This window comes from Citrobacter sp. S39 (genome assembly GCF_009495675.1).
Classification (GTDB): domain Bacteria; phylum Pseudomonadota; class Gammaproteobacteria; order Enterobacterales; family Enterobacteriaceae; genus Citrobacter; species Citrobacter freundii.
This window is the reverse complement of sequence record NZ_CP045555.1, coordinates 3,212,959-3,270,071: the sequence shown is the minus strand read 5'-3', so window position 1 is coordinate 3,270,071 and position 57,113 is coordinate 3,212,959. Positions and strand designations below refer to the sequence as shown.

The following is a 57,113-nucleotide window of genomic DNA, read 5'->3' as shown; positions in this document are numbered from 1 at the left end:
GACTCCGTACGGCGACAGCGGCGTGGCGAACAAAACTCAGAACTTCGAAGTCACTGCACAGTACCAGTTCGACTTCGGTCTGCGTCCGGCTGTGTCTTTCCTGATGTCTAAAGGTAAAGACCTGAACGCTACCGACGGTGACAAAGACCTGGTTAAATATGCTGATATCGGCGCTACCTACTACTTCAACAAAAACATGTCCACCTATGTTGATTACAAAATCAACCTGCTGGACGAAGACGACAGCTTCTACACTCGTAACAACATCTCTACTGATGACGTAGTTGCATTAGGTCTGGTTTACCAGTTCTAATCCGTCAGCCCGCTGGCAACAGCGGGCTATCCTTTCTTTGATAACCAATCTGTTTTATCCAGATCGAAATATTATATCTATTGTATTAAAACACGCCTTTGATAGATGATATCTTGCATTAAGACCTGTAGTAGAGGATACCTGCAATGAATCATCATCCTGTAAAATCATCCCGTATTGCATCCGTCGGCTATGACGAATCCTCTCACACGCTGGAAATTCGCTTTCACCAATTGGCTACCCTGCAATATCAGCCTGTCCCTGCCCGTATTTTTCGTGATTTCCTGAGCGTGGTCTCGAAAGGTCGATTTTACGACGGCGTAATAAAAGGCAAGTTTCCTGAAATCAAAATAAAGTGATGCCAAAATGTGATCTTTGTCATTGTACATAAAGTGCCATTACGCGGTAAGCTTTAGGTGGATACTTAAACAGGAGGTTTTATGAACAGAACGATTCTTGTACCCATCGATATTTCAGACTCAGAATTAACTCAACGCGTTATTGCCCATGTTGAAGCAGAGGCCAAAATTGACGATGCGCAGGTCCATTTTCTGACCGTAATTCCGTCACTGCCCTATTACGCTTCTCTGGGACTGGCCTACTCGGCAGAGTTACCGGCCATGGACGATCTGAAAGCCGAAGCAAAATCTCAACTGGAAGAGATTATCAAGAAGTTCAATATCCCAACGGACAGAGTGCACATTCATGTCGCAGAAGGTGCGCCGAAAGATAAGATTCTGGAGATCGCCAAAAAATTACCGGCTGATATGGTCATTATTGCCTCACACCGACCTGACATCACCACCTACCTGCTGGGCTCTAACGCCGCAGCAGTAGTGCGTCATGCGGAGTGTTCGGTACTGGTAGTCCGCTAAGCTTTCAGGCCCGCACATCGCTGCGGGCTTTTTGTTTCTACCACTTATACCCCACGATTCCTGTCCTAAATGTGCTGACATTTTTCCCGCTTATCCGTACCATACACGCCACAGTTTTTATATCAGACTTCTTTTGCCGGACTATCCGGCGTGATGCATACTCTTCTGATGCCACACTATGAATTGAGCCTCTATTAAATGTCGCAAAATCAAGATATTAGCAAGAAAGAACAATACAACCTGAACAAATTGCAAAAACGTCTGCGTCGTAACGTGGGCGAAGCCATTGCCGACTTCAATATGATCGAAGACGGCGATCGCATTATGGTGTGTCTTTCCGGCGGGAAAGACAGCTATACCATGCTGGAGATCCTGCGTAATTTGCAGCAAAGCGCCCCGATCAGTTTTTCCTTGGTTGCGGTTAACCTCGATCAAAAACAACCCGGCTTCCCAGAACACATTCTGCCGGAGTATCTGGAACAGCTGGGCGTTGAGTACAAGATTGTCGAAGAAAACACTTACGGGATCGTCAAAGACAAAATCCCTGAAGGCAAAACGACCTGCTCGCTCTGCTCTCGCCTGCGTCGCGGCATTCTGTACCGTACGGCAACCGAGTTAGGTGCCACCAAGATTGCACTCGGCCACCATCGCGACGACATCCTGCAAACGCTGTTTTTAAACATGTTCTACGGCGGAAAAATGAAAGGTATGCCGCCGAAGCTGATGAGTGATGACGGTAAGCACATCGTGATCCGCCCGCTGGCTTACTGCCGTGAGAAAGATATCGAGCGCTTCTCCGAAGCGAAAGGTTTCCCGATTATTCCGTGCAATCTGTGTGGCTCACAGCCTAACCTGCAGCGTCAGGTCATTGCTGACATGCTGCGTGACTGGGACAAACGCTATCCAGGTCGGATTGAAACCATGTTCAGTGCGATGCAGAACGTTGTGCCTTCACATCTGAGCGATATCAATCTGTTCGATTTTAAAGGCATTAAGCACGGTTCAGAGGTTGTGGACGGCGGTGATTTAGCGTTCGATCGTGAAGAGATCCCGCTGCAGCCTGCGGGTTGGCAGCCAGAAGAAGATGATGCTCAACTGGAGGAGTTACGCCTGAACGTGGTGGAAGTGAAGTAAGTCGATTATGTAAACGCCCTATCAGGCCTACAACGAGCATATACCCGTTGTAGGCCTGATAAGCGGAGCGCCATCAGGCACTCCAATGGGTATTTATTTCAATAAACGAACTCGGCAAGTCTTGCCTTTAATCTTACCGTTTTGCAATTGTTTCCACGCCTTGTGCGCTATGTTCTGGCGAACGGCGACATAGACGTGTGCCGGATGAACGGCAATTTTGCCGATATCGGCGCTATCCAGGCCAATATCACCGGTCAGAGCCCCCAGAACATCACCAGGACGCATTTTAGCCTTTTTGCCACCATCAATGCATAACGTCGCCATCTCTGCTTCCAGCGGCAGGATTGACACGTTAGCTGGCGCTGGCAGCCAGTTCAGCTTCAATTGCAGCATTTCAGAAAGAATATTGGCACGCTGTGCTTCTTCCGGCGCACAGAAACTAATCGCCAGACCGCTGTTACCGGCTCGCGCGGTACGTCCGATACGATGGACATGAACCTCCGGATCCCACGCCAGTTCAAAGTTAACCACCAATTCGAGTGATTTAATATCCAGGCCACGCGCAGCGACATCGGTGGCAACCAGAACGCGTGCGCTGCCGTTGGCAAAACGCACCAGCGTCTGGTCGCGATCGCGCTGTTCAAGATCGCCATGCAGTGAAAGTGCGCTTTGTCCCGCCGCATTCAATGCGTCACACACGGCCTGACAGTCTTTTTTGGTGTTGCAAAAAACGACGCATGAAGCAGGCTGATGCTGGCTGAGCAATTTTTGCAGCAGCGCAATTTTTCCGTGGCTGGAGGTTTCGAAAAACTGCTGTTCAATCGCCGGTAACGCATCGACCGTATCAATTTCAATGGTTAATGGATTTTGTTGCACCCGGCAACTGATGGCGGCAATGGCTTCCGGCCAGGTCGCAGAAAACAGCAAGGTCTGGCGAGAAGCTGGTGCAAAGCGAATGACATCATCAATTGCATCGCTAAAGCCCATATCCAGCATGCGGTCGGCTTCATCCATAACCAGCGTATTCAGGGCTTCCAGAGAAACGGTGCCTTTTTGCAGGTGGTCGAGTAAACGCCCCGGCGTGGCGACAATAATATGAGGTGCATGCTGCAGAGAGTCACGCTGTGCACCAAAAGGCTGCCCACCGCACAGCGTTAAGATCTTGGTGTTTGGCAGAAAGCGCGCTAAACGACGCAGTTCACCCGCCACCTGGTCGGCAAGCTCTCGGGTTGGGCACAGCACCAGAGACTGCGTCTGAAACAGCGCGGCATCAATATGCTGTAATAGCCCAAGACCAAAAGCAGCCGTTTTGCCACTGCCGGTTTTAGCCTGCACGCGAACATCTTTCCCCGCCAGGATTGCCGGTAATGCAGCAACCTGAACAGGCGTCATTTCAAGATAACCCAGCTCGTTAAGGTTCTCGAGTTGAGCAGCAGGTAAAACATTCAGGGTTGAAAAAGCGGTCACAATTTAATCTCGCGGTAAAAACTCACATTCAGCAGGCGCGTATCCTCGCAGATCTACGCCTACGATGCGACAATTTAATAGGTTCTTCATCCGGCGGCGGATCCGGCATTGGCTGCGGACGAGGAATGGGATCGGGAATGGGAACCGGGTCAGTCGGGAGCGAATCCGTGTGCGCAGTTGCAATCAGACAGGTCATATACTCCTCCAGTCATTCAGGTTGACTCTTTTAGGGTAGACGCTGATTTCCTGCAGGCAAAAAAAAGCCGACTAATCTAAGTCGGCGTCGTACGAATCAATTGTGCTATGCAGTAATTCAAAAAAGGAAGTAAGACAATATGGAGCGCAACGCCCATCGCTTGACGTTGCATTCACCTGCGAGAGAGATATTGCCCCGAATAGGTAGATGGTTTATTGACCTCGCTCAAAATTCAGGACGTTTTCATGCGCAAAAGTCACTAAAAAACGTTGTTGTTACAACCATTTACTACGATGCAACCATAAAGTAACACCACCAATCAGGACCACTAACAGAATACAAAAAAGTGAGAAACCGAACTGCCAACCACCGCCAGGGATACCGCCGAGGTTAACGCCGAAAAGCCCGGTTAAGAATGTGCTGGGAAGAAAAACCATTGCCATCAATGACATTGTATACGTTCGGCGAGCCAGAGACTCCTGCATCACCTGCGCAATTTCATCCGCCATGATACCGGTCCTGGCAATACAGGCATCGATTTCATCCAGTCCTCTCCCCAACCTGTCAGCGATATCCTGCATCCGTCGCCGATGGTCGTCAGTCATCCAGGACAACCGTTCGCTCGCCAGGCGGGCATAGACATCACGCTGTGGCGCCATATAACGGCGCATCACAATTAACTGCTTACGCAGTAATGCCAGGAAGCCACGCGGCGGGATCTGCTGATCGAGCAGGTTATCTTCCAGATCGATAATTTTGTCGTGCAACTGTTCGATAAATTCGCTGGCATGATCGGTCAGCGCATCACAAACATCCACCAGCCAACCGCCACAATCAGCTGGCCCTGTACCTTCCTGGAGGTCGCTGACCACGTCATCCAGTGCCAGCACTTTGCGCTGACGCGTTGAGACAATCAGACGCTCATCCATATATAAACGCATCGCTACCAGTTGGTCAGGCCGCTCGTCGGTGCTGCCGTTGATACAGCGCAGCGTAATTAACGTACCTTCTCCTACCCTGCTGACACGCGGGCGCGTGCTTTCACCCGCCAGCGCATCACGCACGTTATTGGGGAGTAAGGGCGTTGTCGCCAGCCATTGCGCACTTTCAGGATGAGTATAATTAAGATGCAGCCAGCAGGGATGCTGAGTGTCGATAACATCGTTATCTTCCAGTGGTTTCACCCCACCACGCCCATCCAACAGCCAGGCAAACACGGCATCCGGCACATTAACATCCGTTCCCTTAATGGCTTCCACAGCGCCTCCACAAACATTCAGCTTTTTTCGTTAGTCTAGCCGTCAGAATATGTTAAGCAATATCTCATTGTCCCATTGTGCTGAAATGACTCATAAAAGTATCTGATAACAAAAAAAGCGCCGACAAATGTGGCGCTTGTTGCGAGGCCCCCTGTTAAGCCCGCTGGCGTCTCTCAGATTCAAAAGCGTGACTTAAACGAAACTTGTGCGTTCGCGACTGGAGGTCAGTCACTTGATTTTTCAGAATATCCGAAGAGTCAGACAGTTCATCCACCATAATGGCGTTACTCTGGGTAACGTTTTCCAGTTCCGCGAGCGCATGAGTAATACTGATGATCCCTTTCTCCTGCTCCTGCGTAGTGGTTAATATCTCGCCCATCAGTTGGTTTAATTGCCCGGCGCCACCAACAATATCCTGCATATTTTTTTCAGCTTCACGCACAATAGCCGCGCCTTGCTGAACGTTTTCATGAGTTTGGGCAATCAGATGTTTAATATTCTTAGCGGCATCTGCGCTACGGTGCGCGAGCATTCGTACCTCTCCGGCCACCACGGAAAAACCTTTGCCATGTTCTCCCGCTCTCGCCGCTTCTACGGCGGCATTCAATGCCAGAATATTTGTCTGGAATGCTATACCATCTATCAGGGTAATAATTTCTGTCATCTGCTGGGCGCACTCGGTGATCGACTGCATATTGGTTGCGACCTGCACCATTAAATCACCGCCCTGCCGGGCAGATAGTGTTGCAATATTGGCCTTAGCACTCGCCATTTGCGTATTCTCTGCATTGTTACGCGTGCTGACCGCTATTTCATCCATGTTGGCAGCCGTTTGCATTAATGCTCCGGATTGCTGCTCTGTTTTTACTGATAACTCAGCGCTGCGTTCCGCGAGCTGCTCAGAGAGCGCCATCGCCGTTTGCGAAGATGTTCTGATCTCATTAACGAGTGTTGAAATATTACTTGATAAACTATTAATGCCCGGTATTAATCTCCCCGCACAGTTATTACCAAACTCTGGAATACTAATCGCCAGTTTCCCGGAGGTTACCTCCTCAATGCTTCTTTTAACCGTATTAATTGGCACAACCAAATATTTCGTCATGTACCACCACAAACATAATATAGAAGTAAAACTGACCAAATTAGTTCCAATGATAATTACCGGGGGAGCAGAAAATATCATTTCAAAAACATTCAGAGCGACCGCCGTAATGAGCAGAAATAAAATAATAAAGGTTCTGACGCTAATATTATTTAACATTTTAGTCCTGTGCGCTAAGAAATAACGTGGATATTATTTTTTATAGCATCTGCAATGCAGATTTCCATAACGCGGAGACGAAAGACGAACTTTCAATGAGAGTCTGCAATCCTTTCACTTAAGACAGGCAATCACACTATTAATTTACATTAACCGGGTACTTTATCCTGCAAAGGATGATGCTGGCGCTTGTCGTTAGATTATTGTGATGGCAAGCACGTCGTGTACATAAAATGCACAGAATTATAAATCTGATGAATATTTGTATAAGTAAAGGTCTATCATTTTCGATGTTTGTCCCTTCCCTCTAATAGTCATTGTAAAAACACAAGAACATCCCAGGTTTTATCAGGTTAACTGGACAAAACCTGCTAAATTTATCATCACGTCTTTTTTTTGATAGGTAGTAAGATGTTGCACGTGTCGTGGGACCCTGTATTGATTGGGATTTCCTTTATTGTCGCGTTTATTGCCTCCTTTATTGCTCTCGACAGCGCGGGCAAAGTGGCAATTTCCAGCAGACGTGAATCTACCTTCTGGCGACTCTCTGGCGGCGCTACGCTGGGTATGGGGATCTGGTCGATGCATTTTATCGGTATGCTGGCCATGAAAATGAGTATGCCAATAAATTACCATTTATCCCTCACCGCGTTTTCGTTCTTTATTGCGCTCATTTCTGCGACAGTCGCCATCAATATCGCCATTTCTGGTAATACGCTATCAACAAAACGCCTGCTCATTGCTACCAGCATATTAAGTGCCGGTGTTGTTACAATGCACTACGTTGGTATGTATGCCGTTATCGAACATGTGGCTATAACCTGGGATCGCTCGCTGATCCTGCTCTCCGTGATTATTGCCGTCGCTGCGTCTGGCGTGGGTTTGTGGCTGGCCTTTCACTTACGCCAAAATAGCCGTCGAGCGCTAATAAATCGGCTTATTGCTGCCTTTATTATGGCGCTGGCAATAGCCTCTATGCATTACACCGGTATGGGAGCAGCTACGTTCACCCATTTTGGACACACTGCGCACGATGGTCTCAGCACGCTGGAACTTTCTATCTGGGTCTGCGCCGTCACGCTTGTTATTTTGGGGATCATGCTGGTGGTTTCGATGGTGGATTCGCAACTCCGTACCTCCCGACTGGCTGACAATCTGCATCAGTTGAACTGCCAGCTTGAGCATCAGGTTCACTTCGACGCGCTGACCGGTCTCGCTAATCGTACACAAATAGACACCTGCTTACTGGCCTGCCTGCGGCATTCTAAACTGCATCAGCAGCATTTCGCGTTGGTATTTATCGACCTCGATCGTTTTAAAGTCGTTAACGATACCTGGGGACATCACATTGGCGATCAGCTACTGATAGCCAGTACACAGCGAATCTTCACTTGCCTTGATGACTCAATGACGCTGGCAAGACTGGGGGGCGATGAATTTATCCTGCTGGTTCCAGACTGCAACCAGCAGGATATCTCCGCCCTGCTGACGCGGATTGCCGATGTGATCGGTGAACCCTTTACCTTGTTCGAACATACCATTCGGGTTTCGTTAAGTGCGGGGAGCAGTATTTACCCTGAGCATGGCTCAACGCTGCATGAGCTAAAAGTGAAGGCCGATATGGCGATGTATCATGTCAAACAGGCGGGCAGAAACGGCTGGGCTATTTATCATCCGGAAATGGAAGCTATCGCGGATACACCGCCGACATTTTTACAAGAATTGTCGCAAGCGCTTGAACGCAACCAGTTTGAGCTATGGTATCAGCCTAAATATACCGCTGGAGATCATTCCCTGACCGGTTTTGAAGCATTATTACGCTGGCATCATCCGGAACGCGGCATGCTGCTGCCAGCCGAATTTCTTTCTGCGTTGGAAGATACGGGCCTGATTATTCCCGTTGGGAAATGGGTTATCCAGCAGGCATGCCTGCAGTTGCATCAATGGAAATTACAGGGAAATACAGAATGGACGCTCGCCGTTAACCTCTCACCCGCCCAGTTTGAACAGCATGATATTATTGATGTTGTTTGTAATGCCCTGGCGCAGTATCAACTGTCACCTGCCTGCCTCACGCTGGAACTCACTGAAAGCACCGCCCTTAAAAATTTGAAACGCAGTGTGGAAGTCCTGAATGCTTTTTCTGCTTTGGGGATCACCGTATCTATTGATGATTTCGGTACAGGTTATTCAAATATATTGATGCTGAAGTCTCTTCCGGCGCGCGAATTAAAAATTGACAGGATATTTGTCAAAGATATCAGCGAGAACAGCAAAAACACAAAAATTGTGTCTACCATTATTGACATAGCTCACTCCATGAATATGCGTGTGGTGGCAGAAGGAATAGAAACCCAGGAACAGGAAATACTCCTTACTCAGATGGGGTGTAGCATGCTGCAAGGTTTCTTGTTTGCAAAACCGCTGCCAGCACATAAGATTCATGAATTGATACAACAAGAAAACAGCATCAAGCAAAAGCCAGTTGTACCCCCCTTGTCTCACCGACAATCAATAACATTGTGAGACGTAATATCTAAAAATATTCGCCATTTAACAGGCAACACAGCAGATAAAAATAACGGGATTATCGATGAGCACAACCGAGCTGCATTCACTGGATTTATTAACCATTCCGGTGTGGATTGTTTTGCCACATACCGAAGAGCTGGTGTTCGCTAATAACGTTGCACGGGAGCTAATGCAGGGTCTCTGTTTTTCCCCGCTCCGCAAGGGAACATTTTCAACGCATGCTCAAAATGATTTAACTATGTATCTCAGCGACTTGAGAAATCATCACCATGTAGTGGAAATTCTCACGGTTTACCGCGACGGTGAAGAGATTGCGATGGCAAGTCGCCTTTCCATTAAACCCCTACCAGGCATGGGTGAAGTCATCCTTTTCGAAGGCATTGAGACGCCTACTGCACAGGGTCTGAAAGCGAGCCGTTCAGCAACCTATCAGCGGAAAAAGCAGGGATTTTATGCACGCTTCTTCCAGACTAATTCCGCGCCAATGTTACTTATTGATCCGTCACGCGATGGGTTGATCGTGGATGCAAACCTCAGTGCGCTCAATTTTTATGGATACACTCATGATGTGATGTGTCAGAAACATACATGGGAAATCAATATGCTGGGCCGCCATATACTTCCGGTGATGCATGAAATCGCCCATCTGCCCGGCGGCCATAAACCTTTGCATTTTGTCCATAAACTGGCTGATGGGACTTCCCGTCATGTGCAAACCTACGCCGGACCGATCGAAATTTACGGTAATAAACTGATGTTGTGCATTATTCATGACATTACCGAACAAAAACGGCTGGAACAGGAGCTGGAGCGTGCGGCCCTGCGAGATGTTTTAACGGGATTACTTAACCGCCGACATTTTTATCAGGTAACCGAACCGGAACAGACGCATGCGATATCATTGACGCAGGACTACAGCCTGTTGTTGATCGATACGGATCGCTTTAAAAGCATTAACGATCTGTTTGGCCATTTAAAAGGCGACGAAGTGCTTTGTGCTCTGGCACGCACCCTGGAATCCTGTGCGCGAAAAGACGATCTTATTTTTCGCTGGGGTGGTGAAGAATTTGTGCTGCTCCTGCCGCGAACGTCGCTGGATGTCGCTCTCAACCTCGCAGAAGTGATCCGTGCGACGGTGGCAAAGGTGACTCTCCCTGGCCTTCCCCGCTTTACCGTCAGCATTGGTGTAGCACGGCACGAAACAAATGAAAGTATCGATGAGTTATTCAAACGTGTTGACGACGCGTTGTACAAAGCCAAGAACGAAGGCAGGAACAGAGTGCTGGCCGCCTGATGTTTACGTCGTTCAGCGACTACGTTTAGCGTGACGCTCCCAGTTATCCTGTTTTGCCTGCGCGGTTTTACGCAATGCCACATAGCATGCCCCGCTGCCGCCGTGATGCGGCAGTGCGGCGCAGTATGCTTGCACGTCGTCAAATTCCGTCAACCAGCGCGCTACGTAGCTGCGAATAATATTGGCATGAGAATTATCGTCACGTCCCTTGCCGTGTATCACCAGCACGTTACGCAACCCTTCTTGCTGCGCCTGCATAATAAAGCTAAAGAGCATCTGACGACATGTTTCAACAGGTTGGCGAATAAGATTAAGACTCGCCTGCTGCGGGTATTTTCCGTTTCGCAGTTTGTCAGTCACACCGTTCTGTAAACCTTCGCGACGAAACTCGAGCGGCACACTTAACGGGACAATATCGAGAAATCCTGTCGAGAGAAAATTATCCAGTTGAAGCGTATCGATACGCGCCGGAGTGCGAAGATTGCGCATGGGCTGCCAGTGTACATCGGTATGGCTTTTCAGCGGTTGAACATCCCCCATAGCGTCAAGAAACAACGATGCATCATCAAGGTTCATGTTTCATCCTCCAGCGTATTGCGACGGGCATTATCATAACCGCGCACTATTATACCGACAACTATACCGGTAACGGTTTACGGTTATTTCCAATAATTAACCGGATCCGTCGCGCTGAACCGATCTACTCACGACAAGTTGATATCCATTTTTAGAGGTATAGCTGCGACGGTCACTGGCGTGATAATGTGTAGCCTCGCCTGAATGCTGTAATGAGAGAAACGGATGCTTAACTTACTGGAAGACACCATCGACACGCCGCTGGGCCCGCTGTGGGTTATTTGTGATGAGCAATTTCGCCTGCGCGCAGTGGAATGGGATCAGCACAGCGATCGCATGGAACAATTGCTGGATATTCATTACCGCACAGAAGGTTATCAGCGCATTACCGCCAAAAACCCAGGTGGATTAAGCGACAAACTCGCTGAGTATTTTGCCGGAAACCTCAGCATCATTGACACGCTGGAAACAGCAACCGCTGGGACGCCTTTCCAGCGTGAAGTCTGGCAAGCGTTACGCACTATCCCCTGCGGGCAGGTCATGCATTATGGTCAACTGGCCGAACAGTTGGGACGCCCCGGTGCTGCAAGAGCCGTCGGCGCAGCTAATGGCTCCAATCCAGTAAGCATTGTGGTCCCCTGCCATCGCGTCATTGGACGTAACGGCACCATGACCGGATATGCCGGTGGCGTACAACGAAAAGAGTGGTTATTGCGTCACGAAGGTTATTTGCTACTCTAGATTCCAGGCAATTAATGCCTTATCCATCACACTTCCGCATAATGTGACCACAAATTAATTGTGGTTAATCAAGCAGATACAAACATTCACTCCAGTTATGCCTGAATTATTCTCTATTGGGAGTAGCTCAGGCTTACGTGCTCACCAAAAAGATGTTAAAATTGACAAATATCAATTACGGCTTGAGCAGACCTATGATCCCGGAAAAGCGAATTATACGGCGCATTCAGTCTGGCGGTTGTGCTATCCATTGCCAGGATTGCAGCATCAGCCAGCTTTGCATCCCGTTCACACTTAACGAGCATGAGCTTGACCAGCTCGATAACATCATCGAGCGCAAAAAGCCTATCCAAAAGGGGCAGACGCTCTTTAAAGCAGGTGATGAGCTTAAATCACTCTATGCTATCCGCTCCGGAACGATTAAAAGCTATACCATTACCGAACAAGGCGATGAGCAGATTACTGGCTTCCATCTGGCGGGCGATCTGGTCGGTTTTGACGCGATTGGCAGCGGACATCACCCGAGCTTTGCTCAGGCGCTGGAAACCTCAATGGTATGCGAAATTCCTTTCGAAACCCTTGATGACCTGTCCGGCAAAATGCCAAATCTGCGTCAGCAGATGATGCGTCTGATGAGTGGCGAAATCAAAGGCGACCAGGATATGATCCTGTTGTTGTCGAAGAAAAACGCTGAAGAGCGCCTGGCGGCCTTTATCTACAATTTGTCTCGTCGCTTTGCCCAGCGTGGATTCTCGCCTCGTGAATTCCGCCTGACCATGACCCGTGGCGACATCGGTAACTACCTCGGTCTGACGGTTGAAACCATCAGCCGCCTGCTGGGTCGTTTCCAGAAAAGCGGTATGCTGGCGGTGAAAGGCAAATACATCACTATTGAGAATAGCGACGCGCTGGCAGTTCTTGCTGGCCATACGCGTAACGTAGCGTAATCTTTCCGCAAGCATCTCTGTTATCCTTCTGTCAAATCGCTAAATTATCCCGATTTATTGATCTGGCAGGAGGTTATTCCCTGTTTCAAACCACATTATTGGGTTACTCTTTTAGTTACAAACTGCGATGACAGTTGTAAGGAGACCCTGTATGGCTATGTATAAAAATATGCTGGTCGTCATCGACCCGAACCAGGACGATCAACCAGCATTACGGCGAGCTGTTTATTTGCATCAACGGATTGGTGGCAAAATTAAAGCCTTTTTGCCGATCTATGACTTTTCCTATGAGATGACTACCCTGCTGTCGCCCGATGAGCGTACGGCAATGCGTCAGGGGGTTATCAGCCAGCGAAGTGCATGGATACGTGAACAAGCGAAATACTATATCGAAGCAGGGATCCCTCTGGAGATTAAAGTGGTCTGGCATAACCGACCCTTTGAAGCCATCATCCAGGAAGTCATCAGCGCCAAGCATGACCTGGTCCTCAAGATGGCGCACCAACACGACCGCCTCGAAGCCGTAATATTTACGCCAACCGACTGGCATTTATTGCGTAAATGTCCAAGTCCGGTATGGATGGTGAAAGACCAGCCATGGCCTGAAGGGGGTAAAGCACTGGTTGCAGTAAACCTCGCCAGTGAAGAGGCTTATCACAACGCGCTCAATGAAAAACTGGTCAAAGAGACGCTACAGCTTGCAGAACAGGTTAACCATACCGAAGTGCATCTGGTAGGCGCCTACCCTGTTACGCCAATCAACATCGCGATTGAACTGCCTGAATTTGATCCCAGCGTTTACAACGACGCAATCCGTGGACAGCATCTGCTGGCCATGAAGGCGCTACGCCAGAAATTCAGTATTGATGAGAAAGTGACGCACGTTGAAAAAGGCTTACCTGAAGAGGTCATTCCTGATTTAGCCGAGCACCTACAGGCAGGTATTGTGGTATTGGGGACCGTCGGACGTACCGGTATTTCTGCCGCGTTCCTTGGTAATACCGCGGAACAGGTTATCGATCATCTACGCTGTGACCTGCTGGTCATCAAGCCAGATGAATATCAGACGCCAGTTGAACTGGACGACGAAGAAGACGATTAACCACATAATAAAATGCCGGATGGCGATATCATCCGGCATTTTAAACGCCTAGTGTTGCTCCTCGCCGCCGAGGAAATAGATACCAAGCGGGATAGCCAACAGAATCGTAAACACCATGCTGTAGACACAAATCATTGCAGATTGAATGGCATACATTGAAGCGGTCCAGTCGGATAGCGGAATGTCATACTGTTCAATAACGCCGCCGATCGTCGCGCGCGTCACGACCGACGCTGCGATAATAAACACTCCAAGCAGGCACAACAGAAACTTCCGTCCCTTCGCTGTTTTCAGCTTAGCCATGATCATAGTACTGTCCTTTTGCAGATGAAAACCTTGTTACTTTGCGCTAACAATACCATGACATCAACTGACTGTCTGCTACATAAACCGCATACAGGGTTGACGTCAGCATTATTTCGCTGAAAATAACGCTGATTGCATTATTTATCTCTCCTTTTGATTAATGATCTGACCGCCCTAACTGAGTAAAATATCCGGGGATTAAGATGTCAGATGATATTTAGATAACATGGAGTTGCCAGGAAGAATCATGATCGCTGAACTGTTTATGAATAATGCGTTTAATTTGACGGTAATTCTCAGTTGCTGTGCCGCGCTGGTCCTGATGAGCGTCTGGTATCATCGTGAAGAGCGTCGCTGCAAAGGATTCATATTTCATGCCGCACAATTTTTTGTCTATGCCATTATCATTGGGACGTTTGGCAGCATTGCTAATAACGTTATCGAAAGTTACAGCCTGAAATTTATCTCCCCCAGCGTGGTCGACTTTATCTGCACCTCATTGATTGCGTTAATCCTGACGATCAAGCTTTTTCTGGTGATTAATCAGTTTGAAAAGACGCAGATTAATAAAGGCAGAGATATCACCAGCGCGAGGATCCTGTCGCGTATCATCAAGATTACTATCGTGGTTGCCATCATTTTACTGTATGGCGAACACTTCGGTATGAGCTTATCCGGCCTGTTAACCTTTGGCGGCATTGGCGGTATCGCTGTGGGTATGGCGGGGAAAGATATTCTGAGCAACTTCTTCTCAGGCATTATGCTCTATTTCGACAGACCGTTTAGCATCGGCGACTGGATCCGCTCCCCGGACCGCAATATTGAAGGCACTGTGGCCGAAATTGGCTGGCGAATGACTAAAATAAACACCTTCGACCATCGTCCGTTGTATGTGCCAAACTCGATTTTCTCCTCCATCAGCGTAGAAAATCCAGGGCGCATGACCAACCGGCGTATTAAAACGGTGATCGGGTTACGATATGAGGATGCCGATAAAGTCGGTGCTGTTGTCGAGTCGGTCAGAGAAATGCTGCAAAACCATCCAGGAATAGACCAGAAACAAACTCTGTTGGTCTATTTTAATGAATTTGCCGATTCATCGTTGAATATCATGGTGTATTGCTTCACGAAAACCACCGTCTGGAAGGAATGGCTCGCGGTACAGCAAGACGTTTATTTAAAGATTATCACGATAGTCCAGGCAAATGGCGCCGACTTTGCGTTCCCCAGCCAGACGCTGTATATGGATAATCCTGAAGCATCGCCGTCGACACACTAACAAAAAAAAGACGCGGAAGTCCGCGTCTTTTTTGTACTTATTTCAATGAGGCAATATCAATTACAAAGCGGTATTTCACATCGCTTTTCAACATCCGCTGCCAGGCATGATTAATATCCTGAATATTGATCACTTCGACATCGGCGGTAATACCATGCTGACCGCAAAAATCGAGCATCTCTTGCGTTTCGGCAATACCGCCAATAACTGAACCCGCCACAGACCTACGTCCAAGGATCAGGGGAACCGTATTCAGAAACGGATCCAACGCACCGAGATAACCAACCAGCACCAGCGTACCGCTTAGTGCCAGGGTTGGGATATACGGGTTCAGGTCATGAACGTAGGGCACAGTATCGATAATCAGATCAAACTGATTCGCTGTCGCTTTCATCTGCTCACTGTCAGTGGAAAGCACAACATGACTGGCACCCAAACGTCTGGCATCAGCTTCTTTGCCCGGTGAACGCGTAAACAGCGTAACTTCCGCGCCCAGTGCATTTGCAAGTTTGATTGCCATATGCCCAAGTCCACCCAGACCGACAACCGCGACTTTACTGCCCTCGCCTACCTGCCAGTGGCGCAGAGGCGACCATGTCGTGATCCCGGCGCAGAGCAGCGGTGCCGCACCGCGTAAATCGCTCCCTTCAGGAACCTTCACCACAAACTTTTCAGTAACGACAATTTTGTCAGAATAACCGCCGAAAGTGGGCAGACCGTCATGACGGTCGATATCGTTATACGTTAGCGTGTTGCCTTCTTCGCAATATTGTTCCAGCCCTTGTTCACAGGCGCTACAGTGTTGACATGAATCAACCATGCAGCCTACCCCTGCGAGATCGCCCACGTTGAATTTCGTTACCGATTTACCAACATGCACCACGCGGCCAATGATTTCATGCCCTGGTACCATCGGATATTTAGCACCGCCCCAATCGTTGTAGGCGTTGTGGATATCCGAGTGGCAAACACCGCTGTATAAAATATCGATAACCACATCATCTTCACGCGGGTCACGACGAACAAAACTATGGGGGACTAAATCTTCTTTCACTGCCAGAGCAGCATAACCCTTCACGTTCATGACCATTGAGATCTCCTCAGGGATTAGGTGTTACCAGAACCAGAATAGTTCAGGGCAGCAGGTTGTACTCAGCGTCGCTAACCGGTTCCAGCCATTCGTTCGACGCGCCAAGGGCCGGGATTTCCACGGCGATATGAGCAAACCAACTATCACGCGCAGCGCCATGCCAATGTTTCATTCCCGCCGGAATATGCACGACATCACCGGTTTCCAGCTCGCGCGCCGGTTGATTCCATTCCTGATACCAGCCTCTACCACCGGTCACCAGCAATATTTGTCCGCCCTCGTGATGAACATGCCAGAAGTTACGACAACCCGGTTCAAATGCGACATTGCCAATTACCACACCTTCCATGGAGAGCATGGTCAGATAGCTATCACCAGTGAAATACTTCGCAAAAGCTTCATTTTTCTCGCCTCGCGGAAAGACGCTGTTACCATCAAATTGTTGATTCATAATCTCCGCGCTGGCGCTGGGCGCGGTATTCAGTTGATTTTGCATTTCGATTCTCCAAAACGGTGGCGGCATGCGCCACCGGATGCTGAAAACTATAAAAATTATAGAGACTCGACGTGTCGGTGATTAGAGAGGAAAAGAAGGACAAACTTATGAGCTGAGCTCATCAATAATCAGCAGCAGGTACTCTTTATTTGCAGGTTACTGATTGATGACTTACGCCACAATCTCGATTAAATTGCCGTCAGGATCTTTTATCACCGCTTCGTAATAACCATCGCCCGTAGTGCGCGGACCTGAGACTAATATCCCCTGTTCCTGCGCTTGCATTGCAACGGCATCAACATTTTCATTGCCGCCAACAGAAATGGCGAGGTGTACCCATCCGCAACGATTATTGTCAGGTTGCTGCCCGACAAGACCCGGTTTGGTCATTAACTCAATTGCAATATCCTCGCCAATTTTGACAAAATAAGATTCAAACCCAGGGTTGGTTTTACTGCAGTATTTCTCGTTGATCTTACCGTCAAAAAATGAGACCCAGAAGCGAGCTTGCTGCTCGAGATCCTGTGTCCATAACGCCATATGCGCAATCTTCATAGCGAACCTCTTTCCGTTGTATCCAGAATAGTACGATCCCTGTAAGGGATGTTGACATCGTTAATCATAATGCACGATCATGCACTTTATTGCTCGATGTTTATTTTACCTGGAGTATCTATGCTCGATTACGCCGCATTTCCGGAACAGCGCCAGGCGCTTATCTATCAGATCCTGCAAGAAAACGGCAGAGTCATTTGTTCTGATCTCGCGAACCGATTAGGCGTTTCTGAACATACAATTCGTCGTGACTTGCATGAATTGAGCAAAGATGGCGTATGCAAGAAGGTCTATGGTGGCGCGGTAATTGCACTCCCTGAATCCGAAGACATTGCCGTGCGCAAGGGTATTAATGTGGCCAAAAAGAGCAACATCGCGCAGCGATGTGCCAGACTGGTCAAATCCGGAAGCTGTATTTTTATCGACACGGGTAGCACCAATCTGGCGATGGCAGAAGCTCTGCCCGCCGAACTGGCGTTAACCGTGGTGACAAATTCACCGGAGATTGCCGCCGTTTTGCTAAAAAAACCGCTGTTTGAGGTCATTATGCTGGGCGGCGCGGTACAGAGATCTTCAGGCGGGTGTGTGGGAGCTTCCGCCATCGCACAAGTGCAGGACATTTTATTCGATCAGGGATTTATTGGCGGCTGTGCGATGTCGCCTGAATCCGGCTTAACGGGGTTTGATTACGCGGATTGTGAGTTCAAAAAAGCGGTGATCAAACAATGTAATGAAACTATCGTCGCGCTAACCGCTGAAAAAATCCCAGCCATCGCCCGATATGTCGTTACCGAAAGCAGCAATATTGATGTAATTGTTGTAGAGGACAACATCAGCAAAGAGTACGCCACGGCATTCCAGGCACACGACATTCGGATTTATACCGTCTAACCGCGGCAGGCTCTCTGAAAACTTACTGTGCTAAACGTCGCTCCTGGCGTCAGCGCGGTGATAGCTGACAGACAATCCAGACGGATTTTTTGCTGATTTTCAGATTGCCCCACTACCAGAAATTCTTCTTTTTCCACGGTGGTACACGTCGTCAACGCTTTAGCATCAAAACATGTGCCATCCGTTAGTTCAATGCGCAACCAATAGTGGTACATGCAGGCGATTTCCAGATAATCATGAAAATCGCAATCTATCGGGTGATACTCTTCGGTCGTGTTCATCGCGTTACCTTCCCCAACGTCTTGTATATTCGGGAAATCGCCAACGCAACTTCCCGAACTATCCAGCTATTTCAACGCTTCGATGGGAGCGCCAAAATTAATATGCAGCACATTGCCGTCAATCACCAGCGCCGGAACAGATTTCACGCCAGCCACTTCAGCCTCGGCAACCCGATCAGGATGCTCTCCCAGATGAACCACATCGATTTCAACATCCGCAGACAAGTGCTGGAGAAGAGTTTGTTCTGCGGAAACACAAACCGGGCAACCTGCATGATAGAAACGAGCTTTAGTCATGATACATCTCCTATAAATTATAGTATCGATTCGATACTATAATTTATAGTACGTTGCTTTTATTCTTTGTCAATATAGTTTTTAATCGATACTATATGCCGAGGAGGATTTGTTATGCCCGACATGTCACTTTTCGACGTACTTGACCGGCTTTCCAGCCTGACACGGATGTGGTTTCGCCAGCATCCTTTACTGGTGGATCTTCAGCCAGTACAACTTAGTGCGTTAATGTATCTGGCTCGTTGTAATCGTTATTCCAATACGCCGCTTGGCGTGACAGACTACCTTGGTCTCACCAAAGGTACCGTGTCGCAATCGCTGAAGCTGTTGGAAAACAAAGGGTTGATTGTTCGCAAGCCGGATGACCGTGATAAACGTAGCGTCCATCTCCACTTAAGTGAGTCTGCCAATACCTTACTGGAAGCCCTGCTGCCCCCCACGTTTTTAGTGGAGGGTGAATCGGCAATGGGTGAACGGGCGAGCGTACTCAGAGAGCTGCTGTTAGAACTGTTACGCGGGATCCAGAAGACCAACAATGTGCCTGGCTTTGGTCTTTGCCATAGCTGTCGGTTCCACCAAAAAATTGATGGTCAGGGATTTTGTAATCTGACGAAAGAGGGATTAACTGAAGAAGATTCGTTGCTGATTTGCCGTGAGCATCAACCGCCGGAAACGTAGAATGGCTGATGCAAAATCACACCAGCCATTATCTCTGTCAGTGCTTAACGATATACATTGTGCGGCTATAGGCCACATCTTCAGGGTTAGTAATCGGATACCCTTTCAGCCATGGTTTAATTAAACGCCCATTAGTGTACTGATAGATCGGCGCAATAGGTGCCTGTTCCATCAGAATCTTCTCCGCAGCGTTATAATCAGCATTGCGCGCTTTTTCTGTATTCTCCAGAGTAGCCTGAGTCAACACTTTATCGTATGCCGGATTATTAAAGCGGGAGATATTGCCCGTATGGGTCGATGTTAATAATGACAGGAACGTAGAAGGCTCATTGTAGTCGCCCACCCAGGAGGCACGGATCACATCAAAATTACCGGTATTACGGCTGTCGATATACGTTTTCCATTCCTGGTTCTGCAGTTTCACGTCAACACCGAGGTTTTTCTTCCACATAGAAGCCACTGCGATAGCAATCTTCTGATGATTTTCTGAGGTGTTGTACAGCAGCGTCAGTTTAAGCGGTTTCTGTGGACCATAGCCCGCCGCACGCAGCAGCGTTTTCGCCTGCGCGTTCAATTCTTCCTGACTCATTTGCTCAAACGGTGAAGGTTCCGGCACAAATCCTGCCGTTACATCCGGCGTAAAATGCCATGCAGGCTTCTCACCGGTACCCAACACCTTCTCCGCCATCAGGCGACGATCGATAGTCATGCTGAGCGCCAGACGCACGCGTGAATCGGCAGTCGGTCCCTTCTGGGTATTAAAGGCATAATAATAAGTACCAAGCTGCGGCGGAGTGTAAACCTGACCCGGGATATCCTTCAACAGTTTCTGGTACAGATTTTTCGGGAAGGATTCCGTGATATCAATATCACCAGCAAGATAGCGCTTGGTCGCTGCCGATTCCTGGTTAATTGGCAGGAATGTGACTTTTTGCAGCACTGTTTTGGCGTTGTCCCAATAATGCGTGTTCGGGACAACTTCCAGTTTTTCGTTCACGACGCGATTTTTTAGCACATAGGCGCCGTTACCAATCAGGTTGCCCGGTTTGGTCCACTCTTTGCCGCTCTCAACGTTGGCTTTTTGTACCGGATAAAATGCAAAACTCGCCGTCAGATTGGCAAACCAGGGCAGCGGTTTATCCAGTTGAACTTTCAATGTCCGTGCATCGACAGCACTAACACCAAGTTTATCAGGCGTGGCTTTGCCATCGATAATAGCCTGAGCATTATTAATGCCCGCCAGCGCAGCAAACCAGGCAAACGGCGACAGCGTTTTTGGATCAACCAGACGCTGCCAGCTGTAGACAAAATCCTGCGCCGTTACGGGCGTACCATCCGCCCATTGCGCATTGTCGCGCAGCGTAAACGTCCAGATGCGGTTATCATTACTCTTCCACTGGGTAGCGACGCCAGGTACGATCTCACCCTTCTCATTCTGGTTGACCAGCCCTTCAAATAAATCACGAATTACCTGAATCTCAGGGAGCCCGACGGCCTTTGCCGGATCAAGCGACGCCGGTTCGTCTTTTATATGACGCACCAGTTCTTGTTTCTCTGCCAGTACCGTTCCGCTGGGAACATCAGCAGCCCAGGATAAAGAAATGCTGCTAACCAACAACGCACAACAGGTTACTGAAACAGAATGCTGCATAAGATACCCTCGATTCCGGCTACTAAGTGAATGTGTAATTATTTGTATCGCCAGCAGGAAATGCAATTAACTTCCGACAAGAAAGTGATATTACACCTGAAAAGATAAGTGTGTGAAAACGATTTGATTATCCATACATTTTGCACAACACTGCGAGTAACAATCCAAGCATTCAGAGATGACTATGACCGTTACCCGTCCCCGTGCCGAGCGCGGCGCATTCCCACCTGGAACCGAACATTACGGACGTTCATTGTTAGGCGCACCGCTAATCTGGTTTCCTGCACTGGCAGCCGATCGTGAAAGCGGCCTGATACTGGCGGGAACGCACGGCGACGAAAACTCCTCGGTCGTTACCCTTTCCTGCGCATTGCGTACGCTTAACCCTTCCCTGCGTCGCCATCATGTGGTGCTAGCCGTAAACCCTGACGGTTGCCAGCTTGGGCTGCGCGCAAATGCGAACGGCGTCGATCTTAACCGTAACTTTCCCGCCGCAAACTGGAAAGCAGGCGAAACGGTGTATCGCTGGAACAGTAGCGCAGAAGAGCGTGATGTGGTGTTGTTGACCGGCGATCATCCGGGCTCGGAACCAGAAACCCAGGCATTGTGTCAGCTTATTCACCGAATTCATCCCGCCTGGGTAGTCTCTTTTCACGATCCACTGGCCTGTATTGAAGATCCCAGAAGCAGCGAGCTGGGCGCGTGGCTGGCACAATCGTTTGAATTGCCTCTGGTCACCAGTGTAGGTTATGAAACGCCCGGCTCTTTTGGTAGCTGGTGCGCAGACCTAAACTTACACTGTATAACAGCCGAATTTCCGCCCATTTCATCGGATGAAGCGAGCGAAAAATACCTGCTAGCCATGTCCAATCTCCTGCGCTGGCACCCTAGAGATGGAGCTGCCCGGTCGTAAAATGCAGGGCTGGCGCCGCATCGGTGGCAAGCCACGTTGGGCCATCAAGATCCGCAAAGCTAACCAGTGGCGTAAGGGGTAACGCCGCGCCGATCGCCCGGGAGGTACACAGCATGCAGCCCAGCATCAGCGCAAATCCCTGCTCGCGTGCTTCGGTTGCCAGCGCGAGCGCTTCCGTCAGGCCGCCTGTTTTGTCCAGTTTGATATTAACCATTTCATAGCGTCCGTGCAGTGCTTTCAGACTGCTACGGGTGTGGCAGCTTTCATCTGCGCAGATGGGCAGCGGATGTACAAAATTCTCAAGCGCGGCATCATCCTGCGCCGGCAGCGGCTGCTCCAGCATCGCAACCCCTAAATCAGCCAGCAGCTGACAGCGTGCCGCAAGGCCTTCTGCCCGCCAGGATTCGTTGGCGTCGACAATAATCGTGGCGTCAGGAACAGCCGCACGAATGGCAACCATTCGCTCACTAATCAAGCGAGCATCCAGTTTAACTTTCAGCAATTTCGCGCCATTTTCCCACAGCGCAGCCGCGCTCGCAGCCATTTGTTCCGGCGAGCCAATCACTACGGTTTGCGCCGTAGTCACCACTTCCGCCAGTTCACTTCCCACTAATTCCGCCAGCGACTGCTGCTGTTGACGCGCGCTTAGATCCCACAACGCGCAATCCACGGCATTACGCGCTGCCCCCGCTGGCAGCTGCTTTTGCAGCTCTTCACGCGTCATTCCGTTTTCCAGTTGTGGCGCAATGCTCATAATTTGCGCCAGCACTGAGGCATCGCTTTCACCGTAGCGCGGGTACGGTGTGCACTCGCCTATACCTGTGACGCCGTTTTCTTCCACTTCGACAACCACCACATGCGCTTCGGTCCGGCTCCCACGGGCAATGACAAAGGGAGTGTGCAGCGGCCAGGCTTCCTCATATACCTTAACTGTTCTCATTTGTTTTCCTTAATGCAGTCCCTGAAGCGGATATCCGCAAATAGCGTTTGCCGTGTTAACTGCTGATGGCATAAACTAGCCTCGACGTTAACTATATGTAAACAGGAAGATAACCATGTCACAAACCGTTCATTTCCAGGGCAACCCGGTTGCAGTTGCCGGCTCTATTCCTCAAGCTGGAAGCAAAGCTCAGGCTTTTACCCTTGTGGCTAAAGACCTGTCTGACGTTACGCTGGGCCAGTTCGCAGGCAAGCGCAAAGTGCTGAATATTTTCCCAAGCATCGATACCGGCGTTTGCGCGGCATCGGTACGTAAGTTTAACCAACTGGCGACAGAAATCGACAATACCGTCGTACTGTGCATCTCAGCCGACCTGCCATTCGCCCACTCTCGTTTTTGCGGCGCGGAAGGTCTGAGCAACGTTATCACGCTGTCCACCCTGCGCAACGCAGAATTCCTGAAAAACTACGGTGTTGAAATCGCTGAAGGCCCGCTGAAAGGCCTGGCCGCACGTGCCGTGGTCGTTATTGACGAAAATGATAACGTTGTTTTCAGCCAGCTGGTCAATGAAATCACCAACGAACCAGACTACACTGCTGCGCTGGACGTACTGAAAGCGTAAGCTGCGTCTGCATACAAAAATGCCTCCGCATGGAGGCATTTTCATTTACGGCATTACTCTTCGCTTTTTTTCTGCTGGCTCAGTCCATACTCACGCAATTTGTTAGCAATCGCAGTATGCGAAACGCCGAGGCGCTTGGCCAGCTTGCGCGTGCTGGGATAATTCATATACAGCTGCGTCAACACGGAGCGTTCAAAGCGGCTGGTGATTTCATCCAGCGACCCTTCCATCACCTCTTCTCCGACAGCAACCGTTGCCGCATCGTAATCCGGCAGCAAAATATCCTGTGGTCGTAGCTCATAGCCTTCTAGCTGGGTCAGCGCCCGGTAGATCGCATTTTTAAGCTGACGCACGTTGCCCGGCCAACCATAACGAGTTAGTACCGTGCTGAGATCTGCAGACAGTTTCGGACGCGGCACGCCCTGCTCGTCGGCAAAACGCGCCACAAACAGTTCGGTAAGCGGCATAATATCTTGTGGGCAATCGCGCAGCGGCGGCAGGTTTAGCGTTAGTACATTAAGACGATAATAGAGGTCTTCACGGAAAAGTCCTTTCTGCACCAGTTCCACAAGGTTCTTTTGCGTTGCGCAAATCACGCGAACATCAACATGAACTTCGTGATCTTCTCCCACGCGACGGAATGTGCCGTCATTGAGAAAACGCAGCAATTTGGTCTGCATACGTGGCGACATTTCGCCAATTTCATCTAACAGAACCGAACCGCCATTCGCCTGCTCAAAGAAGCCTTTTTTACCTTCCGGCGCATGGCCAAACAGCTCGCTTTCAACCGCATCTTCAGGAATTGACGCGCAGTTCAGCGCCAGATACGGTTTTGACGCACGCGGACTTGCCAGGTGGCAGGCATGAGCAAAGAGATCTTTGCCGGTGCCGGTATTACCGGTAATCAGCAGCGGCGCGCTCAACGTCGCCAGCTTGCGCGCCTGTTCCACCACGTGTTTCATTTTGGCGCTGACGGCAATAATCTGGCTAAACGCGCTGAGATCCTGCGTAGTCATATTTTGCAGCTGGCGTCCCATTCGGATAGTGGAGCGCAACATCACCACCGCACCGGTCAGCATCTGCTCCTGATTTTCGCCCTGCAAATGGACAGGCGTAATTTCCATCAGGAAATTCTGTCCGTTAATTACGACATGTTCGCTCTGGGAATCCTGCGGATTGCTTTCCAGCCAGCGCTGGAAGTTAAACCCATTGATTAACTGGGCGGCGGTATGATTGCGCATCCGATCCTGAGTATGCGCGAAAAGCTGACAGCTCGCAGGGTTCGCCATCTCGACTTTGCTTTTCATATCCAGAGAAAGGACCGGTTCTGGCAACGCTTCAAGCAGCGCACTAAGCGCCAGATGTTCACGTTCGGAAGGCATCCAGGGTACGGTACGCACATCCGTAACCCCTGAAATACGGCGGATTTCAGCCATCAGACTGCTGAAGTTGGTGAACTCCAGCTCCGCAAAATTAAGGTAAATTCGCCCGATGGGGTCAATCTCGATACCGCGTAAATCAATGCTTCTCAGCACCAGTAAATCGAGCAGTTCGCGGGTCAGACCAAGACGGTCTTCACAAAAGACTTCCAAACGCATAGGAACCTTCACCTGGACAAGGGATTATGTGTTAAATGATAAGCCAGTATTTGGTTTGCAGGAAGAACTCTGTCAACAAATATTGACAGCGAGCTGGAAAATTGGGCGCCGGGGCGTAAAGTTAAACGATCGGCGCCTGTTTATAGCTAACTTTCGCGCGGAGATTTATTCTTTTGTAAGGTCTCTTTCACCTGACCAATCAGTTGGCGGCGGAAATCACCCAGCCGAGGCTTATCATCATCAATCCACGGTAGCGGTCGGCATAGTTCCATGGCTTTGATCCCCAGACGCGCCGTTAATAACCCCGCGCCAATGCCCTGAGCTGCACGTGTCGATAAGCGGGCGGCTAAATCCTGCGACATCCAGTCCATCCCTACTTCCCGCACCAGTTCACTGGCCCCGGCAAAAGCGATATTCAACAGCACCAGACGGAACAAACGCAGGCGGCTGTAATAACCCAGCTCAATGCCATACAGCGAAGCAATACGATTAATCAGCCGCAGATTGCGCCATGCGATAAACGCCATATCCACCAGCGCCAGCGGGCTGACGGCAATCATCAGCGTGGACTCTGCCGCTGAACGACTAATCTCACGTCGGGCCTGCGCATCCAGTACCGGCTGCACCAGATGAGCATACAGGCTAACCACTTCACGATCGTTCTGCGTTTCATGAATTGAGGCATACCAGCGCTGCAATGCCGGATGAGACTGATCGATGCCCGCCTGCTGCGCCAGCTTTTCACAAAATGCACGACCTTTTCCGGTTCCATGGCTGTGGAGCAGATCTCGCGCTTCATCGCGCTCGTGCGCGCGCTGACGCAATCGCCATAGCCGGCGCCATTCGGTCGCCACCGATCCAACCCCTGCACCGATAATCAATGCGCCTGCGGCACATCCTCCCAGCGCGACCCAGTCCTGAGTCTGCCAGGCATTCATAGTCCACTGCACACCCTGAGCGACAACGCTCACGCCAAACAGCGCCAGGCCACCCATCACCATCTTACGCCACAGACTGCGTTTAGGGCGAAGGGCCGCATCAATAACGGCTTCTGCCTGACCTTCGTCTTCCAGTGGTTCATCCACTGTCGCCGGAGAAAAAGTCTGCGCCTCCGTTTCATTAAACATCTGCTGCGCTTTAAACGCCGCATTTTGTTCCACGTCCAGCGGACCTGAGAAATCGATACGCGGTTTTAACGGCTCGCTCATCGCAATTTATCTCCTATCAAAAACTCCAGCGCGGCATCAAGACGGATATGCGGTAAGGGCTTATCGACATCCATCACCTGCGGGCGAAACGCCTCAAACTGAAAGCCCTGGTTGTCCCAAAATGCCTGTCCAGGTAAACGCGCGGGCACTTCCCCCGGATAAACGGTTAGCGGTTCGCCATCGCTCAGACGATTACCACGCAGCGCGGGGATCTTTTCACCTTTCACATCGATCAGGCCGCTGGTGGTTGCCTGCACCGATGCCAGCCCCAGACAATCCATGCTGATACCTTCGAACGCAGCGTTTTGCCAGGCATCCTGAATTAACTGCTGCAATAGCGACACCATATTGGCGTGCTGATCGACGGTGACGTGGTCGGCTTTGGTGGCGGCAAACAGCAGTTTGTCGATCACCGGAGAAAACAGCCGACGAAACAGCGTGCGCTGTCCATAATGGAAACTTTGCATCAGTTGGGTCAGCGCCAGACGCATGTCGTTAAACGCCTGTGGCCCGCTGTTGAGCGGTTGCAGGCAATCGACCAGCACAATCTGACGATCAAAGCGCAGGAAGTGATTCTTATAAAATCCCTTCACGACTTTTTCACAGTAGTAATTAAACCTGTCGCGCAGCATGCCCGCATTGGTGTGTTTATCTGCCTGCGCCAGCTTCGATTCTCCCCAGGCATCAACGTCCGGCCACGGGAAGAATTGCAACGCAGGCGCGCCCGCCATATCTCCTGGCAGAACAAAACGGCCTGGCTGAATAAAGTGCAGTCCCTGCTGCTTGCATTGATGCAGATACTCCGTCCAGGCAGCAGCGATTTCCGCCAGACGGTTTTCGTCAGCAGGTGCCAGTGGATCGAGCCCGTGGCTTAACTGCCGCCATTTTGCCGACCATTCGCCACGCTGACCCTGTAATAATCCGGTCATTTGCCGCGACCAGCTCAAATAATCCTGGGCCAGCATCGGTAAATCGAGCAGCCACTCCCCCGGATAATCGACGATTTCCAGGTACAGCGTGGAGGTGTCTTTAAAGTGGCGCAGTAATGAGTCATTAGACTTGTAACGCAGCGCCAGACGAATTTCACTCACACCGCGCGTTGGTGTCGGCCAGGTCGGCGGAGAGCCATACAGCTGCGCCAGTCCTTCATCATAGGTAAAGCGCGGAATACCAAAGTCGCGTTGTGGAACTCGTTTCACGCCAAGCAGACGCTCTTCGCGCACGCAACTGAGCAACGGCAAACGCGCACCGGCATGAATATTGAGTAACTGATTTACCATTGCGGTGATAAACGCCGTTTTACCGCTCCGGCTAAGTCCGGTGACAGCCAGGCGTAAATGCCGGTCTACGCCGCGATTAACCAGCGAATTGAATTCATTTTTAAGTCGCTTCATCGCCATCCCGTTTTGCTGAAGGAACCGAAGAAATTATAACAAACAGGAAGTAAAAATAGGGGTCAATTCTTACTTATCAACTACCTGAGCTGTATCAGGCGGCATTATTCTTACCGCCTGTAGCAGAATGAATGTGGGCGGTTTATTTATTCTCTACTTTAGGAAGCGCTATCTGGTTGATGCCACCTTCGTTGGTCACCTGCGTGTAGCCCATTTCAGTCAGCATATCTTTCGCCTGCCCTGATTGACGCCCGGAGTTGCAATAGAGCTTCACGGTATCGTTCTTATCTGGAACTTCAGTTACGATACGCGCCTTGATCTCTTTTAACGGGATGTTGACAGCCCCCTGAATATGCTGCTGTTGGTACTGTTCAGGAACGCGAACATCAATCCAGTGCTCGGCAGCATAAACCGGCATGCCAATAACCAGTGCCAACGCTAATACGCTTTTCTTCAACATAATATCTTCCTGACTGATAGTTGGATTTAACCCCTACACTATACGCCAGTTCTTAAGAAAATATTGCGACCGCATTATCACCGTCCGCACCCGTGGACGATTGTTCCTCAGCACGCACATAGTGCGGTTAGCCTTTTGATTTTCCTACCCGCATTCCGAGATTGTTGTCATTCGCCACTTAACTCCATAATATGTCCGCCATTGACTCTCGGACGGAGCTTGGGATCTATGTCTCCTACCATTTATGATATTGCACGAGCCGCTGGTGTATCAAAATCCACGGTATCGCGCGTGCTTAATAAGCAAACCAACATCTCGCCGGAGGCGCTTGAAAAGGTGCTGCGCGCAATTGATGAGTTACAGTATCAGCCGAATAAACTTGCTCGCGCGCTTACCTCTTCCGGGTTTGATGCAATAATGGTGATATCCACCCGTTCTGCAAAAACAACTGCCGGTAATCCGTTTTTCTCTGAAGTATTGCATGCAATTACTGCCAAGGCTGAAGAAGTCGGTTTTGATGTCATATTGCAGACGTCGCGAAGCACCGAAGATGATTTACAAAAATGTGAGAGCAAAATTAAGCAGAAGTTGATCAAAGGGATCATTATGCTGAGCTCTCCTGCCGATGAATCATTTTTTGCTCGGTTGGATAAATACAACGTCCCGGTTGTGGTTATCGGGAAGGTTGAAGGTGACTACACTAATGTCTATTCTGTAGACACCGATAATTATCGCGACAGTATTACGCTGACAAATGCGCTGATTGAGAGTGGCCACCGTAATATTGCCTGTTTGCATGCACCGCTTGACGTTCATGTTTCTATCGATCGCGTTAACGGTTATAAAGCCAGCCTTCAGGCACATAACATTAAAATGCGCGATGAGTGGGTTATTGACGGGGGGTATACTCATGAAACCGCCCTACTTGCTTCTCGAAAAATACTTAGTCAGCAACCGTTACCCGATGCCGTATTTGCGACAGACAGCTTGAAGTTAATGAGTTTATATCGCGTAGCGGCCGAGAAAAATATTTCCATTCCAAAGCAACTTGCCGTTGTAGGCTATAGTAATGAGCTACTTTCTTTTATGCTCACACCAGTTCCTGGTGGAATTGATGTACCTACTCAGCAGTTGGGTGAACAAAGTTGTAATTTATTATTTAATCTGATTGCAGGTGAAAAAGGGTTACAGAATATCACGGTGAGCACGCAAATATCATTGGCGGACTCACTGGTGTAAAAACAGGGGCATAATAATGCCCCTGTTCATTTTTAGAATGCGTAGTTCACGCCTATACCAGCATAATGGAACCTGTCGCTTTCACCTTCGTCATGATTTTCCCACTCATAAGCATACTCCAGAGACATTGATAAACCGTTCTGGAAATCATACGCATACAGTAAACCGAGGCGATTGAAATCATGGCCTTCGCGTTCAGGATCATCCTGCCAGTCCCAGTTTGACCAGCGATCAAGCCCGATACGGGTATACGGCGTCAGGGTTGTATTGCCGAAGGACAGAGGCAGATAAGCACGAATTTCCTGGGTTGAGAACTCACCATTATTACGCGAATCTGCCAGATTAAAGCCGCGTTCAAGGTAATAGTTGACCGTTAACCCTACTGTTTCGTTAAACGTATAATTCAACCCGCTCTCACTTTCGACGCGGCTATCAGAGTAGCCGGTGGTGCTCAAATCATTAACGAATTGATACATCGCAAACCAGCCGCTAAAGCGCAGATCATCGGTAAGTTTAACATCCCAATCTGGCTGCACTTTCCAGCGCTGCATATTAGCTGTATCTTTTCCGGGTTCATTGACATAGTGATAACCGTAATTACGAAAGCCACCGGTCAGACCGAAATTAACATTCTCGCTTTCAAGGAATTGATAGCGGACTTCCAGTTCAGGGCGGTCAAACCACGTACCGCGCTTACCCTCGCTGTAATCAACCGGTCCTTCCTGGTAATAGGCCAGCGATATTTTCCACGGCCCATTGGACGCATTAAAATAGATGGACGGTTCAGCCAGTCCATCCATATCTTCGCCCTGACCTTCAACGTTTTCTATTTCGTACATAGCACCGATATTAAAGTGCCAGTCATTCTTTTCAGCAGCCTGCGCGCAGGCCATTCCCGCGCTCATAATCAGCGCAGTCGCGGACAGTAGGGTTTTCATTATTATTCCTTGTTAAAATACTCGCAAAAATGCCCCAAGGCGCGGGGGATTATTATCCCCCCGGAATTTTATTGAATAGCCACTTCAGTTTCAGTATCAAAGAAATGGCATTTCGCCATATCAAAATGAATAGTGATGTTTTCTCCTGCGTGATAATCATTCACTGCCCCAGCACGGACCACTAACTCATGCCCCCCAACAATGGTATAAAGCATAAATTCAGCGCCAGTTAATTCTGCAACGCTAATTTTTGCCGGTACACTATTTTCATTATTAAGCTGCGGATGGATATCCTCAGGGCGAATACCCAGCGTGATCGCCTGATGTTCATAACCCTGCGTTTTTAATTGTGCTAATTTATTTTCTGGAATCGTTAATTTTAGTGTTTCAGTAACAAACTTATCACCGTCAATCGCGCCACGAATAAAGTTCATGGCCGGTGAGCCAATAAATCCAGCGACAAACATATTTGCTGGGTGGTTATAAACTGTTTTTGGCGCACCAACCTGCTGAACAATACCATCCTTCATAATCACAATACGCGTCGCCATCGTCATGGCTTCTGTTTGATCGTGGGTAACATATATCATGGTGGTATTGAGTTTCTGATGCAGCTTGCTTATTTCTGCCCGCATCTGTACGCGAAGTTTGGCATCGAGATTCGATAAGGGTTCATCCATCAGGAAGACCCCTGCCTCACGAACAATCGCACGCCCCAGTGCCACACGTTGACGCTGACCACCGGATAACGCACCCGGTTTACGTTACAGATAATCGCGCAGGCCAAGGATTTGCGCCGCCCAGTTGACACGTTCCTCAATCACGGCAGGGGCAATTTTCTGCATTTTCAGGCCAAACGCCATGTTGTCATAGACTGTCATGTGCGGGTACAACGCGTAGTTCTGAAAGACCATCGCAATGTTGCGCGATTTCGCCGGCACATCGTTCATCCGTTTACCGTCAATCAGCAGATCGCCACCGCTGATCTCCTCCAGACCGGCGATCATGCGCAACGTCGTTGACTTCCCACAGCCTGAAGGGCCAACAAAAACAATAAACTCTTTGTCTTCAATTTCCAGATTGAAGTCTTTAACGACGTGTACCTGGTTGTCGTAAATTTTTTGAATGTGTTGCAACGAAAGCTGTGCCATGTTGAATCCTTTACTTGTCGTGTTGCCAGAGAGCCGATAAGCACGGCCACGTCAGAAATTCGGTTGAAGGAAGTTGCAAGCTTGCTCCGTTCAGCCCCGTACCAATGCCAACAGAGAGCATGCCGCAGGCGTTGATCGCATCAATACCCGCCTGAGCATCTTCTATGCCAATACACTGCTGCGGGTCAGCGCCAAGGCCCGCACAGGCTGCCAGAAAAATCTCCGGATCCGGTTTCGAGCGAGAAATTAGCGCGGCATCCGCACAGAAATCAAAATAAGATTTAAGATCAAGCGCTTGTAAAATCGCAGGGGCATTGAGCGACACAGAGGCCAGCCCCACCAGAATCCGCTCTTCCCGCAACGTCATCAGCAGCTCACGTATTCCCGGCAATACCGAGTTCACCGTCAACTGGCGCAAAGAATGGACATACAGTCTGTTTTTTCTCTCGGCCAATTGTGCGCAAACCTCAGGTGTAAACTCCCCCGCTTTCCCGCCATATTGCAAAATACGCTGTAGCGATTCGCCGCGACTAATCCCTTTCAGGCTGTCATTAAATGCCTCGTTAATCGCAATCCCTATTTCACCGGCTACCTGCCGCCAGGCGAGAAAATGCAGATGTGCAGTGTCGGTAATCACGCCATCTAAATCAAAAATGATGGCCTGTGGTTTGAGTATCATTCATCACCCCCTTCCGTGGTAGCGGTCCCATAAGTGGGCGAAATAATGACGTCATTGCAGATAACTATCTCCCCCTGAACAGAGATCTTTTCCCCTTTTACCCAAAGAGTAATCTGCTCGGCGCTGTTAATGCGGATTTCAGTTGCATTGATGGTTACCTGCAAATCGATACCCTGCCAGCGCAGTGGGAAAGACAGTGTTTGCCAATGTTCCGGTAATGCAGGGGCAAGATGTAACTCCCCATGGCGAACATTCACTCCGGCAAATCCCTGGATAGCGCCCAACCAGATTGCGCCCGTTGCCGCCGCATGAATTCCATCATCGCAGCTGTGCGGGTCATCCCCGAGATCGATTAGCGAACCTTCGCGCCAAAACCGATATCCCTGAGCCGAATCACCACAACGCGCAGCCACAATCCCGTGAATCGCCTTACTCAAAGAGGAGTCGTGAATCGTACGTGGCTCGTAATAACGCAGGTTAGCCAGACAGGTTTGCGGGCTAAATTGCTCCGGCAACATGTAGGTCAGTATCACGACATCAGCCTGTTTGAGAATTTGCATCTCATTGACTTCTGCACGGGAGTAATCGAGCAAAATGGTCTGCTTGCCCGCTTTGGCTTTATACTGCGACAGATCGATAACCGGTTTGTTCAGGAAGGTATCATCCTGAGGAAGCACGCCATCGGGCTGCACTTCCGGTCGCCAAAGATACTGTAAAAAATGCTCTGCGCGATGAATAAACGTGTCATCGCCACAGCCCAACCGACGGGCAAAACCCAGCGCCTGCTCTACGTTGTACCAGGCCATGTAGTTGGTGAACGCATTGTTGTTCACATGCTCAGTGTATTCATCCGGGCCAATCACATCGTGGATCTCTAAACGATCGTTGACCATGACAGCCCTGCTAGTCCAGAACTTCGCCGTTTCCAGCAGCAGCGTCATGCCCTCTCGGGTCATGAAGTTTAGATCCCCTGTGGCATGCCAGTAATTGATTACCGCCCAGGCAACATCCGCCACGAGGTGATGTTCAGCCTGTGCGGAGGCCACTTTTTGCCGCAGCCCGGTACGGATGTTGATCGCCGCGAATTCAGGCGTTTCCTCATCACCGCTGCGAGCGCTTTCCCACGGGAACAACGCGCCCTGCCAACCGTTACGGCGGGCTTTCTCACGCGCGCCCGGCAAATTATGCCAGCGGTAACGCAATAGACCTCTCGCGGTTTTCGGTTCGGTAAACAAGTGAAACGGTAACAAAAAGACCTCAGTATCCCAGAAGATGTGGCCTTTATACCCTTCACCCGTCAGACCTTTGGCCGCAATACTGCTGCGCTCATCATGGTCTGGGGTCATCACACGCAGATGATAAAGCGCATAGTCCAGCGCGCGCTGATCGCTAATATCAGAGCTGGTAACCTGAACGCGACGAGTTTGCCACCAGGCATGCCAGTTGGCGCTCGACTCAGCCAACAGAGCGTCATATCCCTGTTTCGCGCATGCTTCAATGTTACGCAGCGACTGGCGTCCCCAGGTCTCAAGCGACAGATTGCGTTCGCTCGTCCAGTCAACCCAACTCATTTTCGTCAGCGTGACGCGCTGACCGGCTTGCGCCTGCACGGTGTTGTGTTGTAACAACCGACGTTCTTTCGCGGTGAAGCAGCGCTGCGCTGCGCCGTCGACGTCACAATATGAGGTGATCGCGATATCGTTGCGATTGTCCTGGGTTGTGTAAATGCCCTGCAGAAGATGCTGACCAAAGACTCTAATCTGTGTTTCATCCAGATGCTGACGGCCATGATTGGTGATCGTGGCATCAATACCGGTTGAGATACCAATGCTGGCATCGGCATCCAGTGGCGTTACGACCACTTCCATAGCAAACAGCGGCAGCTTCTGTGCCGAGACAAACCGCCGACTCTCAATAGCGAAACGCGTCCCGCCAGGTGCATGCCAGATAAACGCACGGCGCAATTCCCCGCTGGCAAAATCCAGTTCGCGATGCCAGCTTTCAATCACGCCGCTGGTTAGCGAGAAAATCTCGCCATTAAGCGTGATCTCCACTCCGACTACATCGGGTAGATTAGCCAGTTCATTAATTTCGCCTTTACCCGCACGGTGATACAACCCAGCCAGATACATGCCACGAGTCTGTAAGGTGTAAGCTTCCTCGTGGCTGGCGCGAATTCCCATATACCCGTTACCGGTCGTCATGAGTGACGCATATTTATTCAGGCTATGTGGGCAAAAAGCCGGTTCAGTTAGCATTACTGGCTTCGTCATAAGTCTACGTAGGTCCCTGTTTCAGCCGATTGGTACAGTGCGGCAACCAGTTGTTGAATAACGACGCCCTGCTCTGCGTCAGCAATAGTGACAGGCTCGCCCTGGACATGGTTAACGAAGGCTTCCATGCTGCGATAATGACGGTTGTCATCAGCCATCTCGCGCGCAAGCAGCACGTCAAGCGCACCATCACGGTCGGTGTAAACCTGGGCCGGGAATAACGTCGCCCCCGCCAAATTGCCGCAGAAATTAACGTTCATAATCGATTGTTCAGGAATATTCAGCGCGAAAGAGGTTTCCAGGCGCAGGATACCGCCGTTATGAAATTCAATCGTGCCGAACAAAGAATCCTCCACGGTATACGTCGCGGGATCCCATTTCCCAAACTGGCCGCTGTTTTTACGCGTGCCAATGCGTTGATAGCTGTGAGCGTTAACGCGCTTTACCGCCGGGAACCCCAACACATACATGGCGGCATCAAGCATATGAATACCAAGATCAATCAGCGGCCCGCCGCCCTGCAGTTCTTTGTTGGTAAACACTCCCCAGCCGGGCACGCCGCAGCGGCGCAAAGCGCGGACATTGGTGACATAGATTTCACCCAGAATACCGGCCATCACCTGCTCACGAAGCAGTTGCGTATCCAGCGCAAAACGATGATGAAAATCATAAGCCAGTACTTTTCCCACCCGACGCGCCGTTTTACACATTTCCAACGCCTCGTCTGGCGTCATTGCCGGAGGTTTCTCGCACATCACATGGCATCCAGCGTTCAATGCCAACATGGTGTGTTCATAATGAAAGCGATTGGGCGAGCAGATGCTGACGATATCTGGCTTAGCTTCGCGTAACATCGTTTGCGGATCGTCCCAAACCTGCGGATTACCGTATTTTTCTGCAAACAACCGCGCCTGTGACAGGCGGCTGTCGCAGACAGCCACCAGTTCCAGATCGTTGCGGGTGCAGTAGTACGAAGCATGAACTTTATCCGCCACCTGCCCGGCACCAATAATGGCGACACGTAACGGAGCGCTTGTCAGTGCACTTTTCACGGAAATCCTCTTAGCAAGTACGCAGCCAGGCCAGTGACTGACGATACGCTTCCGGCAGATTCTCTGCTCGTACGCGCCCTTCGTACACAACGTAACCCTGATAATTATCTTCACGCAGTTGATCAAACAGCGCCGTGAAATCCAGCGTACCGCTTCCCGGCTGATAACGATGGTTATCCGCAATATGGACGTGACCCAGCAGATCGCGATTGTCGTGCAGCGCCTGTGCCATATCGTCTTCTTCGATATTCATATGGTAAAAATCACCAATGATTTGCACATGCTTCAGATTATTTTCCACGATATAGCGACGGGCATCCGCCAGGGTGTTGATCATATGATCCTGATAGCGGTTGAGCGGTTCCAGATACACCACCGTACCCGTACGCTGGGCAACTTTATCAAGATAAATCAATGAATCACTGATAGCTTTACGATCGCCTTCCTGGCTACGCGGAGAGGTCATCGGCGGTAGGCGGAAGGTAAACATGCCCCATGCAGCAGGTACAATAATGCCTTGTCCACCAACTTCGGCCAGCGCTTCGAGAATGCGGGTAATCTGCCGCAACCCGTTTAAACGACGCTCTTCGATAAAATCACCGATCCAACCGTCATATCCTCCACAGGCAGTGGTAACAGGCAAACCTGTTTCTTTGATCGCCGCTTTTACTTCCGCAAGATTGTTGACCAGCAATTTGCCGTCAATTTCAAAACCGTCGAATCCCATCTCTTTGATATAACGGAATTTCTCGAGAATATTTTCCGGGAAAAAAGCCTGATTCTGTGTTCCAATTTTCATCTTCTGCATTCCTTAATTAAAACGTCACGCCCATTTTGATGCTCTTTTCCGGATGGCGATCGACATACTGCATATAGCTCTCCGGGCTGTTGGCGAAAGTCACTACCGGGTCAATGAGTTCTTCACAGTCCAGGTAACCGTTCATCAACAGTTCCCAACAGGTTTCCTCGATGCGCTTGCGGCTCCAGCGCGGATAATCTGGATTCGGTTCACTGCAGGCGCGAGAGAAGACAATTTTGGCGTTGTTGAAGTGCGCTTCACGCCCCAGGTTGAAACCTTCAGCAAAAGATTTCGCGAAAGCGACATAGGAAATGGTTCCACCATAGGCCAGACCGCGTAACGCCGACTGCAGCGCATCTGCATAGCCGCTGGTTTCGATGATCACATCTGCGCCCTGCTTACCGGTCAGCTTCTTAATTTCCATGCCTACATCGGTGCCAATCGGATTCAGGCAGAAATCCGCGCCATGGCGACGCGCGATATCGCAGCGATGGGCAATAGGATCGACGCCGATGACCACTGAGGCTCCCGCTTTCTTAGCCAGTTGCACGGCAATCTGGCCAATTGCGCCTAAGCCCACGACGACCACAAAGTCACCGACGCGCACATTGGCGTCGCGCACACCGCTCATGGCGAACTGTGCCGGGTCATAGCACACGGCATTTTTCCACGAACTGCCTTCAGGCATTTTGCGTAGTTTGTAGTTGTTCACCGCATTAAAAATAACCGTTTCTGCCAGAGGTCCGTATCCGCAAACTGAATCGCCAACGGCGTATTCGGTCACATCGCTGCCACACTCAATAACATCGCCCACCACCATATTGCCAAGCTGGAATTTACCGAATTCGATTCCGCGTGGAGCCCCTTCCGGACGCGGCATAAACATTTGCCATTCACCGTTAAAATCTTCGTCAATAAACGGGCTGGCAGCGCGAAAATCGACCACTTCTGTGCCATGTTTCGGCGCGCCAAATTTAACGCGAACTTTAACTTCATTGGCGGATACCGCTCTGTCTTCATATTCCACCAACGCCGCAACGCGCGGTTCTGTGGCAACTAACTTCTTCATTTACAACTCCTTAATTAAACTGGCCGCTTAGCCTTTCACGCCGCCTGCGGTCAAACCACTTTTAATAAAACGTTCGGAAAGCGCATACATAATGACCACCGGTAATGCGGTGACTAACGATGCGGCCATCATGCGTCCCCAGATGTAGTCAGGCGTACTGAACAGCGCGTTCAGACCGACCGGTAAGGTAAAATTGCTGGCGCTGGAAAGGAAAATCGAGGCAAACAGATAGTCATTCCACGCCACCATAAAGCAGTACACAAAGACCGAAACCAGACCAGACATTGCCAACGGCACGGTAATACGAAAGATGATCTGCAGACGGTTCAACCCATCCATCATCGCGGCTTCTTCGATCTCATCCGGAATGGTGTCGAAATAGCTTTTCAACATGAACACTGCGGTCGGCAGCGTCTGGGTGACCATAGTGATAATCAACGCCATTTCGGTGTCGTAGATGCCGAGTGCCGTAATGATCTTGAATAACGGCACCACCAGCAGGATCCCCGAAAACATATACACCGTGTAAAAACTGGCATTGATGGTCATTCGTCCCTTAAAACGCAGGCGGGAAAGCGCATACGCCCCGAGCACCCCCAGAAATACCGCCACCACCGAAGAAGTCACCGATACCACCAGGCTATTACGGAAGTAGTCAACAAACGGGAAAATCATCGGGTTGAAGATGTCGATGTAATGTTCCAGCGTCCATTGCTGCGGTAACAGTGTCGGATGCAGCGAAATCGCCTCTTTTGCGCTTTTAAATGAGGTCATCAGCATCACAAAAAATGGAAATAGCGTGATACCCAGGAAGACAATTAATCCACAGTAAAAGCCAATGCGGCCAAGCGTGCGCTTATTTGTTGCCATTGAGGTTCACCCGTTTTCTGGTCAGCAGGATTACAGCGAAAATGATGACGAAGAGGACGACAGAGATCGCAGCCGCTTTGCCTAAGTCATTAAATGCAAACGCTGTTTTATAGAGATAGACCCCGAGAATATCGACTTTAGTGGTCAGCAGATAAACATCGGCGAACATATAAAACATCCAGATCGTACGCAGCGTGACTACGGTCGCCAGCACCGGCATGATCGCTGGCAGCGTGACGATGCGAAACCGTTGCCAGGCGTTCGCGCCATCCATTTCTGCCGCCTCATACAACGATTTATCAATAGTCTGTAAAATCGCCAGAAACGAGATAAAGGCATACGGGAAGTAGCGCCAGATGGCGAACAACACGACCAGCGCGAAGCTGCTACCGGGATTGTCGAACCACAGCGGAGTCTGATCGTAGAGATGCAACAGATCCACGCCGAGGTAGTTCACAATGCCGTAGCCGTTGTTGAACATGTATTTCCAGGCAAACACCAGCGAAATTGATGGCGTTACGTAAGAGAGGATGACCAGTGAGCGCGCTGTTTTCCGCAGACGAAACTCACGGTTAAAAAACATCGCCACTCCCAGCCCCAGCACCGTGCTCCCTGCCACAACCAGCGCGGTATACCAGACCGTCATCCACAGCGAATGCCAGAATCCGGGATCGGATAAGATACGGATATAGTTGCTCAGCCCGACAAACGTAGACTCAATTTGCGGATTAAGCGGCAAACGCATAAAGCTGATTTCGATGTTAGATATCATCGGCCACGCCACTAAACCGCCCAATAACAGCAAGCTGGGCGCCAGCAGCAGCATGGCAAATGGCATATCAGTTCGACCTGAAAAGAACTTATTCATCACGGCTTTCCATTTCCCCATTAGCGCTGTTCTACAAGGTCATCCAGTTTGGTCTGGCTGGCCTTCATCGTCGTTGAAAGGTCAGCTTTTCCTACCGTGACGTTGTGCACCATGGTACTCACGATGCCGGAGCCGGTTACGTCGCCCATGCGGGTAAAGTTCTTATCACCTACAGCGCCAAAGACCTGAATATTTGGCAGTTCGGCAATCAGTTGGTCGGGTAATTCACCCAGCGCTTTGATAACGGCGTTATCTTTCCACGTCGAAGTATTCACCACCGCTTTGTTGACTGGTAGCGCCGCCCCTGGCGACATCATGACCCAGTCCGCAATGTTGTCGGCCTGCTCCATAAAGGTGACAAATTTCTCTGCCGCTTCTGTCTCTTCGGTTTTTTGACCTGCGGTTATGGTCAGCGACGTCAGCATGCCGTAAACAGCGGAATTTTTTTCCGTCGGTACCATAAAGCCAACATTTTTAGGATCGCCCTCTTTGATCACCGCCGGGAGGATATAGGTGGAATAAATCGCCATTGGCGCCGTGCCGTTCATGAAAGCATCTTTGACTTCCATAATGTCGTTCGAGCCAGGCATAGTGTTCATGGCAAGTTGGCGGTAATACTGCAACGCCTGCGCCATTTCAGGTGTGTCGAGCGTAATCTTTCCCTGCGCATCAAAAACGTTGGCCTGGTTAGAGAGCGCAAACTGGGAGAATGACTGTTCGGTCAAAACGCTTTCTGCCGTGGGTAGCGCAATACCGTATTTCTTACTGCCAGGATTGTTGAGCTTCTGCGCCACGTTTAGCAATTGCTGCCAGTCTTTTGGCTCTTCCAGTCCGGCTTTTGCCAGCACATCTTTGCGGTACCAGATCCCGCCAATCCAGGCGCTGACCGGAACCCCGGTCCATGCACTACCGTCTTCAGTGCGTACAATACGCAGGACGCCATCATAAAAAGTACCCTCACCTACGCCGTTGATGACCTGCGCTACCGCTTTACGGTCGATGAGGGATTCTTTATCCATCACTTTCGCGTAGTCATGGCTGGTTTCGATGACTTCAGGTAGTGAACCGCTGCGCGCCAGAGTGATGACCTTGGTGTTGTAAGCATCTTCTTCCACAGGAACCTGTTTGACGCTGATGCCCGGGTTTTCTTTTTCAAAACGCTCAATCAGTTTTGCAATGACCGCCTGCCGCTCCTGCTCAACAGAAGAGTGCATAAATTCAATCGCGACAGAGGACTTTTTATCATCCTTACACCCGGAAACCAGGGCGCAGGAAACCAGTGCTGAAATCAGCACAATTTTAGCTTTAAGCATGAAATGTTCCTTTTTATTACTTAACCCACATGACCTGCCAGGCGTACAACGTTAATTCCTTACCGGAAATAGTTTTACCGCCAATCAAATCAACTCCATTTTCTATATCAATACGAATGGTTTGAGTATGACCGCTGACATTAAATAACCCGGTAATTTCCTCACCTGTTTCCGCAGTACGTTTAATTTGCATTACGGCTGGTGTAATACTGTTAATTTGAAAATCACTATCAGGATGAAATGCTTTATTATTACGACGTATTACAATTAGTCGGGATAACTCATGATAAATAGCGTGACGCAAACTGGTTTCATCTGCCAGCTCCGCTTCTATTTGTCTCACCTGATATTTTTTGCGGTTGATCGCGCGGTTATAACCGAACGTCTCAACACCTTTATAATCATTGCGTGAGCCAAGTATGCTTTGAATGTAAACCGCCGGCACGCCTGGAAAACTCAGCAAAATGGCATGTGCGAGAATAAAGCGAGAAAACCGTTCGGCATCGCTACAATTATCAGGGGTTAGCGCATCCATATATGTCACGTTAATTTCATACGGACTGCGACTGCCATCAGGGTTATTTTTCCAGTTAACCAGCGCACCTTCCTGTTGTAGTTCTGTCACCAGCCGCATGATCTCGTCTTCAGGCAACAAACCGCGTAATGGGTTGAGACCAATGCCATCATGCGATGCGAGAAAATTAAACCAGGTCGTCTCACCAGACGGCAGCTCCAGTGATTGCGCCCACTGGCACAATATCGACGTGTCCTGGCGTTGTACCGCATGCAGCACCAGCGGCGGCAGCGAGAACTGGTACACCATATGCGCTTCATCATGGCCATTACCGTAGTAGGACACGTTATCCTTATGCGGGACGTTGGTTTCGGTAATAATCGCCGTACTAGGCGCCACGCAGTCCGCAATAGCGCGGAATAGTTTGATAAGCTGATGCGTTTTTTCCAGATGAATACAGCTCGTTCCAGGCTCTTTCCACATAAAGCCAACCGCATCCAGGCGAACATAATCTGCGCCCTGCTCAAGATAGCTCAGCAGCACATCGACCATCGCCAGTAATACCACCGGGTTGGCATAGTTGAGATCGATCTGGTCATCGCTGAACGTCGTCCATAAATGGCGCACGGTGTTATCTTTTAGCGTAAATGGTGTCAGTAACGGTAATGCGCGTGGACGTGTGACGTTGCTCAGGTCCGTATCAAGATCCATTGCAATAAAGAAATTTTCATAACCGTCAAGCTGTTGCAAATAATTATTAAACCACTCGCTTTTAGCTGACATATGGTTACAAACAAAATCAAACATCAGTCGACTGGACTCACCTAATTCCTTAATATCATTCCAGTCACCGGTTTCTTCGGCAACCTGATGGTAATTAATCACGGAAAAACCATCATCCGATGACCACGGATAAAATGGCAGAAGATGCACATGAGAAAATGTCGACTTAAACCATTCATTATAAAACTGATTAAACGTCGGCAACGGTTTTTTACCAACCCCGTGGAATTGATCGGCGTAGGTAATAAGCACCACATCGCCCTCATCCCAATGCGCTTTACGGATTTTTTTAATTAATCTCTGTGATTTCTCTAACGTGCAAACAGCGCTTCATAGTGGCATGAAGTAAATGTATGACCATAAACTTCTGTCAGGCATTTTTGGATTTTTTGGTTCACCTTCGATTCTCGTGGTAGCGGTCCCATGAACCAAGAGACTACTCTGCGTAAAATAAGCTGTCAATTAGCTGAGGTGGTCTGAAGGGGGGTAAAAAAAGAATTTTGGCAGCCAAAAAATCGTATTTGTGAGCTGCCGCAAATTAACTGAGGGAATGTTGATTAATTGTTGCTTGCTTTTACTGATTCAAATATCAGGTTCGATTACCGGAATATCGTTTCGACAATTTTGCCGCAGCCCGACTCAACACAGGTTCCAGAACCAACGCCAGCAGCATTTTTAGCGGGCGTCGGGCGACGGATTTCACCGCCCACCCTGCTACCCCCGCCGGGCCGTAGCGAAGCGCCGTTAAAAGCACCAGCTTACCTGCTATTTTAAAGCCCGGCTTAACCCTTTGCCCGGCACGTTGCCAGCGATTGTTCATTTCTAACCTCACAATTGGCGGAAACGACTACGTAAGGAAAAAGTATCGGACGTCACATAACGTTCCATTTCACGCAAACGCTTTTCACTAGCCGCCAGCTCGCGATCGACGGCATCCAACAGCTCACCGCTTGATGGCTGCTGCTCGCCGGAAACCACATTATCCGGCATCGGATCCAATACAAACGTCAGCACGATGTAAGCGACGAAGGTGAAAAAGGCCAGACCAAAAAAGACTGACAGCACCACCAGGATCCGTACCAGCTTCACAGGCACATCGAGATAATGCGCAATACCCGCACAAACCCCCTTAACCATGCCCTGCTGCGGAATACGCCACAGTTTTTTGTTCAGATTAACGCCTCCCATTAGCGGTCCCTCCAGTTTGGATGTTCAGCATCAAGGATGTCTTCCAGCGCCTGAATGCGCTCACGCATCCGCTGTGCGTCATCGTTGAGTTCGACCAGACGTTGCTGTTCACTTTGCGACAGTTCGCCACGACTGGAACGGTTGCTGTAATGCAGCCAGAGCCAAATCGGTAAAACAAACAGCACAAAGATGGTTAACGGGATAGCCAGAAATAGCGCGCTCATGAGTACTCCTTACAGGTGATGAGCGGCGGCGCGTTCGGGCGCCGCCAGATGTTATTATTGCTTGTCTTGCTGCATTTTGGCTTTAAGTTGCGCCAGCTGCTCGCTGATTTCATCATCTGCTTTCAGGTCAGCAAATTGCTGATCCAGGGACTTCTGTTTACCGAAATTATGGCTTTCAGCCTCAGCTTCCATCTGATCGATACGACGCTCGAAAGATTCAAAGCGCGCCATCGCTTCATCAAGTTTACCGCTGTCCAGCTGACGACGAACATCACGTGAAGAACTCGCTGCCTGATGACGTAGCATCAGCGCCTGCTGACGAGCACGGGTTTCACTGAGTTTATTTTCCAGCTCACCAATCTCTTTTTTCATACGCGCCAGCGTATCGTCAACCAGCGTGACTTCATGCTCCAGAGAAGCAATCAGGTCAGTCAATTTCTGTTTTTCGATTAACGCAGAACGCGCCAAATCTTCTTTCTCTTTGCGCAGCGCCAGCTCAGCTTTTTCTTGCCACTCTGCCTGTTGCGCGCTGGCCTGTTCGATACGACGAGATAATTGTTTCTTTTCTGCCAGAGCGCGTGCGGAGTTTGAACGCACCTCAACCAGCGTATCTTCCATTTCCTGGATCATTAACCGCACCAGCTTCTGCGGATCTTCAGCCTTTTCCAGCAACGCATTAATGTTGGCGTTCACGATGTCGGCAAAACGAGAAAAAATACCCATAATGTAATCCTCACTTACTGTTCTGATATCGGGCTAAGCCCTGCTGATTTCGTAATGCACTTGGCGTGCCAACTTTTTATCTCATTGATTTTAATAATTATATCTAATTTTACCTGGCGAGAGAATTAGGGTAAATTGGTGAATAACACTAACAAATGGTGAATTTCATCATGGCAGGATACAAAGACAATCTTCTGGGTGAAGCAAACAGCTTTATTGAAGTGCTGGAGCAGGTTTCTCATCTGGCACCGCTGGATAAGCCTGTCCTGGTTATCGGTGAGCGAGGTACTGGGAAAGAGCTTATTGCCAACCGCCTGCACTATCTGTCCACCCGTTGGCAAGGCCCGTTTATTTCGCTTAACTGCGCAGCGCTCAACGAGAACTTGCTTGATTCCGAACTGTTTGGTCACGAAGCAGGTGCCTTTACCGGCGCTCAAAAACGCCATCCTGGACGTTTCGAACGCGCCGACGGCGGTACGCTGTTTCTCGATGAACTGGCAACCGCCCCGATGTTGGTGCAGGAAAAATTGCTGCGCGTTATTGAATATGGAGAGCTGGAACGTGTTGGCGGCAGCCAGCCGTTGCAGGTTAACGTACGACTTGTTTGTGCAACCAATGCCGACTTACCTCGCATGGTCAACGAAGGTACTTTTCGCGCGGACCTGCTGGATCGTCTGGCCTTTGACGTAGTGCAACTCCCACCGTTACGCGAACGCCAAAGCGACATAATGTTAATGGCCGAGCATTTTGCTATTCAGATGTGCCGCGAGATCGGGTTACCACTGTTTCCAGGGTTTAGTGCCGAAGCCAGAGAAACGCTCCTCCACTACCGTTGGCCGGGCAATATTCGTGAACTGAAAAACGTCGTGGAGCGATCCGTTTATCGACATGGGACCAGTGATTACCCGCTGGATGAGATAATCATTGACCCCTTCCGCCGCCATGTCGTGGAATCTCAGGTGCAGGAAGCAAAACCAGCATCTGTAGCATTACCGCTGGATCTGCGTGAATTCCAACAACAACAAGAGAAAGACTTTCTACAAACCAGCTTACAGCAGGCAAAATTTAATCAGAAAAAAGCCGCTGAATTACTGGGTCTGACTTATCATCAGCTACGAGCCTTGCTGAAGAAACACCAGATTTAATGCACATTTGTCGACGTGATATTGGATGGTTTGACGTATAACGTTAAAACAGCTTAACATCCCAGTAATACTGTATAAAAAAACAGGCACATTATTATGGCTCTGGCATTAATTGGCGAAAAAATTGACAGAAACCGCTTCACCGGTGAAAAAGTTGAAAATAGCACTTTTTTTAACTGTGATTTTTCGGGTGCCGACCTTAGCGGTACTGAATTTATCGGCTGTCAGTTCTATGATCGAGAAAGCCAGAAAGGGTGCAATTTCAGTCGCGCAATACTGAAAGATGCCATTTTTAAAAGCTGTGATTTATCCATGGCGGATTTTCGCAACGTCAGTGCGTTGGGCATAGAAATTCGCCACTGCCGCGCACAGGGTGCAGATTTTCGCGGCGCAAGTTTCATGAATATGATCACCACGCGCACCTGGTTTTGCAGCGCATATATCACTAATACCAATCTAAGCTACGCCAACTTTTCGAAGGCCGTGCTTGAAAAGTGCGAATTGTGGGAAAATCGCTGGATGGGAACTCAGGTACTGGGTGCGACGTTGAGTGGTTCCGATCTCTCCGGTGGCGAGTTTTCGTCGTTCGACTGGCGGACGGCAAATTTCACGCACTGTGATTTGACCAATTCAGAACTGGGTGATTTAGATATTCGGGGCGTCGATTTACAAGGTGTCAAATTGGACAGCTATCAGGCCGCATTGCTCATGGAACGTCTTGGCATCGCTGTCATTGGCTAACCGCTTACGCATTTTATCTTCGCGTCGAAACCATAACCGATTACACCAAGGCTCACATCCTGCGCCTCGTTTATTGCGGGTCAGATGGGTCATGAAAATGCTAAGATAGTTAATAGAGTATATTCAAAGTGGATGGCGGGTATGAATTTTGACCATACCGCGATGTTGAAATCGTGGTTATCCCCCCTGCTGCCCCCTAAAACAAACGGTAATGGCAAATGTCATTAAGTATTAGTAAGATAGCCTCTTTATATAATCCATTAAAATTATGCGCCTGGTTTTATCATCTCTGATCGTGATGGCTGGATTTCTGAGTGGTCAGGCTGCTGCTGCGCCTGAGCAAGCTTCGCACGCTGATATCCGTGACAGTGGGTTTGTCTATTGCGTCAGCGGGCAGGTCAATACGTTCAACCCGCAAAAAACGAGCAGTGGTCTCATTGTCGACACGTTAGCGGCCCAATTGTATGACCGACTGCTTGATGTAGATCCCTACACCTATCGACTGGTGCCTGAGCTGGCTGAAAGCTGGGAGGTGCTGGATAACGGCGCAACCTACCGCTTCCATCTGCGTCGTGACGTACAGTTTCAAAAGACCGCCTGGTTCACTCCCACCCGCAAACTGAATGCAGACGATGTGGTGTTTACCTTCGAGCGCATCTTTGATCGCCACCATCCGTGGCACAATGTGAACGGCAGCAATTTCCCCTACTTCGACAGCCTGCAGTTCGCCGATAACGTCCAAAGTGTGCGCAAACTGGACAACAACACCGTTGAATTCCGCTTAACTCAACCTGATGCCTCTTTTATGTGGCATCTTGCCACACACTATGCCTCCGTAATGTCGGCGGAATATGCGGCTAACCTGGCAAAACAGGATCGTCAGGAACTGCTCGACAGACAACCTGTCGGCACAGGACCGTACCAACTTTCGGAGAATCGTGCCGGCCAATATATTCGGTTGCAGCGGCATGAAAAATTCTGGCGTGGCACTCCTCTGATGCCGCAGGTGGTAGTGGACCTCGGTTCTGGCGGAACCGGACGGTTATCAAAGTTACTGACCGGCGAATGTGACGTTTTAGCCTGGCCTGCCGCCAGCCAGCTCAGCATATTGCGTGATGACCCTCGCCTGCGTCTGACGCTGCGCCCGGGGATGAACATTGCCTATCTGGCGTTCAACACCAATAAACCGCCGTTGAATAACCCTGCCGTGCGGCATGCGCTGGCGCTAGCGATCAACAACCAACGGTTAATGCAGTCTATCTACTACGGGACGGCAGAAACCGCGGCATCTATTTTGCCTCGCGCCTCGTGGGCTTATGATAACGAAGCTAAAATTACAGAGTACAACCCGGCAAAATCGCGCGAGCAGTTAAAAGCACTGGGGCTGGAGAATCTGACGTTACAACTTTGGGTCCCTACCAGCTCTCAGGCCTGGAACCCCAGTCCCCTGAAAACCGCAGAGCTGATTCAGGCAGATATGGCTCAGGTGGGTGTGAAAGTGAAGATCATCCCGGTAGAAGGCCGTTTTCAGGAGGCAAGATTAATGGATATGAACCATGATCTGACGTTATCCGGCTGGGCGACGGACAGTAACGATCCTGACAGTTTTTTCCGGCCGTTGCTCAGCTGTGCCGCCATCAATTCACAGACCAACTTTGCCCACTGGTGTAATCCGCAGTTTGACAGCATTCTGCGCAAAGCCCTCTCTTCGCAGCAGCTTTCATCGCGAATTGATGCCTATGACGAAGCGCAAAATATTCTTGCGCAAGAGTTACCGATCTTGCCGCTGGCCTCTTCACTGCGTCTACAGGCTTACCGCTACGACATCAAAGGGCTGGTGCTCAGTCCGTTCGGCAATTCCTCTTTTGCCGGGGTGTTCAGGGAAAAGAAAGATGAGGTGAAAAAACCATGATTATCTTCACCCTGCGTCGATTTTTGCTGCTACTGGTCACCCTGTTCTTCCTGACTTTTATTGGATTCAGCCTGAGCTATTTCACACCTCATGCGCCGTTACAGGGAGCATCGTTGTGGAACGCCTGGGTATTCTGGTTCAATGGTCTCATTCACTGGGATTTCGGTGTATCCAGTATCAACGGTCAGTTGATCTCAGAACAGCTGAAAGAGGTGTTCCCGGCCACAATGGAACTGTGCATTCTTGCCTTTGGTTTTGCACTAATGGTCGGGATCCCCGTTGGTATGCTGGCAGGCATCACGCGCAACAAATGGCAGGATCGTTGCATCAGCGCATTGGCTCTGATGGGGTTTTCTATCCCCGTTTTTTGGCTGGCTCTGCTGCTGACATTGCTCTTCTCACTGACCCTCGGCTGGTTACCCGTTTCCGGGCGTTTTGATCTTCTCTACGAGGTGAAACCCGTTACCGGTTTTGCCATTATTGATGCGTGGATCTCCGACTCACCCTGGCGCGATGAAATGCTGGTCAGCGCTATCCGTCATATGGTGCTCCCGGTGCTAACGCTCTCCGTTGCGCCCACCACCGAAGTCATCCGCCTGATGCGTATCAGCACCATTGAGGTCTTTGATCAGAACTACGTCAAAGCGGCAGCCACACGCGGTTTGTCACGCTTAACGATTCTGCGCCGTCACGTTCTGCACAACGCCCTGCCGCCGGTGATCCCGCGTCTGGGCTTACAGTTTTCCACCATGCTGACGCTGGCGATGATCACCGAGATGGTCTTTAGCTGGCCTGGTCTTGGCCGTTGGTTGATTAACGCGATTCGCCAGCAGGATTACGCGGCGATTTCAGCAGGCGTTATGGTGATTGGCTCACTGGTTATCATCGTCAACGTTATCTCTGATATTTTGGGTGCTATGGCTAACCCTCTGAAACATAAGGAATGGTATGCCTTACGATAGCGTCTATAGCGAAAAACGCCCGCCAGGTACGTTGCGCACCGCATGGCGCAATTTCTATGGTGATGCAACTGCGATGATCGGCCTGTACGGCTGCGCGGGATTGGCTGTTTTGTGTATTTTTGGTGGTTGGTTTGCCCCTTACGGCATCGATCAGCAATTTCTCGGCTATCAGCTTTTACCGCCGTCATGGTCACGCTATGGCGAAGTCTCTTTCTTCCTCGGAACTGACGATCTGGGACGAGACGTTTTAAGTCGTCTGCTCAGCGGCGCGGCCCCGACCGTTGGAGGCGCGTTTGTCGTCACTCTTGCCGCCACACTGTGTGGCCTTGTATTGGGCGTAGTTGCCGGTGCGACGCACGGCTTACGCTCCGCGGTGCTGAACCACATTCTGGACACCCTGCTGTCTATCCCTTCTCTGCTGCTGGCGATTATTGTGGTGGCCTTTGCCGGACCGCATCTGACACACGCCATGTTTGCGGTCTGGCTGGCGTTGCTGCCGCGCATGGTGCGCTCCGTTTACAGCATGGTGCATGACGAGCTGGAGAAAGAATACGTCATTGCCGCTCGCCTGGATGGTGCAACCACACTGAATATTCTGTGGTTTGCCGTTCTGCCGAATATTACCGCCGGTCTGATTACTGAAATCACCCGCGCACTGTCGATGGCGATTCTGGATATCGCCGCGCTGGGTTTTCTCGATCTTGGCGCACAGCTGCCATCCCCGGAATGGGGGGCCATGCTCGGTGACGCGCTGGAGCTGATTTATGTCGCACCGTGGACGGTCATGCTGCCAGGCGCAGCAATTATGATAAGCGTGCTGCTGGTTAACCTACTGGGTGACGGCGTGCGCCGCGCAATTATTGCGGGGGTGGAATAATGCCATTACTGGATATCCGCAACCTGACGATTGAATTCAGAACCGGTGACGACTGGGTTAAGGCAGTTGATCGCGTCAGCATGACCCTCAACGAGGGTGAAATCCGCGGGCTGGTCGGCGAGTCGGGTTCCGGCAAAAGTCTGATCGCTAAGGCCATTTGCGGCGTCGCTAAAGATAACTGGCGCGTAACCGCAGACCGTATGCGTTTTGATGATATCGATCTACTACGCCTTTCCGCGCGTGAACGACGCAAACTGGTCGGTCATAACGTCTCCATGATCTTTCAGGAGCCACAGTCATGTCTCGATCCGTCTGAGCGGATCGGACGGCAGCTAATGCAAAATATTCCTGCCTGGACTTACAAGGGCCGCTGGTGGCAGCGCATCGGCTGGCGCAAACGCCGTGCGATTGAACTCTTACACCGCGTCGGGATAAAAGACCATAAAGATGCCATGCGCAGCTTCCCGTATGAGCTAACCGACGGCGAATGCCAGAAGGTCATGATCGCTATCGCATTGGCGAATCAGCCGCGTTTGCTGATTGCCGATGAACCGACAAACGCGATGGAGCCAACCACCCAGGCGCAAATTTTCCGTCTGCTAACCCGTCTGAATCAAAACAGCAATACCACCATTTTGTTGATAAGCCATGACCTGCAAATGCTCAGCCAGTGGGCTGACAAAATCAACGTGATGTACTGCGGACAAACGGTGGAAACCGCGCCAAGTAAAGATTTGGTGACCATTCCGCATCATCCTTATACTCAAGCGTTGATTCGCGCTATTCCTGATTTTGGTAGCGCAATGCCGCACAAAAGCCGCCTGAATACCATGCCAGGAGCAATTCCATTGCTGGAACAATTACCCATCGGCTGTCGTCTGGGGCCGCGCTGCCCTTATGCACAACGCGAATGTATTGAAACCCCAAGACTGACCGGAGCAAAGAATCATCTCTACGCCTGTCATTTCCCGCTGAACATGGAGAGAGAGTGAGATGGTAGAAACCCTGCTCGAAGTTCGTAATCTGAGCAAAACCTTTCGCTACCGGACAGGTTTATTTCGCCGCCAGACCGTTGAGGCCGTCAAGCCCCTGAGTTTCACCCTGCGCGAACGTCAGACGCTCGCCGTCATTGGTGAAAACGGTTCAGGGAAATCTACGCTGGCAAAAATGTTGGCGGGTATGATTGAACCTACCAGCGGTGAGCTGCTGATTGACGATCATCCGTTAAAATATGGTGATTATTCATTTCGTAGTCAGCGGATCCGTATGATTTTCCAGGATCCGTCAACATCGCTTAATCCTCGGCAACGTATTTCGCAGATCCTCGATTTTCCGCTACGTCTGAATACCGACCTCGAGCCTGAGCAGCGTCGTAAACAGATCGTGGAGACCATGCGCATGGTCGGACTGCTGCCGGATCACGTAAGCTATTACCCGCATATGTTAGCGCCGGGGCAAAAACAGCGTCTGGGCCTTGCCCGTGCACTCATTTTACGACCCAAAGTCATTATCGCCGACGAAGCCCTGGCTTCTCTGGACATGTCGATGCGTTCGCAGCTCATCAATCTGATGCTGGAATTACAGGAAAAACAAGGGATTTCATATATCTATGTGACTCAGCATATTGGCATGATGAAGCACATCAGCGACCAGGTATTAGTCATGCATCAGGGCGAAGTTGTTGAGCGCGGCAGTACAGCGGACGTTCTGGCCTCCCCGTTGCATGAACTTACCCGTCGCCTGATTGCAGGTCATTTCGGCGAAGCGCTTACCGCCGACGCCTGGCGGAAAGATCGCTAACAAACGACTGCCCCCTCAACCGGGGGGCATTCTGCCATCAGTGACACAACGTAGGTAAGAGCAGCGTATCAACTTCGGTAAACGTGACTGACGGATAAAGGGCACCCTGCATTGCCCAGACACCTGCAGCACTGGCCTCGTCGACAAGTTGTGCTGTTTCGACTCCCTTCACTACAACACGGTCGCAATATTCCCTGATATTTTTGATCAGCACCGGGAACATCGGTTTTTCTACCTGTTCCAGGAAAAAACCGCGATCCAGTTTAACAACGTCAAAATGACCGCAAACCAGCGGGCTGGCCCCTACGCTGCCGGAGCCAAGATCGCCTAACCACAATGCGTTTGGGCCGTCGCGAAGTGAATTAATCAACAGACTATTCAGGCACACGGTATTCGTCAGAAAACGTTCTGAAAGTTCCAGTGCAATAAATGGTAGTGCCTGTAAGGCCGACTTGATGGCTGGATCACCAATCGCCAGCAGCGCCATTTCGTCAATGAGTTTCAGGGTACAAATAAGGCTGTTGCGCTCAAACCAGTCACGCTTTTCGGCAATTAATCGAATTTGCTCGAGCATGAAATTACGCTTTTGTTCGCTATCCCACGCTGAAATGATGAAATCTGGATGCAACGGTTGAACCGTATCTGAAGTAAACCGGGCGTTCATCTCTACGCCCAGTAATTTATCTGTTGTGTCTCTCATCGTTTCCGCGATGAAATGATAGTGCATAAGACCACTCCAATTGATCATAACATCCTGATAATGCACTTCTAATCACAATCAATCAATAATATCGATCAATGTATCGATATTGATCGATAAAAACAATATATCATAACAAGCTGAATATTGTCATATTTTTTGTTTTAAGAAAGTTCCTACCTTGCTATGTTTATTAACATCAGCTAGCAATGAAATAATACCATTTCAATGCCTTTGAAACCTTGCATTTTCTCTGCTTCACCGACGTTAAATGCCTGAACGAAGCATAACCGGAGGGGGATGATATACTCCCCACATGCAATGAAGTGACAGGTCACGTGAGGTTGATAACAATTCCTCAGGGAAAAGGCGTGGGATATAATTTCAGACCAATTTCGAGTGAGCTTAACGCGTCAATCATAATTCATTGATTGGTAAAAGATAAGTGTTAACAAAAAGGATTAAAGCCATGGGTTTTTTATCAGGTAAGCGTATTCTGGTGACAGGCCTTGCCAGTAAATTGTCTATCGCATGGGGAATCGCTCAGGCGATGCATCGCGAAGGTGCTGAACTGGCGTTCACCTACCAGAACGACAAGCTGAAAGGTCGTGTGGAAGAATTTGCAGCGCAATTAGGCTCCAACATTGTTTTGCAGTGTGATGTGGCTGAAGATGCCAGCATTGACGCCATGTTTGCTGAACTGAGCAAAACCTGGCCGAAATTCGACGGTTTCGTACACTCAATCGGCTTCGCACCTGCTGACCAACTGGATGGCGATTATGTGAACGCAGTTACCCGCGAAGGATTTAAAATTGCGCATGACATTAGCGCTTACAGCTTTGTTGCGATGGCAAAAGCATGTCGTTCCATGCTAAACCCTGGCTCTGCGCTACTGACGTTGTCCTATCTGGGCGCAGAACGTGCAATCCCTAACTATAACGTCATGGGCCTGGCGAAAGCCTCCCTGGAAGCGAACGTCCGTTATATGGCTAATGCGATGGGGCCTGAAGGCGTGCGTGTGAATGCCATTTCTGCAGGTCCAATCCGTACACTCGCCGCTTCTGGCATTAAAGATTTCCGTAAAATGCTGGCGCACTGTGAAGCAGTTACACCGATTCGCCGCACCGTTACCATTGAAGATGTGGGTAACTCCGCAGCATTTCTGTGCTCCGATCTCTCTGCCGGTATCTCTGGTGAAGTCGTACACGTTGACGGTGGCTTCAGCATCGCCGCAATGAACGAGCTGGAACTTAAATAATCCTAAGACCTCGATGGGCGGTCTTGCGCCGCCCATGACACTCCTCTCAGCCACCACATATGCCTTTCTGATATTTATTATCACGTAACAATCTTTCATCCCCTCATCTGCTTACGTCAGGATATTGCAGCGCAAACGATCCGGCGTAATAGTATGACGACGAGTCCGGGTCGCCACTTTTAGACCAAGGAACGCCCATGGAACAACGCCGAATTGAAGGCAAAAGCCACTGGTATCATGAGACGCAATCCAGCACGTATCCGCAAGATGTTCTGCCGCTGGTCCCGGAAGCCGCTCATGTCGACGACAGTTTTTTACTGGATCTGGCATTACCTGATGACGCTCTTTCGCCCTTTCAATCCTGGTTAACCCCTGCCCGTAAACTTGCCCAGACGCTCTTCCCGGCTCATGTAAACCTGAATCAGATGCATACGTTCAGTGCCTATGAACGAATGAGTACAGCCCTGACCGTCGCTCAGGTGTATGGTGTGCAGCGATTATGTAATCACTATGCCGCGCGTTTAACACCGCTTCCCGGTCCGGACTCCTCGCGGGAAAGTAACCATCGACTGGCACAAATCACCCAATATGCTCGCCAACTTGCCAGCTCTCCTGCCGTGATAGGCGAACGCGACCGTCAGCATCTGGAGGCGGTCGGACTGACCACCAGCGATAATATTCTGATGAATCAAATCATCGGCTTCGTCGGATTTCAGGCCCGAACCGTGGCCCTGTTTCAGGCCTGGTCTGGTCATCCGGTACGCCGAATACCGGGGCTGGATATTCAGCAATTTGCTCACGCTTCGTTATTTAACGCCACAAAGACAACCTGGCATGCTGCACCATTCCCGATCGAAAAATATCCCCCCCATGATGAGAACGCTGCCAGAGGATATCCCGATGAACTGCAAGCGTTGGTGCCATTATTGATACATTCACCTGTCATTTTAGATTTACTCACGACGCTGATTTCCAGTGCCCGGCGCAGCGCTGTATCAGTACAGGCATTTTCACTGGCAGCGCTGATGACGTCACGAATTAACGGCAGCGTGGCCTGCTTTAACGAGCAGGCGTATACAGCAAATGAATTAGTCGACGTTATCGCCCTGCTTCGCCTGGATGAACGTGAATTACAACGTTGGGAACAACGACATCCGGTTGAGCGCGTTACCCTACAGGCGGTACAATGGCTGACCCGGGCGCCCGACCGCTTTAGCACCGCACTGTTAACGTCTTTGTTCGATCAGGGAATCTCTTCAGAGCAGGCCATTAACCTGCTAGCCTGGAGTGGATTGTGCGGATGGTTGAATCGCTTGAAAATCGCGCTGGGCGACACTGATTAACCGATCCACTTACTGAAAGAGCGCTTGCTGCCACTGGCAGAATCGCGTAAAACTGTCAGCCGCTCTTTTAGCCACGAAAATAGACAATTATGCTTCAGGACAACCCGCTGCTAGCGCAGCTTAAACAGCAACTACATTCCCAGACGCCACGTGCTGAAGGGGTGGTAAAAGCCACGGAAAAAGGCTTTGGCTTCCTGGAAGTCGATGCACAAAAAAGCTATTTCATTCCACCGCCGCAGATGAAAAAAGTGATGCATGGCGACCGCATTGTTGCGGTTATCCATACAGAAAAAGATCGTGAGTCTGCAGAGCCGGAAGAACTGATCGAACCCTTCCTGACGCGCTTCGTGGGTAAAGTTCAGGGCAAAAATGATCGTCTGTCCATCGTGCCGGATCATCCGTTACTGAAAGATGCTATTCCATGTCGTGCCACCCGCGGCGTTGAACATGAATTTAAAGAAGGCGACTGGGCGGTTGCAGAAATGCGCCGTCATCCGCTGAAAGGCGATCGCACCTTCTACGCCGAGTTAACCCAATTTATCACTTTTGCTGATGACCACTTTGTCCCGTGGTGGGTCACACTGGCACGCCATAATCTGGAAAAAGAAGCACCGGACGGCGTAGCAACCGAAATGCTGGACGAAGGCCTGGTTCGTGAAGATTTAACCGCCCTCAATTTCGTCACCATCGACAGCGCCAGCACCGAAGATATGGACGATGCGCTGTATGCTGAAGAACAAGCTGACGGCACGCTACAATTAACCGTCGCCATTGCCGACCCAACAGCCTGGATTGCAGAAGGCAGTAAGCTGGATAAAACGGCAAAAATTCGCGCGTTCACCAATTATTTACCGGGGTTCAATATCCCGATGTTGCCACGTGAATTGTCTGACGATCTCTGCTCTCTGCGCGCGAACGAAGTGCGCCCAGTTTTAGCTTGTCGTATGAGCATTACCGCCGATGGCACGATTGAAGACAACATCACTTTCTTCGCTGCGACAATTGAGTCAAAAGCGAAGCTGGCCTATGACAATGTTTCCGACTGGCTGGAAGGTACAGGCGAGTGGCAACCAGAAAACGACGCGATTGCGGAACAGATCCGTCTGCTGCATCGTATTTGCCTGAGCCGAGGAGAGTGGCGTCATAACCACGCGCTGGTCTTTAAAGATCGCCCGGATTACCGTTTCGTTCTCGGTGAAAAAGGTGAAGTACTGGACATCGTCGCTGAGCCACGCCGCATCGCAAACCGTATCGTGGAAGAATCCATGATTGCGGCAAATATTTGCGCCGCTCGTGTGCTTCGCGACAAGCTGGGTTTCGGTATTTATAACGTCCATATGGGATTCGACCCGGCCAACGCCGACGCTCTGGCCGCGCTGCTGAAAACCCACGGTATGCACGTCGATGCCGAAGAAGTCCTGACTCTGGAAGGTTTCTGCAAACTGCGCCGCGAACTGGATGCTCAGCCATCCGGCTTCCTCGACAGCCGAATTCGCCGCTTCCAGTCTTACGCTGAAATAAGTATTGAGCCAGGTCCACACTTTGGGCTGGGTCTGGAGGCATATGCCACCTGGACTTCCCCAATCCGTAAGTATGGCGATATGATCAACCACCGTCTGCTTAAGGCCGTCATCAAAGGCGAAACCATCGCCCGACCTCAGGATGATACCACCGTGCAAATGGCAGAACGTCGTCGCCTAAACCGGATGGCTGAGCGTGACGTGGGTGACTGGCTATACGCCCGTTTCCTGAGTGATAAAGCCGGTACCGACACCCGCTTTGCGGCCGAGATCATTGACGTCAGCCGCGGTGGCATGCGCGTGCGCTTAGTTGATAATGGCGCTGTTGCATTTATTCCAGCACCGTTCCTGCACGCCGTTCGTGATGAACTGGTATGCAGCCAGGAAAGCGGCACCGTGCAAATTAAAGGTGAAGTTGTTTACAAAGTCACGGATGTGATTGACGTAACTATCGCTGAAGTACGGATGGAAACCCGCAGCGTTATCGCGCGTCCAGCCGCGTAACACGCATAAATCAAGCGACCTTTCTCATTTTTGAAAGGTCGTTTTCTTTTTACCTCCCAAATTTCAACCGCGCACTACACTTCTTTCATCCAGTCAAAAAATTTATTTACCATTTTTCAGTTCCGTTGGCTTTGCTTTTTACGGATTCTGGATTACACATAAATATATAAAAAAAACAATACGTTCAGCCATAATCACCCTGAATGAATCATGGCTACCCATACTTTTGAGGCTCTATGCGCTTTAAACGGGATAGTACACATCATGAAAGACGTCCGGGAGCTGATTACGTTGTATAGCTATGTGGGC

At 50.0% G+C, this 57,113-nt stretch carries 57 protein-coding genes and 2 pseudogenes (2 of these 59 only partly in view); 26 read left to right on the top strand and 33 right to left on the bottom strand.

Annotated elements, in window-relative coordinates; all coding sequences use genetic code 11:
* From ompC to ttcA, 4 genes are all read left to right on the top strand, one after another.
* Positions 1-313, top strand: partial view of a porin OmpC gene (gene ompC, locus GFB57_RS15615; RefSeq protein ID WP_003020364.1) — the end only. The gene continues 812 nt to the left of window position 1, outside the view; only the last 313 of its 1,125 coding nucleotides appear in the window; its start codon lies beyond the left edge, outside the window; it ends in the stop codon at positions 311-313.
* A 146-nt stretch (positions 314-459) separates the two neighbouring features.
* Positions 460-672, top strand: a complete 213-nt coding sequence (locus GFB57_RS15610; protein ID WP_003020366.1) for a KTSC domain-containing protein — start codon at positions 460-462, stop codon at positions 670-672.
* 81 nt (positions 673-753) lie between these two features.
* Complete coding sequence (gene uspF / locus GFB57_RS15605) at positions 754-1,188, top strand: universal stress protein UspF (RefSeq protein ID WP_003020369.1); 435 nt, start codon at positions 754-756, stop codon at positions 1,186-1,188.
* A 198-nt stretch (positions 1,189-1,386) separates the two neighbouring features.
* Complete coding sequence (gene ttcA, locus GFB57_RS15600; RefSeq protein ID WP_003020372.1) at positions 1,387-2,322, top strand: tRNA 2-thiocytidine(32) synthetase TtcA; 936 nt, start codon at positions 1,387-1,389, stop codon at positions 2,320-2,322.
* A gap of 93 nt (positions 2,323-2,415) precedes the next feature.
* On the opposite strand, the gene dbpA is transcribed toward ttcA, so the two are convergent.
* From dbpA to GFB57_RS15580, 4 genes are all read right to left on the bottom strand, one after another.
* The gene (gene dbpA, locus GFB57_RS15595) at positions 2,416-3,789 is read right to left on the bottom strand and encodes an ATP-dependent RNA helicase DbpA (RefSeq protein ID WP_003020376.1); all 1,374 of its coding nucleotides are present in this window, start codon (positions 3,787-3,789) and stop codon (positions 2,416-2,418) included.
* A gap of 28 nt (positions 3,790-3,817) precedes the next feature.
* Positions 3,818-3,985 (bottom strand): hypothetical protein, encoded by a 168-nt coding sequence (locus tag GFB57_RS15590; RefSeq protein ID WP_008322343.1) that lies wholly within the window; start codon positions 3,983-3,985, stop codon positions 3,818-3,820.
* 275 nt (positions 3,986-4,260) lie between these two features.
* Positions 4,261-5,244, bottom strand: coding sequence for a zinc transporter ZntB (gene zntB, locus GFB57_RS15585; RefSeq protein ID WP_003020379.1), 984 nt, complete (start codon positions 5,242-5,244; stop codon positions 4,261-4,263).
* Between the two features lie 154 nt (positions 5,245-5,398).
* Positions 5,399-6,508 carry a methyl-accepting chemotaxis protein gene (locus GFB57_RS15580; protein ID WP_003020382.1) on the bottom strand — a complete coding sequence of 370 codons (1,110 nt, stop codon included), beginning with the start codon at positions 6,506-6,508 and terminating at the stop codon, positions 5,399-5,401.
* A 411-nt stretch (positions 6,509-6,919) separates the two neighbouring features.
* Here GFB57_RS15580 and GFB57_RS15575 point away from each other — a divergent pair, with 411 nt between their 5' ends.
* Both GFB57_RS15575 and GFB57_RS15570 read left to right on the top strand, forming a co-directional pair.
* Positions 6,920-9,034, top strand: coding sequence for a bifunctional diguanylate cyclase/phosphodiesterase (locus tag GFB57_RS15575; protein ID WP_003840816.1), 2,115 nt, complete (start codon positions 6,920-6,922; stop codon positions 9,032-9,034).
* A gap of 67 nt (positions 9,035-9,101) precedes the next feature.
* The gene (locus GFB57_RS15570) at positions 9,102-10,334 is read left to right on the top strand and encodes a sensor domain-containing diguanylate cyclase (protein WP_003020387.1); all 1,233 of its coding nucleotides are present in this window, start codon (positions 9,102-9,104) and stop codon (positions 10,332-10,334) included.
* A gap of 12 nt (positions 10,335-10,346) precedes the next feature.
* Here the strand turns inward: GFB57_RS15570 and smrA are convergent, their stop codons facing one another.
* Positions 10,347-10,910 (bottom strand): DNA endonuclease SmrA, encoded by a 564-nt coding sequence (smrA, locus tag GFB57_RS15565; RefSeq protein WP_003020390.1) that lies wholly within the window; start codon positions 10,908-10,910, stop codon positions 10,347-10,349.
* A gap of 225 nt (positions 10,911-11,135) precedes the next feature.
* On the opposite strand from smrA, the gene ogt reads away from it, so the two are divergent.
* From ogt to uspE, 3 genes are all read left to right on the top strand, one after another.
* A complete protein-coding gene (gene ogt, locus GFB57_RS15560; RefSeq protein WP_003020394.1) occupies positions 11,136-11,651 on the top strand; it encodes a methylated-DNA--[protein]-cysteine S-methyltransferase in 516 nt (171 codons plus the stop codon).
* Positions 11,652-11,845: 194 nt separating this feature from the next.
* Complete coding sequence (gene fnr, locus GFB57_RS15555) at positions 11,846-12,598, top strand: fumarate/nitrate reduction transcriptional regulator Fnr (RefSeq protein WP_003020397.1); 753 nt, start codon at positions 11,846-11,848, stop codon at positions 12,596-12,598.
* Between the two features lie 151 nt (positions 12,599-12,749).
* Positions 12,750-13,700 (top strand): universal stress protein UspE, encoded by a 951-nt coding sequence (uspE, locus tag GFB57_RS15550; RefSeq protein ID WP_003020400.1) that lies wholly within the window; start codon positions 12,750-12,752, stop codon positions 13,698-13,700.
* A gap of 48 nt (positions 13,701-13,748) precedes the next feature.
* On the opposite strand, the gene GFB57_RS15545 is transcribed toward uspE, so the two are convergent.
* Positions 13,749-14,009, bottom strand: coding sequence for a DUF2534 family protein (locus tag GFB57_RS15545; RefSeq protein ID WP_003020403.1), 261 nt, complete (start codon positions 14,007-14,009; stop codon positions 13,749-13,751).
* A gap of 244 nt (positions 14,010-14,253) precedes the next feature.
* Here GFB57_RS15545 and GFB57_RS15540 point away from each other — a divergent pair, with 244 nt between their 5' ends.
* Positions 14,254-15,285, top strand: a complete 1,032-nt coding sequence (locus tag GFB57_RS15540; RefSeq protein ID WP_003020406.1) for a mechanosensitive ion channel family protein — start codon at positions 14,254-14,256, stop codon at positions 15,283-15,285.
* Positions 15,286-15,322: 37 nt separating this feature from the next.
* Here the strand turns inward: GFB57_RS15540 and GFB57_RS15535 are convergent, their stop codons facing one another.
* The 3 genes from GFB57_RS15535 to GFB57_RS15525 all read right to left on the bottom strand — a co-directional run bounded on the left by GFB57_RS15535 (position 15,323) and on the right by GFB57_RS15525 (position 17,426).
* On the bottom strand, positions 15,323-16,375 hold the full coding sequence (locus GFB57_RS15535; RefSeq protein WP_003020409.1) for an NAD(P)-dependent alcohol dehydrogenase: 1,053 nt from the start codon (positions 16,373-16,375) through the stop codon (positions 15,323-15,325).
* Between the two features lie 43 nt (positions 16,376-16,418).
* Complete coding sequence (locus GFB57_RS15530) at positions 16,419-16,826, bottom strand: cupin domain-containing protein (protein WP_171847545.1); 408 nt, start codon at positions 16,824-16,826, stop codon at positions 16,419-16,421.
* A gap of 216 nt (positions 16,827-17,042) precedes the next feature.
* The gene (locus GFB57_RS15525; protein ID WP_003020415.1) at positions 17,043-17,426 is read right to left on the bottom strand and encodes a VOC family protein; all 384 of its coding nucleotides are present in this window, start codon (positions 17,424-17,426) and stop codon (positions 17,043-17,045) included.
* 120 nt (positions 17,427-17,546) lie between these two features.
* Between GFB57_RS15525 and GFB57_RS15520 the strand changes: the two genes are divergently transcribed.
* Complete coding sequence (locus GFB57_RS15520) at positions 17,547-18,317, top strand: DeoR/GlpR family DNA-binding transcription regulator (RefSeq protein ID WP_003020418.1); 771 nt, start codon at positions 17,547-17,549, stop codon at positions 18,315-18,317.
* Here GFB57_RS15520 and GFB57_RS15515 read toward each other — a convergent pair.
* On the bottom strand, positions 18,314-18,598 hold the full coding sequence (locus tag GFB57_RS15515; RefSeq protein WP_003020422.1) for a Rho-binding antiterminator: 285 nt from the start codon (positions 18,596-18,598) through the stop codon (positions 18,314-18,316). The two genes, GFB57_RS15520 and GFB57_RS15515, sit on opposite strands and share 4 nt — an antisense overlap.
* 66 nt (positions 18,599-18,664) lie before the next feature.
* Positions 18,665-18,895: a glutaredoxin domain-containing protein gene (locus GFB57_RS15510; protein ID WP_003020425.1), complete on the bottom strand. Its 231-nt coding sequence runs from the start codon at positions 18,893-18,895 to the stop codon at positions 18,665-18,667.
* A 114-nt stretch (positions 18,896-19,009) separates the two neighbouring features.
* Between GFB57_RS15510 and GFB57_RS15505 the strand changes: the two genes are divergently transcribed.
* Positions 19,010-19,573 (top strand): MarR family transcriptional regulator, encoded by a 564-nt coding sequence (locus GFB57_RS15505; protein WP_003020427.1) that lies wholly within the window; start codon positions 19,010-19,012, stop codon positions 19,571-19,573.
* A 37-nt stretch (positions 19,574-19,610) separates the two neighbouring features.
* Here the strand turns inward: GFB57_RS15505 and mppA are convergent, their stop codons facing one another.
* Positions 19,611-21,224 carry a murein tripeptide ABC transporter substrate-binding protein MppA gene (mppA, locus tag GFB57_RS15500; protein ID WP_044710876.1) on the bottom strand — a complete coding sequence of 538 codons (1,614 nt, stop codon included), beginning with the start codon at positions 21,222-21,224 and terminating at the stop codon, positions 19,611-19,613.
* 184 nt (positions 21,225-21,408) lie between these two features.
* Here mppA and mpaA point away from each other — a divergent pair, with 184 nt between their 5' ends.
* Positions 21,409-22,137, top strand: coding sequence for a murein tripeptide amidase MpaA (gene mpaA, locus GFB57_RS15495; protein WP_003020433.1), 729 nt, complete (start codon positions 21,409-21,411; stop codon positions 22,135-22,137).
* Here the strand turns inward: mpaA and ycjG are convergent.
* Entirely contained in the window at positions 22,112-23,077 is a 966-nt protein-coding gene (ycjG, locus tag GFB57_RS15490; RefSeq protein WP_003020435.1) for an L-Ala-D/L-Glu epimerase, read from the bottom strand. The genes mpaA and ycjG overlap by 26 nt on opposite strands.
* Before the next feature lie 115 nt (positions 23,078-23,192).
* Here ycjG and tpx point away from each other — a divergent pair, with 115 nt between their 5' ends.
* Positions 23,193-23,699 (top strand): thiol peroxidase, encoded by a 507-nt coding sequence (gene tpx / locus GFB57_RS15485; protein WP_003020437.1) that lies wholly within the window; start codon positions 23,193-23,195, stop codon positions 23,697-23,699.
* A 53-nt stretch (positions 23,700-23,752) separates the two neighbouring features.
* On the opposite strand, the gene tyrR is transcribed toward tpx, so the two are convergent.
* The 4 genes from tyrR to pspE form a co-directional block, all read right to left on the bottom strand.
* Positions 23,753-25,297, bottom strand: coding sequence for a transcriptional regulator TyrR (gene tyrR, locus GFB57_RS15480; RefSeq protein ID WP_003020438.1), 1,545 nt, complete (start codon positions 25,295-25,297; stop codon positions 23,753-23,755).
* Positions 25,298-25,443: 146 nt separating this feature from the next.
* Positions 25,444-26,505, bottom strand: coding sequence for a YcjF family protein (locus tag GFB57_RS15475; protein ID WP_008322369.1), 1,062 nt, complete (start codon positions 26,503-26,505; stop codon positions 25,444-25,446).
* Positions 26,502-27,899 carry a YcjX family protein gene (locus tag GFB57_RS15470; protein WP_003020444.1) on the bottom strand — a complete coding sequence of 466 codons (1,398 nt, stop codon included), beginning with the start codon at positions 27,897-27,899 and terminating at the stop codon, positions 26,502-26,504. Before GFB57_RS15470 ends, GFB57_RS15475 begins: the two co-directional genes overlap by 4 nt.
* Positions 27,900-28,041: 142 nt before the next feature.
* Positions 28,042-28,359, bottom strand: coding sequence for a thiosulfate sulfurtransferase PspE (gene pspE / locus GFB57_RS15465; RefSeq protein ID WP_003020447.1), 318 nt, complete (start codon positions 28,357-28,359; stop codon positions 28,042-28,044).
* Between the two features lie 228 nt (positions 28,360-28,587).
* Here pspE and GFB57_RS15460 point away from each other — a divergent pair, with 228 nt between their 5' ends.
* Complete coding sequence (locus tag GFB57_RS15460; protein ID WP_003020450.1) at positions 28,588-29,598, top strand: LacI family DNA-binding transcriptional regulator; 1,011 nt, start codon at positions 28,588-28,590, stop codon at positions 29,596-29,598.
* A gap of 32 nt (positions 29,599-29,630) precedes the next feature.
* On the opposite strand, the gene GFB57_RS15455 is transcribed toward GFB57_RS15460, so the two are convergent.
* From GFB57_RS15455 to pspA, 15 genes and pseudogenes are all read right to left on the bottom strand, one after another.
* Positions 29,631-30,536, bottom strand: a complete 906-nt coding sequence (locus GFB57_RS15455; RefSeq protein WP_003020453.1) for an OmpG family monomeric porin — start codon at positions 30,534-30,536, stop codon at positions 29,631-29,633.
* 68 nt (positions 30,537-30,604) lie between these two features.
* Positions 30,605-31,687 (bottom strand): annotated as a pseudogene (locus GFB57_RS15450) (ABC transporter ATP-binding protein).
* Between the two features lie 10 nt (positions 31,688-31,697).
* Positions 31,698-32,366, bottom strand: coding sequence for a beta-phosphoglucomutase (pgmB, locus tag GFB57_RS15445; RefSeq protein ID WP_003020458.1), 669 nt, complete (start codon positions 32,364-32,366; stop codon positions 31,698-31,700).
* Complete coding sequence (locus GFB57_RS15440) at positions 32,363-34,639, bottom strand: glycoside hydrolase family 65 protein (RefSeq protein ID WP_290366832.1); 2,277 nt, start codon at positions 34,637-34,639, stop codon at positions 32,363-32,365. Before GFB57_RS15440 ends, pgmB begins: the two co-directional genes overlap by 4 nt.
* Complete coding sequence (locus tag GFB57_RS15435) at positions 34,636-35,691, bottom strand: Gfo/Idh/MocA family oxidoreductase (protein ID WP_003020463.1); 1,056 nt, start codon at positions 35,689-35,691, stop codon at positions 34,636-34,638. Before GFB57_RS15435 ends, GFB57_RS15440 begins: the two co-directional genes overlap by 4 nt.
* Positions 35,692-35,701: 10 nt before the next feature.
* Positions 35,702-36,490, bottom strand: coding sequence for a sugar phosphate isomerase/epimerase (locus tag GFB57_RS15430; RefSeq protein ID WP_003020467.1), 789 nt, complete (start codon positions 36,488-36,490; stop codon positions 35,702-35,704).
* Between the two features lie 16 nt (positions 36,491-36,506).
* Positions 36,507-37,559 carry a zinc-binding alcohol dehydrogenase gene (locus GFB57_RS15425; RefSeq protein WP_003020471.1) on the bottom strand — a complete coding sequence of 351 codons (1,053 nt, stop codon included), beginning with the start codon at positions 37,557-37,559 and terminating at the stop codon, positions 36,507-36,509.
* A 27-nt stretch (positions 37,560-37,586) separates the two neighbouring features.
* Positions 37,587-38,429, bottom strand: a complete 843-nt coding sequence (locus tag GFB57_RS15420) for a carbohydrate ABC transporter permease (RefSeq protein WP_003020474.1) — start codon at positions 38,427-38,429, stop codon at positions 37,587-37,589.
* The gene (locus tag GFB57_RS15415; RefSeq protein ID WP_003020476.1) at positions 38,416-39,297 is read right to left on the bottom strand and encodes a sugar ABC transporter permease; all 882 of its coding nucleotides are present in this window, start codon (positions 39,295-39,297) and stop codon (positions 38,416-38,418) included. Before GFB57_RS15415 ends, GFB57_RS15420 begins: the two co-directional genes overlap by 14 nt.
* Before the next feature lie 20 nt (positions 39,298-39,317).
* The gene (locus GFB57_RS15410) at positions 39,318-40,610 is read right to left on the bottom strand and encodes an ABC transporter substrate-binding protein (RefSeq protein ID WP_008322382.1); all 1,293 of its coding nucleotides are present in this window, start codon (positions 40,608-40,610) and stop codon (positions 39,318-39,320) included.
* Between the two features lie 16 nt (positions 40,611-40,626).
* Positions 40,627-42,305, bottom strand: a pseudogene (locus GFB57_RS15405) (sugar phosphorylase).
* A gap of 191 nt (positions 42,306-42,496) precedes the next feature.
* Positions 42,497-42,727: a phage shock protein PspD gene (gene pspD, locus GFB57_RS15400; RefSeq protein WP_003020493.1), complete on the bottom strand. Its 231-nt coding sequence runs from the start codon at positions 42,725-42,727 to the stop codon at positions 42,497-42,499.
* A gap of 8 nt (positions 42,728-42,735) precedes the next feature.
* Positions 42,736-43,095 (bottom strand): envelope stress response membrane protein PspC, encoded by a 360-nt coding sequence (pspC, locus tag GFB57_RS15395; protein ID WP_003020497.1) that lies wholly within the window; start codon positions 43,093-43,095, stop codon positions 42,736-42,738.
* Positions 43,095-43,319, bottom strand: coding sequence for an envelope stress response membrane protein PspB (gene pspB, locus GFB57_RS15390; RefSeq protein ID WP_003020509.1), 225 nt, complete (start codon positions 43,317-43,319; stop codon positions 43,095-43,097). Before pspB ends, pspC begins: the two co-directional genes overlap by 1 nt.
* Positions 43,320-43,373: 54 nt before the next feature.
* Positions 43,374-44,042: a phage shock protein PspA gene (gene pspA / locus GFB57_RS15385; protein WP_003020532.1), complete on the bottom strand. Its 669-nt coding sequence runs from the start codon at positions 44,040-44,042 to the stop codon at positions 43,374-43,376.
* Between the two features lie 155 nt (positions 44,043-44,197).
* Between pspA and pspF the strand changes: the two genes are divergently transcribed.
* From pspF to sapF, 7 genes are all read left to right on the top strand, one after another.
* Positions 44,198-45,187 carry a phage shock protein operon transcriptional activator gene (gene pspF, locus GFB57_RS15380; RefSeq protein ID WP_161958342.1) on the top strand — a complete coding sequence of 330 codons (990 nt, stop codon included), beginning with the start codon at positions 44,198-44,200 and terminating at the stop codon, positions 45,185-45,187.
* 96 nt (positions 45,188-45,283) lie between these two features.
* Positions 45,284-45,928, top strand: coding sequence for a quinolone resistance pentapeptide repeat protein QnrB38 (locus tag GFB57_RS15375; RefSeq protein WP_003020537.1), 645 nt, complete (start codon positions 45,284-45,286; stop codon positions 45,926-45,928).
* A gap of 268 nt (positions 45,929-46,196) precedes the next feature.
* A complete protein-coding gene (gene sapA / locus GFB57_RS15370; protein ID WP_003020540.1) occupies positions 46,197-47,840 on the top strand; it encodes an ABC transporter substrate-binding protein SapA in 1,644 nt (547 codons plus the stop codon).
* Positions 47,837-48,802 (top strand): peptide ABC transporter permease SapB, encoded by a 966-nt coding sequence (gene sapB / locus GFB57_RS15365; RefSeq protein WP_003020545.1) that lies wholly within the window; start codon positions 47,837-47,839, stop codon positions 48,800-48,802. Before sapA ends, sapB begins: the two co-directional genes overlap by 4 nt.
* The gene (sapC, locus tag GFB57_RS15360; RefSeq protein ID WP_003020550.1) at positions 48,789-49,679 is read left to right on the top strand and encodes a peptide ABC transporter permease SapC; all 891 of its coding nucleotides are present in this window, start codon (positions 48,789-48,791) and stop codon (positions 49,677-49,679) included. Before sapB ends, sapC begins: the two co-directional genes overlap by 14 nt.
* Complete coding sequence (sapD, locus tag GFB57_RS15355) at positions 49,679-50,671, top strand: peptide ABC transporter ATP-binding protein SapD (protein ID WP_003020556.1); 993 nt, start codon at positions 49,679-49,681, stop codon at positions 50,669-50,671. The genes sapC and sapD overlap by 1 nt, the downstream gene beginning before the upstream one ends.
* 1 nt (position 50,672) lies before the next feature.
* Positions 50,673-51,479 (top strand): peptide ABC transporter ATP-binding protein SapF, encoded by an 807-nt coding sequence (gene sapF / locus GFB57_RS15350; protein WP_003020558.1) that lies wholly within the window; start codon positions 50,673-50,675, stop codon positions 51,477-51,479.
* Positions 51,480-51,516: 37 nt separating this feature from the next.
* Here sapF and GFB57_RS15345 read toward each other — a convergent pair whose 3' ends face one another.
* Positions 51,517-52,206, bottom strand: coding sequence for an EAL domain-containing protein (locus GFB57_RS15345; RefSeq protein ID WP_008322387.1), 690 nt, complete (start codon positions 52,204-52,206; stop codon positions 51,517-51,519).
* A gap of 442 nt (positions 52,207-52,648) precedes the next feature.
* Here GFB57_RS15345 and fabI point away from each other — a divergent pair, with 442 nt between their 5' ends.
* From fabI to pdeR, 4 genes are all read left to right on the top strand, one after another.
* The gene (gene fabI, locus GFB57_RS15340; RefSeq protein ID WP_003020565.1) at positions 52,649-53,437 is read left to right on the top strand and encodes an enoyl-ACP reductase FabI; all 789 of its coding nucleotides are present in this window, start codon (positions 52,649-52,651) and stop codon (positions 53,435-53,437) included.
* A gap of 197 nt (positions 53,438-53,634) precedes the next feature.
* The gene (locus GFB57_RS15335; protein ID WP_003020568.1) at positions 53,635-54,780 is read left to right on the top strand and encodes a carboxymuconolactone decarboxylase family protein; all 1,146 of its coding nucleotides are present in this window, start codon (positions 53,635-53,637) and stop codon (positions 54,778-54,780) included.
* A gap of 89 nt (positions 54,781-54,869) precedes the next feature.
* Positions 54,870-56,804 (top strand): exoribonuclease II, encoded by a 1,935-nt coding sequence (locus GFB57_RS15330; protein ID WP_003020571.1) that lies wholly within the window; start codon positions 54,870-54,872, stop codon positions 56,802-56,804.
* Between the two features lie 264 nt (positions 56,805-57,068).
* Positions 57,069-57,113, top strand: the 5' end (the start) of a protein-coding gene (pdeR, locus tag GFB57_RS15325) for a cyclic di-GMP phosphodiesterase (RefSeq protein ID WP_008322389.1). It continues 1,947 nt past the right edge of the window; 45 of the gene's 1,992 nt are visible here — the first part of the coding sequence; the start codon lies at positions 57,069-57,071; its stop codon lies off the right edge, out of view.

Excerpts from the sequence above, each read along its gene's own strand:
- GFB57_RS15610 (WP_003020366.1), top strand. The coding sequence starts at position 460 with ATGAATCATCATCCTGTAAAATCATCCCGTATTGCATCCGTCGGCTAT.
- uspF (WP_003020369.1), top strand. The coding sequence starts at position 754 with ATGAACAGAACGATTCTTGTACCCATCGATATTTCAGACTCAGAATTA.
- ttcA (WP_003020372.1), top strand. The coding sequence starts at position 1,387 with ATGTCGCAAAATCAAGATATTAGCAAGAAAGAACAATACAACCTGAAC.
- GFB57_RS15590 (WP_008322343.1), bottom strand. The coding sequence starts at position 3,985 with ATGACCTGTCTGATTGCAACTGCGCACACGGATTCGCTCCCGACTGAC.
- GFB57_RS15580 (WP_003020382.1), bottom strand. The coding sequence starts at position 6,508 with ATGTTAAATAATATTAGCGTCAGAACCTTTATTATTTTATTTCTGCTC.
- GFB57_RS15575 (WP_003840816.1), top strand. The coding sequence starts at position 6,920 with ATGTTGCACGTGTCGTGGGACCCTGTATTGATTGGGATTTCCTTTATT.
- GFB57_RS15570 (WP_003020387.1), top strand. The coding sequence starts at position 9,102 with ATGAGCACAACCGAGCTGCATTCACTGGATTTATTAACCATTCCGGTG.
- smrA (WP_003020390.1), bottom strand. The coding sequence starts at position 10,910 with ATGAACCTTGATGATGCATCGTTGTTTCTTGACGCTATGGGGGATGTT.
- ogt (WP_003020394.1), top strand. The coding sequence starts at position 11,136 with ATGCTTAACTTACTGGAAGACACCATCGACACGCCGCTGGGCCCGCTG.
- fnr (WP_003020397.1), top strand. The coding sequence starts at position 11,846 with ATGATCCCGGAAAAGCGAATTATACGGCGCATTCAGTCTGGCGGTTGT.
- uspE (WP_003020400.1), top strand. The coding sequence starts at position 12,750 with ATGGCTATGTATAAAAATATGCTGGTCGTCATCGACCCGAACCAGGAC.
- GFB57_RS15545 (WP_003020403.1), bottom strand. The coding sequence starts at position 14,009 with ATGATCATGGCTAAGCTGAAAACAGCGAAGGGACGGAAGTTTCTGTTG.
- GFB57_RS15540 (WP_003020406.1), top strand. The coding sequence starts at position 14,254 with ATGATCGCTGAACTGTTTATGAATAATGCGTTTAATTTGACGGTAATT.
- GFB57_RS15535 (WP_003020409.1), bottom strand. The coding sequence starts at position 16,375 with ATGGTCATGAACGTGAAGGGTTATGCTGCTCTGGCAGTGAAAGAAGAT.
- GFB57_RS15530 (WP_171847545.1), bottom strand. The coding sequence starts at position 16,826 with ATGAATCAACAATTTGATGGTAACAGCGTCTTTCCGCGAGGCGAGAAA.
- GFB57_RS15525 (WP_003020415.1), bottom strand. The coding sequence starts at position 17,426 with ATGAAGATTGCGCATATGGCGTTATGGACACAGGATCTCGAGCAGCAA.
- GFB57_RS15520 (WP_003020418.1), top strand. The coding sequence starts at position 17,547 with ATGCTCGATTACGCCGCATTTCCGGAACAGCGCCAGGCGCTTATCTAT.
- GFB57_RS15515 (WP_003020422.1), bottom strand. The coding sequence starts at position 18,598 with ATGAACACGACCGAAGAGTATCACCCGATAGATTGCGATTTTCATGAT.
- GFB57_RS15510 (WP_003020425.1), bottom strand. The coding sequence starts at position 18,895 with ATGACTAAAGCTCGTTTCTATCATGCAGGTTGCCCGGTTTGTGTTTCC.
- GFB57_RS15505 (WP_003020427.1), top strand. The coding sequence starts at position 19,010 with ATGCCCGACATGTCACTTTTCGACGTACTTGACCGGCTTTCCAGCCTG.
- mppA (WP_044710876.1), bottom strand. The coding sequence starts at position 21,224 with ATGCAGCATTCTGTTTCAGTAACCTGTTGTGCGTTGTTGGTTAGCAGC.
- mpaA (WP_003020433.1), top strand. The coding sequence starts at position 21,409 with ATGACCGTTACCCGTCCCCGTGCCGAGCGCGGCGCATTCCCACCTGGA.
- ycjG (WP_003020435.1), bottom strand. The coding sequence starts at position 23,077 with ATGAGAACAGTTAAGGTATATGAGGAAGCCTGGCCGCTGCACACTCCC.
- tpx (WP_003020437.1), top strand. The coding sequence starts at position 23,193 with ATGTCACAAACCGTTCATTTCCAGGGCAACCCGGTTGCAGTTGCCGGC.
- tyrR (WP_003020438.1), bottom strand. The coding sequence starts at position 25,297 with ATGCGTTTGGAAGTCTTTTGTGAAGACCGTCTTGGTCTGACCCGCGAA.
- GFB57_RS15475 (WP_008322369.1), bottom strand. The coding sequence starts at position 26,505 with ATGAGCGAGCCGTTAAAACCGCGTATCGATTTCTCAGGTCCGCTGGAC.
- GFB57_RS15470 (WP_003020444.1), bottom strand. The coding sequence starts at position 27,899 with ATGAAGCGACTTAAAAATGAATTCAATTCGCTGGTTAATCGCGGCGTA.
- pspE (WP_003020447.1), bottom strand. The coding sequence starts at position 28,359 with ATGTTGAAGAAAAGCGTATTAGCGTTGGCACTGGTTATTGGCATGCCG.
- GFB57_RS15460 (WP_003020450.1), top strand. The coding sequence starts at position 28,588 with ATGTCTCCTACCATTTATGATATTGCACGAGCCGCTGGTGTATCAAAA.
- GFB57_RS15455 (WP_003020453.1), bottom strand. The coding sequence starts at position 30,536 with ATGAAAACCCTACTGTCCGCGACTGCGCTGATTATGAGCGCGGGAATG.
- pgmB (WP_003020458.1), bottom strand. The coding sequence starts at position 32,366 with ATGATACTCAAACCACAGGCCATCATTTTTGATTTAGATGGCGTGATT.
- GFB57_RS15440 (WP_290366832.1), bottom strand. The coding sequence starts at position 34,639 with ATGACGAAGCCAGTAATGCTAACTGAACCGGCTTTTTGCCCACATAGC.
- GFB57_RS15430 (WP_003020467.1), bottom strand. The coding sequence starts at position 36,490 with ATGAAAATTGGAACACAGAATCAGGCTTTTTTCCCGGAAAATATTCTC.
- GFB57_RS15425 (WP_003020471.1), bottom strand. The coding sequence starts at position 37,559 with ATGAAGAAGTTAGTTGCCACAGAACCGCGCGTTGCGGCGTTGGTGGAA.
- GFB57_RS15420 (WP_003020474.1), bottom strand. The coding sequence starts at position 38,429 with ATGGCAACAAATAAGCGCACGCTTGGCCGCATTGGCTTTTACTGTGGA.
- GFB57_RS15415 (WP_003020476.1), bottom strand. The coding sequence starts at position 39,297 with ATGAATAAGTTCTTTTCAGGTCGAACTGATATGCCATTTGCCATGCTG.
- GFB57_RS15410 (WP_008322382.1), bottom strand. The coding sequence starts at position 40,610 with ATGCTTAAAGCTAAAATTGTGCTGATTTCAGCACTGGTTTCCTGCGCC.
- pspD (WP_003020493.1), bottom strand. The coding sequence starts at position 42,727 with ATGAACAATCGCTGGCAACGTGCCGGGCAAAGGGTTAAGCCGGGCTTT.
- pspC (WP_003020497.1), bottom strand. The coding sequence starts at position 43,095 with ATGGGAGGCGTTAATCTGAACAAAAAACTGTGGCGTATTCCGCAGCAG.
- pspB (WP_003020509.1), bottom strand. The coding sequence starts at position 43,319 with ATGAGCGCGCTATTTCTGGCTATCCCGTTAACCATCTTTGTGCTGTTT.
- pspA (WP_003020532.1), bottom strand. The coding sequence starts at position 44,042 with ATGGGTATTTTTTCTCGTTTTGCCGACATCGTGAACGCCAACATTAAT.
- pspF (WP_161958342.1), top strand. The coding sequence starts at position 44,198 with ATGGTGAATTTCATCATGGCAGGATACAAAGACAATCTTCTGGGTGAA.
- GFB57_RS15375 (WP_003020537.1), top strand. The coding sequence starts at position 45,284 with ATGGCTCTGGCATTAATTGGCGAAAAAATTGACAGAAACCGCTTCACC.
- sapA (WP_003020540.1), top strand. The coding sequence starts at position 46,197 with ATGCGCCTGGTTTTATCATCTCTGATCGTGATGGCTGGATTTCTGAGT.
- sapB (WP_003020545.1), top strand. The coding sequence starts at position 47,837 with ATGATTATCTTCACCCTGCGTCGATTTTTGCTGCTACTGGTCACCCTG.
- sapC (WP_003020550.1), top strand. The coding sequence starts at position 48,789 with ATGCCTTACGATAGCGTCTATAGCGAAAAACGCCCGCCAGGTACGTTG.
- sapD (WP_003020556.1), top strand. The coding sequence starts at position 49,679 with ATGCCATTACTGGATATCCGCAACCTGACGATTGAATTCAGAACCGGT.
- sapF (WP_003020558.1), top strand. The coding sequence starts at position 50,673 with ATGGTAGAAACCCTGCTCGAAGTTCGTAATCTGAGCAAAACCTTTCGC.
- GFB57_RS15345 (WP_008322387.1), bottom strand. The coding sequence starts at position 52,206 with ATGCACTATCATTTCATCGCGGAAACGATGAGAGACACAACAGATAAA.
- fabI (WP_003020565.1), top strand. The coding sequence starts at position 52,649 with ATGGGTTTTTTATCAGGTAAGCGTATTCTGGTGACAGGCCTTGCCAGT.
- GFB57_RS15335 (WP_003020568.1), top strand. The coding sequence starts at position 53,635 with ATGGAACAACGCCGAATTGAAGGCAAAAGCCACTGGTATCATGAGACG.
- GFB57_RS15330 (WP_003020571.1), top strand. The coding sequence starts at position 54,870 with ATGCTTCAGGACAACCCGCTGCTAGCGCAGCTTAAACAGCAACTACAT.